This is a genomic window from Enterobacter sp. JMULE2, from assembly GCF_013337145.1.
Taxonomy (GTDB): Bacteria; Pseudomonadota; Gammaproteobacteria; order Enterobacterales; family Enterobacteriaceae; genus Enterobacter; species Enterobacter mori.
This window is the reverse complement of sequence record NZ_SGWD01000015.1, coordinates 57,672-114,503: the sequence shown is the minus strand read 5'-3', so window position 1 is coordinate 114,503 and position 56,832 is coordinate 57,672. Positions and strand designations below refer to the sequence as shown.

The window sequence follows — 56,832 nt, the reverse complement described above, 5'->3', positions numbered from 1 at the left end:
CTGATCTGGATGGCGGTACTGATGTTCCAGGTATCCCGTCGCGGCCTGACCAGCACTAACCGTACCCGTATCATGTGCCTGAGCCTGTTCTGGCACTTCCTGGACGTGGTATGGATCTGTGTGTTCTCTGTTGTCTATCTGATGGGGGCGATGTAATGAGTCATTCAAACGATCATGGCGCTTCCCACGGCAGCGTAAAAACCTACATGACAGGTTTCATCCTGTCGATCATCCTGACGGTGATCCCGTTCTGGATGGTGATGAACGGTTCTGCGTCTAAGCCGGTTATCCTGGGCGCAATCCTGGTAACCGCTGTGATTCAGATTCTGGTGCATCTGGTTTGCTTCCTGCACATGAACACCAAGTCCGATGAAGGCTGGAATATGACGGCCTTTATCTTTACCGTGATTATCATCGCTATCCTGGTAGTCGGTTCCATCTGGATTATGTGGAACCTTAACTACAACATGATGGTTCACTAAGAGCGGCGAGTATGTTTAAGCAATACCTGCAAGTAACGAAACCAGGCATCATCTTTGGCAACCTGATCTCCGTGATCGGAGGGTTCCTGCTGGCCTCTAAGGGCAGCATTGATTACACCCTCTTTATCTACACGCTGGTCGGTGTGTCACTGGTTGTTGCGTCCGGTTGTGTATTTAACAACTACATCGACATGGATATCGACAAGAAGATGGAAAGGACCAAAAATCGGGTGCTGGTGAAAGGCCTGATCGCCCCTTCCGTCTCGCTGGTGTACGCCACCTTGCTGGGTATTGCTGGCTTTATGCTGCTGTGGTTTGGTGCTAACCCGCTGGCCTGCTGGCTGGGGGTGATGGGGTTCGTGGTGTATGTAGGCGTCTACAGCCTGTATATGAAGCGTCACTCCGTCTACGGCACGCTGATTGGTTCTCTCTCCGGCGCTGCGCCGCCGGTGATTGGCTACTGCGCAGTCACGAACGAGTTCGACAGCGGTGCGCTGATCCTGCTGGCTATCTTTAGCCTGTGGCAGATGCCGCACTCCTATGCCATCGCGATTTTCCGTTTTAAGGATTATCAGGCAGCGAACATTCCGGTTCTTCCGGTCGTGAAGGGCATTTCCGTTGCCAAGAACCACATCACGCTGTACATCATCGCCTTTGCTGTGGCAACGCTGATGCTCTCTCTGGGCGGCTACGCCGGGTATAAATATCTGGTGGTGGCGGCTGCAGTGAGCGTCTGGTGGCTCGGCATGGCGCTGCGCGGTTACAAAGTGGAAGATGACAAAGTCTGGGCGCGCAAACTGTTTGTGTTCTCGATTGTGGCCATCACCTCGCTGTCCGTGATGATGTCCGTGGACTTCATGGTGCCGGATTCACACAACCTGCTCACTTACGTCTGGTAAGTGTGCTGAATTGAAAAAGCCAGGTTAATCACCTGGCTTTTTTTTTTGCCCGGCGGCGCTACGCTTGCACGGGCCTACGGGATCGGTAGGTCGGGTAAGGCATCGCCGCCACCCGACGCGGTTTTGCACGATGGTAATATCTCTTAAACAAACACCTATTTACCGCAATTAACACCCCGCCTAAACTAGTGCCTGCTTTTGAACTGAGGTGGCAATGAACGATTATAAAATGACGCCGGGCGAGCTACGCGCGACCTGGGGTTTAGGGACTGTTTTCTCGCTACGGATGCTTGGCATGTTTATGGTCCTGCCTGTTCTGACCACGTACGGCATGGCGCTGCAGGGAGCCAGCGAAGCGCTGATTGGTCTGGCCATTGGCATCTACGGACTGGCGCAGGCGGTATTTCAGATCCCCTTTGGTCTGCTCTCAGACCGCGTTGGTCGTAAACCACTGATTGTCGGCGGTCTGCTGGTCTTTGTACTTGGTAGCGTAATTGCCGCCCTCTCCCACTCTATCTGGGGAATTATTCTTGGCCGCGCCCTGCAGGGCTCCGGCGCGATTGCCGCCGCCGTGATGGCGCTGCTGTCAGATCTCACCCGCGAGCAGAACCGCACCAAGGCAATGGCCTTTATCGGCGTTAGCTTTGGCGTGACGTTTGCGATTGCGATGGTGCTCGGCCCTATCATCACCCACAAACTGGGGCTGCACGCCCTGTTCTGGATGATTGCCGTGCTGGCGACCATCGGGATCGCGCTTACGCTGTGGGTGGTGCCGGACAGTAAAAACCACGTTCTGAACCGTGAATCCGGAATGGTGAAGGGCTGCTTCAGCAAGGTGATTGTCGAGCCGCGCCTGCTCAAGCTGAACTTCGGTATTATGTGCCTGCACATTCTGCTGATGTCCACCTTCGTCGCCCTGCCCGGCCAGCTTGCCGCTGCGGGCTTCCCTGCCGCCGAGCACTGGAAAATCTATCTTGTGACGATGCTGATCTCATTTGTCTCCGTGGTGCCGTTTATCATCTACGCCGAAGTGAAGCGCAAGATGAAGCGCGTTTTCGTGGGCTGCGTGGCGTTGCTGCTGGTTGCCGAGATCGTGCTCTGGGGCTCCGGCCCGCACTTCTGGGAACTGGTTGCTGGCGTACAGCTGTTCTTCCTGGCGTTTAACCTGATGGAAGCGCTGCTGCCGTCGCTTATCAGTAAAGAATCTCCGGCGGGCTATAAGGGTACTGCAATGGGCATTTACTCCACCAGCCAGTTCCTCGGGGTAGCCATTGGCGGCTCGCTCGGCGGCTGGGTGGACGGCCTGTTTGATTCGCAAACCGTGTTTCTGGCCGGTGCGCTGCTGGCGATGGTCTGGCTGCTGGTTGCCAGTACCATGAAAGAGCCGCGCTACGTGAGCAGCCTGCGCGTGGAAATTCCGGAAGAGGTCGACGTCAGTGATGCGCTCAAACAGCGTCTGGAAGCAAAAGAAGGTGTGACTGAAGTGCTGATAGTTCCGGAGGAACGTAGCGCTTACGTTAAAATAGACAGCAAGGTGACCAACCGCTTCGAGGTGGAGCAGGCCCTGAAAGCTTAAAAAAATGCCCGGTTGAACCGGGCATTTTTGTCTTAATCGCGGAAGTTTTTGAACTGGAACGGCTGTCCCAGATCGCCGCCGCGGATCAGCGCCATCACGCCCTGCAGGTCGTCGCGAGATTTCCCGGTCACACGAATCTCTTCGCCCTGGATTTGCGCCTGCACCTTCAGCTTGCTGTCTTTGATGAGCTTCACGATCTTCTTCTGCACCGCGCTCTCAATGCCCTGCTTCAGCTTCGCTTCCACGAACCAGGTTTTGCCGCTGTGGACAAACTCTTCCGGCACGTCCAGCGAGGTACCTTCAATGCCGCGCTTTAACAGCTTGGCGCGCAGAATGTCGAGCAGCTGATTGACCTGGAAATCAGACTCGCTCAGCACCTTAATGGTCTTATTTGCGTCGTTCAGTTCAAACGTCGCCTCAACGCCACGGAAATCGAAACGTGACTCAACTTCACGGCTTGCGTTATCCACGCCGTTACGCACTTCCTGGATATCAACTTCGGAAACAATATCGAAAGATGGCATCTTTTCTTCTCCCTTCATTTTTGTTGCGTTGCATAATACCCGCAACAAGGCATAACTCAAAAGCATAGTCGACGGCGCTATACTTAGGCCGTAACACCTGGCGCAGTTGCAGGTGAGGAGGAACAATGAAAATTACAGTGCTCGGTTGCGGAGCCCTGGGTCAGCTATGGCTGACCGCGCTATGTAAGCACGGACATGAGGTACAGGGCTGGCTGCGCGTGCCCCAGCCCTATTGCAGTGTAAACCTGATTGGTGAAGACGGAAGTATCTTTAACGAATCCCTTACCGCTAACGATCCTGATTTCCTTGCACAAAGCGACCTGCTGCTGGTGACGCTCAAGGCGTGGCAGGTTTCCGATGCGGTAAAAGCGCTGGCCGCGCAACTCCCCCCACAGCCCCCATTTTGCTGCTGCATAATGGCATGGGAACCATTGATGAACTCAAGAGCATCACGCAGCCGCTGCTGATGGCCACCACGACTCAGGCGGCGCGGCGCGATGGCAATATCATCGTGCATGTTGCGAGCGGCGTGACCCATATCGGTCCGGCCCGCGAGCAGGACGGCGACTACAGTTACCTGGCGGACGTGTTACAGAAAGTGCTGCCAGACGTCGCCTGGCACAACAACATCCGCCCTCAGCTGTGGCGCAAACTGGCGGTGAACTGCGTGATCAACCCGCTGACGGCGCTGTGGGACTGTCCGAACGGTGAGCTGAAAAATCATCCTCAGGAGATTGCCGCGCTGTGTGAAGAAGTCGCCTCGGTGATTGAACGTGAAGGCCTGCATACTTCGGCGGATGATTTACGCTATTATGTCGAGCAGGTTATTGATAGTACGGCAGAAAATATCTCCTCGATGCTGCAGGACGTTCGGGCTTTACGCCACACGGAGATCGACTACATCACTGGCTATCTGCTAAAACGCGCCCGCGCGCACGGCATCGCGGTGCCGGAAAACGCCCGACTGTATGACCTGGTTAAACGTAAGGAGAGTGAATATGAGCGCGTCGGCACTGATTTGCCTCGCCCCTGGTAGCGAAGAGATGGAAGCCGTCACCACTATCGATTTGATGGTGCGTGGCGGCATTAAGGTCACCACCGCCAGCGTCGCCAGCGACGGTAATCTGGCAATCACCTGTTCACGCGGGGTGAAAATCCTGGCAGATGCACCGCTGGTACAGGTGGCTGACGGAGATTACGACATCATCGTCCTGCCCGGCGGCCTGAAAGGCGCGGAATGTTTTCGCGACAGCCCGCTGCTGGTTGAAACCGTGCGTCAGTTTCATTTATCCGGCCGCATCGTCGCGGCTATCTGTGCCGCAGCAGGAACGGTTCTGGTGCCGCACGATATCTTTCCCATCGGCAACATGACCGGCTTCCCGGGGCTTAAGGATACGATCCCGGAAGAGCATTGGGTGGATAAACGTGTGGTCTGGGATCCGCGCGTCAACCTGCTCACCAGCCAGGGGCCTGGCACCGCGATTGATTTCGGTTTAAAGATTATTGACCTGCTGGTCGGACGCGAGAAAGCGTACGAAGTGGCGTCATCGCTGGTGATGCCAGCGGGGATTTATAATTATTACGAATAAAAAAGCCGGGTGGCGGCTGCGCCTTACCCGGCCTACAAATGCACGGTACCGTAGGCCCGGTAAGCGAAGGGTATGAACCGGAAACATGGGTAACACTTTAGACCGGATACATGGGTAACAGTTATAACTGGCATAGAAGAGGAGACTCGCTATGCCCTGGACTGAGACCCGACCTATGCAACGCCTTGATTTTATCCGTGCCTGCCATGCAGGTACGGACTCCTTCTCCGCGCTTTGCCGTCTTTTTGGCATCAGCCGTAAAACCGGCTATAAATGGCTTCAGCGTTTTGACCCCGCTGACCTGTCATCTCTCTCTGACCGGTCGCGCGCGCCACACTCCCACTCCCGGACGGTTCCTGATGATATCGCCGGACAGCTTACGGCCCTGAGGCAAAAACACCCTGACTGGGGCCCCAAAAAACTGCGGATGTGGTTGCTCAATCATCATGTCGATTTTACCGTACCTGCTGCCAGCACTATCGGCGATATCCTCAAGCGTGAAGGCCTGGTTCCGGATAAAAAGCGAAAACGCAGGGCCCCGGGCAATCGCCGGCCCCTGACCACCATCAGTGAGAACAACCAGGTCTGGAGCGCTGATTTTAAAGGCAAGTTCAGGTTGCTGAGCAGAGAGTACTGCCATCCCTTCACCCTGACCGACAATCACAGCCGGTATCTTCTGAGCTGCCGGGGAACGGACAGGGAGAGCGAGCCCTTCGTCAGACAGTGCCTGACGGATGCGTTCCTGGAATACGGTCTGCCGGAAGTGCTCAGAACCGATAACGGTCAGCCCTTCGCGGGAACAGGGATAGCCGGACTAAGTCGTCTTGCCGTCTGGCTAATCAAGCTGGGCATCAGGCCTGAGCGTATCAGGAAGGGGCATCCGGAAGAAAATGGCCGTCATGAGCGAATGCACCGCTCCCTGAAAAGTGCGGTGAAACAGGGCAACACCTTCATGACGATGGAAGAACAACAGCGGTGGTTCAGTGGCTACCGGGAAGAATTTAACCACGAAAGGCCGCATGAAGCCCTGGCGGGTGCAACGCCCGGAACGGTATGGCACCCCTCGAACCGACACTGGGATGGCCGTGTTCCTGAATACGCGTATCCGGAAGGCGGTACGGTCTACAGGGTAAAATCGCGGGGGACACTCTATATGGGGAAAAAGGGGACGGTGTTCCTGAGTGAAGCGCTGACTGATGAGTACATCATGCTGGAAGAACAGGATGATGGCCTTGAGGCCATCATCTTTAACGGAATAACGCTTGCGTACTACGACCGAAAAACCGAGAGTGTGCTCCGGATAGACTGAAAAGTGTTACCTATGTTCCCGGTCTGATCTGTCACCTATGTATCCGGTCATACAGAAGCGCCACCGGGCGAGAAACTACGGGCGATACACCTTCACATTGGCAAAGCCCTGCTCGCGCAGATACAGCGCCTGCAGGCGGCTCATCACCCCGCGCTCACACCACAGCAGATACGTTTTGCTCTGGTCGAGATCGCCAAACTTGGTGCTCAGCTTGTAGAACGGCAGAGAAACCACGTCCACGCCTTCAACCTTCAACGGCTTGTCATCCTGCTCGTCGATAGAGCGGATATCCAGAATCGCATCGTTAGCACCGAAACCGCTCACGGTTTCAACTTCAACCACTTCCTGCTCGGTCTGCTGGGCAATCTCGCGGATATCAATGTTGGACGCTTCCGCCACCACTTTTTCCAGAATGCCGAAATCGAAGTGCTCTTCTTCCGCTTCGATCTTCGCCTTCACCGCTTTCACGGTTGGGCTTTTTGAGATCACGCCGCAGTATTCCGGCATGGTGCGGGCAAAATCTTCGGTGCCGATTTCGCGCGCCAGATCGATGATGTGCTCTTTATCGTGGGAGATCAGCGGACGCAGGATCAGCGTATCAGACACGTTGTCGATCAGACGCAGGTTGGTCAGCGTCTGGCTGGAAACCTGGCCCAGCGCTTCACCGGTCACCAGCGCCTGCACGCCGTAGCGTTCAGCCACTTTAGACGCCGCACGTACCATCATGCGCTTCAGCACCACGCCCATCTGGCCGTCGTCCACTTTTTCGAGGATTTCGCCGACCACGGGTTCGAAGTTGATCGCCACAAAACGCACGCGGTGGGAGCTGCCGAAGCGGTTCCACAGGTAATGCGCCACCTGACGAACGCCGATTTCATGCGCCGCGCCGCCCAGGTTGAAGAAACAATAGTGTACGCGACAGCCGCGACGCATCAGCATATAGCTGGAGACGCCGGAGTCGAAGCCGCCGGAGATCAGCGACAATACGTCTTCCTGAGTGCCGATTGGGAAGCCGCCGATGCCTTCATAGCGCCCTTTTACCAGCAGCAGGCGATCGTTTTCGATCTCCAGATTCACAGTCACGTCCGGGTTGGTCAGACGCACGCGCGCCGTTTCGACGTGCTGGTTCAGACCACCGCCCACGTAGCGTTCAACTTCAATAGAGCTAAACTCGTGCTTGCCGCGACGCTTCACGCGCACGCAGAAAGTTTTGCCTTCGATCTGATCGCGGTACTGGACCAGCGCTTTCTCGAAGATGTCGTGCATATCGCTGAATGGAACATCTTCCACTTCAAGGATATGGTGGATCCCCGGAATACGGGTCAGCGCGTCGCGAATATCAAGACGTTTGTTTTCGTCTTTGGCGCGCACTTCCACGTGGTCCCAGTGACGCACCACGGCGAGCGTTTCGTCGTAGTGCTTTAATACGTTACGAATGTTCCCGGTGAGAATTTTAATAAAGCGCAAACGCACAGATTGGCTTTTGATGGTGATTTCAGGGAACAATTTAATGATAAACTTCATGGCGGCAATGTTTCTTAGGCAAGCGTATTAAGGCTTGTAATGGAAAATGATACAGCAGCCCACACCCGTGGCTGCATCCAGGCGCGCAAGTATACCACCATCGCGCCGCTCGCGTTATTTGATAATTGCCCCGAGTCCGTTACCATGATGGGGCGAAGAATATAAGAGTCAATTCACTATGCCGAAGAAGAACGACGCACCGGCCAGTTTTGAAACTGCGCTGAGTGAGCTGGAGCAGATAGTTACCCGTCTTGAGAGCGGCGATCTCCCGCTGGAAGACGCGCTCAACGAATTCGAACGTGGCGTGCAGCTGGCGCGCCAGGGGCAGGTTAAACTGCAGCAGGCCGAGCAGCGCGTGCAGATCCTGCTTTCCGACAGCGAAGACGCGAAAACCACGCCTTTCACACCGGACGCCGAGTAAATGGATTTTGCTAACGCGCTTCAGGCGCGCGTTGTTCGCGCCAATGATGCCCTGCGCCGTTTCATTGAACCGCAGCCTTTTCAGAACACTCCACTGGTTGAAGCCATGCACTATGGCGCACTCTTGGGTGGAAAGCGCCTGCGCCCGTTCCTGGTGTACGCCACGGGAAATATGTTCGGTATCAGCGATAACACGCTGGACGCCCCGGCAGCCGCCGTGGAGTGTATCCACGCCTATTCACTGATCCACGACGATCTCCCGGCCATGGACGACGACGATCTGCGTCGCGGTCAGCAAACCTGCCACATTAAATTTGGCGAGGCGAATGCCATTCTGGCAGGGGATGCCCTGCAAACGCTGGCATTCTCGATTTTAAGCGATGCACCGATGGCGGAAGTGGCCGATCGCGACCGTCTGGCGATGGTCTCCGAACTGGCAATGGCCAGCGGCGTCGCCGGGATGTGCGGCGGTCAGGCGCTGGATTTAGAGGCGGAAGGTCGTCAGGTTAATCTGGAACAGCTGGAGCGCATTCATCGCCATAAGACGGGTGCGCTCATTCGTGCAGCCGTTCGCCTGGGCGCGCTGAGCGCGGGTGAAGACGGGCGTAAAGCCCTGCCGATTCTGGACAGATACGCAGAAAGTATCGGTCTGGCATTCCAGGTTCAGGATGACATTCTGGATGTGGTGGGCGATACTGCAACATTGGGTAAACGTCAGGGTGCGGACCAGCAGCTTGGCAAAAGTACCTACCCCGCCCTGCTGGGTCTTGAGCAAGCCCAACGTAAAGCCCGGGACCTGATAGAGGATGCCCGCCAGTCGCTGAATCAGCTGGCCGCGCAATCGCTGGATACCTCGGCACTGGAAGCGCTAGCGGACTACATAATCCAGCGTGATAAATAAACAACCTATCTCGATGAGCCTTTGATGAGTTTTGATATTGCCAAATACCCGACACTGGCGTTAGTTGACTCCACCCAGGAGTTACGCCTGTTGCCGAAAGAGAGCCTGCCGAAGCTGTGCGACGAACTGCGTCGCTACCTGCTCGACAGCGTTAGCCGCTCCAGCGGCCATTTCGCCTCCGGGCTTGGCACGGTTGAGCTGACCGTGGCGCTGCATTACGTCTATAACACGCCGTTCGATCAGCTCATCTGGGATGTAGGCCATCAGGCCTATCCGCACAAAATTCTGACCGGTCGTCGTGATAAAATTGGCACTATTCGCCAGAAAGGCGGCCTGCACCCGTTCCCGTGGCGCGGCGAGAGCGAGTATGACGTGCTGAGCGTCGGTCACTCCTCGACCTCCATTTCAGCGGGTATCGGTATTGCCGTTGCCGCAGAAAAAGAGAACAAACAGCGCCGTACCGTCTGCGTGATTGGCGACGGGGCGATCACTGCGGGTATGGCCTTCGAGGCAATGAACCACGCGGGTGATATCAAGCCGGACATGCTGGTTATCCTTAACGATAACGAAATGTCGATCTCCGAGAACGTGGGTGCGCTGAATAACCATCTGGCACAGCTGCTTTCCGGCAAGCTTTACTCCTCGCTGCGCGAAGGCGGCAAAAAAGTCTTCTCCGGCGTACCGCCGATTAAAGAGCTGCTCAAGCGTACCGAAGAACACATCAAAGGCATGGTGGTGCCGGGCACGTTGTTTGAGGAGCTGGGCTTTAACTACATCGGCCCGGTTGACGGCCACGACGTACTGGGGCTGGTGACCACGCTCAAGAACATGCGCGACCTGAAAGGCCCGCAGTTCCTGCACATCATGACCAAAAAAGGGCGTGGCTACGAACCGGCGGAAAAAGATCCGATCACCTTCCACGCGGTGCCGAAATTTGACCATACCAGCGGCTGTCTGCCAAAAAGCAGCGGCGGTATGCCGAGCTATTCGAAAATCTTCGGCGACTGGCTGTGTGAAACCGCGGCCAAAGACAACAAGCTGATGGCTGTGACGCCCGCCATGCGTGAAGGCTCCGGCATGGTCGAGTTTTCCAAAAAATACCCTGACCAGTATTTTGACGTCGCCATCGCCGAGCAACATGCGGTGACGTTTGCGGCGGGTCTGGCGATCGGTGGCTACAAGCCGGTGGTGGCAATTTACTCCACCTTCCTGCAACGCGCCTACGATCAGGTTATTCACGACGTTGCCATCCAGAAGCTGCCGGTGCTTTTTGCTATCGACCGCGCGGGCATCGTGGGTGCCGACGGCCAGACGCACCAGGGCGCATTTGATCTCTCTTTCCTGCGCTGCATCCCGGACATGGTGATCATGACGCCGAGCGACGAGAACGAATGTCGCCAGATGCTGTTTACCGGTTACCACTATCAGGACGGTCCGAGCGCGGTTCGCTACCCGCGCGGCAATGCCCTGGGCGTTGAACTTCAGCCGCTGGAAAAACTGGCGATCGGTAAAGGCCTGGTGAAGCGTCGCGGTGAGAAAGTGGCGATCCTGAACTTCGGCACGCTGATGCCGGAAGCGGCAAAAGTGGCCGAAACGCTGAATGCCACGCTGGTGGATATGCGCTTCGTTAAGCCGCTCGATGAGTCCCTGATCCTGAGCATGGCGAAAAGCCACGACGTGCTGGTGACGCTGGAAGAAAACGCCATCATGGGCGGCGCGGGCAGCGGCGTAAACGAGGTGCTGATGGCAAACCGTAAAGCCGTTCCGGTGCTGAACCTCGGCCTGCCGGATCATTTCATTCCGCAAGGTACCCAGGACGAAGCCCGCGCGGCGATTGGTCTGGATGCCGCAGGTATCGAAGCCAAAATCCGCAGCTTGCTGGCATAACCCCTCCCCCTTTTCCGCTCCTGCTATGCTTAAACCTCATGTTTAAAATAGCAGGAGCGGAACCGTGCAATACACTACGTTAGGAAAAACGGACCTTAAGGTTTCCCGACTTTGCCTGGGCTGCATGACCTTTGGCGAGCCCGATCGGGGAAACCACGCCTGGACGCTGCCGGAAGAGAGCAGTCGTCCGATTATCAAACGCGCCATTGAAGGCGGCATTAACTTCTTTGACACCGCCAACAGCTACTCCGACGGCAGCAGCGAAGAGATTGTTGGCCGCGCTCTGCGCGATTTTGCCCGCCGTGATGACATCGTCGTTGCCACCAAAGTCTACTATCCGTCAGGCGATCTGACTGAAGGCCTTTCTCGCACGCAGATCCTGCGCTCTATTGATGACAGCCTCAGACGCCTGAACATGGATTACGTCGACCTGCTGCAAATCCACCGCTGGGATTACAACACCCCGATCGAAGAGACGCTTGAAGCGTTGAACGACGTCGTGAAAGCCGGTAAAGCGCGCTACATCGGCGCATCGTCCATGCATGCCTCACAGTTTGCCCAGGCGCTGGATCTCCAGGCACAGCACGGCTGGGCACGCTTTGTCACCATGCAGGATCACTACAACCTGATCTACCGTGAAGAAGAGCGCGAGATGTTGCCGCTGTGCCATCAGGAGGGCGTGGCGGTGATCCCGTGGAGCCCGCTGGCGCGCGGTCGACTGACCCGTCCTTGGGGCGAAACCACGGCTCGCCTGGTATCGGATGAAGTGGGGAAAAATCTCTATAGCGGTACAGAAGCCAGCGATGCGCTGATTGCCGAGCGTCTGGCAGGCATTGCCGACGATACCGGTGCAACCCGCGCCCAGGTGGCGCTGGCATGGCTGCTGAGCAAACGCGGGGTTGCCGCACCGATTATCGGCACGTCGCGGGAAGAACAGCTGGATGAGCTGCTGAATGCGGTGGACATCACGCTGACGCCGGAGCAGATTGCCGAGCTTGAGACGCCGTATCAGCAGCATCCGGTGGTGGGGTTTAAGTAAACACTTGCCGGGTGGCGGCTTCGCCTTACCCGGCCTACGATCGCACCCTATTTGTAGGCCGGGTAAGGCGGAGCCGCCACCCGGCAATACAGAGCGCACAAACTCACGCGAAGTGATCGTACCCTTTCCAGTCGAGCGTTACCGGCGCACCTTCACGGACAAACTTCAGCCCTTCGCTCTCCGGCATAATCTGCCCGATGCAGGTAAATTTCGCGCCGAGATGCGCTAACGCCACGTCCAGCGTTCCACGGTTCAGCTCCGGCACGGTGAAGCACAGTTCGTAGTCTTCACCCCCGGACAGCGCCCAGCGCAGCGCCTGCTCAGGTTCGACATGGCGAAGCAGTTGCTCCGACAGCGGGAACAGATCCAGGTCAACGCGCGCGCCTACGCCGCTGGCCTTAAGGATATGCCCGAGATCGGAGATCAGCCCGTCAGAGAGATCGATAGCCGAGCTTGCCCGCTCGCGCAGCGCCTGGCCGTGCAGAATACGCGGCGTTGGCCGCAGATGGCGCTTCACCAGATACGCCGCATCGTCAGCATCTCCAACCGTTAAACGGCTCTGGAGGATCGCCAGCCCTGCCGCGCTGTCACCCGGCGTACCGGTCACGTAGATCCAGTCGCCTGGTTTTGCGCCCGAGCGCTTCAGCGCGCGGCCGAGCGGCACGTAGCCGTGGATCGCCAGCGTCATCGACAGCGGCCCGGCAGTGGTATCACCGCCAATCAACTGCATATCGTAATAATTCAGCTGTTCAAACAGCGCGTCGCTAAACGCTTCCAGCCAGGCTTCATCGACCTCTGGCAACGTCAGAGCCAGCGTCAGCCAGGCAGGATCGGCACCCATCGCCGCCAGATCGCTAACGTTCACCGCCAGCGCTTTATACGCCAGATCGGCAGGAGCGATATCGGGCAGGAAATGACGCCCGCACACCAGGGTGTCGGTGCTGATTGCCAGCGTCTGTTTTTCGGGAATATTGAGAAGTGCACAGTCATCGCCAATGCCGGTTTCAACATCAAGACGAGAGGTTCTGACACGGTCGAAATAACGGGCAATCAGGGAGAATTCGCCGCATGCCATACGTTATGCCTCAGCAAATAAAAGAAAAAACCGGAGCCGCACTGCCCGTCAGGCAATGCAGAACTCCGGTTTGCGGATCACTTTTTGTGGGGACGGATCGCAGGTGCTGCTTTATCAAGTACGCCGTTTACGAACTTGTGGCTGTCTTCAGCGCCGAAGGTTTTCGCCAGTTCGATCGCTTCGTTGATGGCCACTTTGTACGGCACATCATCACGTTTAGACAGCTCAAACAGCGCGATACGCAACACTGCTTTTTCCACCTGGCCCAGCTCTTCGAGCAGACGAGACAGGTATGGCTTCATCAGACCATCGAGATACGCGCTATTAGTCGCCACTCCCGACAGCAGTTCACGGAAGTACAGAACGTCAACGTCTTTCACGTCCTGTTCTGACAGGAACTGGTATTCAACATCAGCGATGTCGTTCTGGGACAACTGCCAGGAGTAAAGCGCCTGAACGGCACATTCACGGGCGCGGCGACGAGCAGCAGGTTTCACGGAATTCCCCTTACAAAAAAATCAGGCCTTGATGGCTTTCAATACATTGATCATTTCAAGCGCGGTCAGTGCAGCTTCTGCACCTTTGTTACCGGCTTTGGTGCCAGCACGTTCGATGGCTTGTTCAATACTTTCGGTAGTCAGCACGCCGAATGCGACAGGAATTTCAGCATCCTGCGCAACGTGTGCCAGACCGTTGCTTGCACCGCCCGCAACGTATTCGAAGTGCGCAGTGCCGCCACGAATAACGGTACCCAGCGCAATCACCGCGTCGTATTTACCGGTTTTCGCCAGCGCGCCCGCCGCCAGTGGCAGTTCGTAAGCGCCTGGAACCCAAACAACGGTAATGTTGTCATCTTTAACCTGGCCGATACGTTTCAGGGCGTCAATCGCACCTTCCAGCAGGCTGTCGTTGATGAAGTTGTTGAAACGCGCAATGGTGATGGCGACGCGAGCGTCCGGGGTAGCTACAGCAGCTTCAATAATGTTCATACTCTTCCTTTACGGGTTCATTTGGCCCCGCAGGGGGGCGGATTTTATCATAATACTTTGCGCACTGCTTCCCTATTTCGGGAGCAATTACGCTGTCGTTAAATGGAGGCAGACATCCGGACCCACCGGACGAATCTCGCTGAATCTGAGTTGAGGTGCGTCGGCCAGTTTTTCAAGGCCAGGCAGCACAAACAGGCCGCGCGCGTCGTGCCCTAACAGTTTAGGCGCAACGTAGACAATCAGTTCATCCACCAGCCCAGCCTGTAAGAGCGCACCGGCGAGCGTAGGCCCGGCTTCGACCCAGATACTGTTGACCTGCTGCTTGCCGAGCAACATCATCAGCACGACTAAATCCAGATGCCCGTTATGCTCCGGCACCATGATGCTGCGCACGCCTTCCGGCCATTCACGCGTATCTTCTTTCGTGCGGGCAATCCAGGTTTCACCCGGCTGCTGCACGATGCGGTGATCCGGCGTCACGCGGTTCTGGCTATCAATAATAATGCGCAGCGGCTGACGCAGGTTCTCCTGCGGGTAAAGCGCCTGGGTATCGGCACTCAGTTCGTCCCAGCGCACGGTCATGGCCGGATCGTCAGCCAAAACGGTTTCACTGCTGGTGAGGATAGCATGGCTTTGCGCACGCAGACGTTGCACATCGCGCCTTGCCTGCGGCGACGTGATCCATTGGCTTTCGCCGTTTGCCATCGCCGTACGTCCATCCAGCGAAGCGCCCAGCTTAAGCTGAATATACGGGAACCCGGTACGCATGCGCTTCAGAAAGCCTTTGTTAATCGCTTCCGCGTCCTGCATCATCAGCCCATGGCTGACGTCAATGCCTTCCTGCTGCAGGCGATACAGACCGCGTCCGGCCACCTGCGGATTCGGATCCTGCATTGATGCAACAACGCGCGACACACCCGCTGCAATCAGCGCCTCACAGCACGGCGGCGTACGCCCGTGATGGCTGCAGGGCTCGAGCGTAACGTAGGCCGTTGCGCCGCGCGCCTTCTCGCCCGCCATGCGCAAGGCATGCACCTCGGCGTGGGGCTCGCCCGCACGAAGGTGATAGCCTTCGCCCACGATCTCGCCCTCTTTGACAATAACGCACCCCACGTTCGGGTTCGGGTGGGTAGTAAAACGACCACGCTGCGCCAGCTTCATGGCTCGTGCCATGTACATCTCGTCCTGCATGGGCTTAATCCTGTAGGCGGGCGATCTCTTCGCCGAACTCTTTGATATCTTCGAAACTGCGGTAGACAGAGGCGAAGCGGATATAGGCGACTTTATCGAGCTTTTTCAGCTGTTCCATCACCAGGTTGCCAATCATTTTGCTCGGCACCTCGCGCTCACCTAAGCCACGAAGATGAGACTTGATGTGGTTTAACGCCATTTCGACATCGTCTGCGCTGACGGGCCGTTTTTCGAGGGCTTTCAGCATTCCGCTGCGCAGCTTTTCTTCATTGAACGGCTCGCGCACGTCGTTACTTTTCACCACGCGCGGCATTACCAGCTCTGCAACTTCAAAGGTCGTGAAACGCTCGTTGCACACCAGACACTGTCGGCGACGGCGTACGGAAGACCCTTCGCCCACCAGGCGAGAGTCGATGACTTTGGTATCCACAGCGGAGCAGAATGGGCAATGCATACGGTATCCCTGTAATCCGGTTAACTGATTTTCATTTTACCCTGATCTGGCCTGACAACAAAGGAAGAGCTTTTTGAGATAAAGGATCTATGTCAGACACAATGAAGCTGGCTACCATTAGAGCGATCCGTTATTTCAAGGAAATAAACGCAATGACAAGACGTTATCTGAAAATTTTGCTGGTGGGGAGCCTCTTTACCCTTAGCGCCTGTGCACAGCAGACCGAAGTCCGTCAGATGAAACAGAGCGTGAATACGCTCAATACGGCGATGGACAAACTGAACAAAGAGACAGTGAAGATCACCCAGCAAAACGCCCTCAATGCGAAGTCCAGCAGCGGGGTTTATCTGCTGCCGGGCGCCAACACGCCTGCCCGCCTGAACAGCCAGATTGGCACGTTAAAGATGTCTCTGGTGAATGTTGCAGCGAATGCCGATGGTACTCGCGCAACATTACGCATTCAGGGTGAATCCAACGATCCGCTTCCCGCGTTCAGCGGCACCGTAGAGTGGGGCCAGATTCAGGGCACCACGGAAAGCTACCAGGAAGTGAACGTGAAGAACCAGCTCTTCACCGCCCCCGCCAGCACGCTGGCCCCGAGCGATGTTGATATCCCGCTACAGCTGAGTGGGCTCACCCCAGAACAGCTGGGCTTTATCCGCATTCACGACATTCAACCCGCCGCGCAATAACCTCCTCTTTTAGCGGAGTGAAATGTCACTCCGCTAACATTTACATTTCGTATGGATTGGCAACATAAATGTTTGCCGTTACAATCCCGGCCGTTTAAAGTACGCAAACGTGAACGCAATCGATTACGCATGTGAGAGATATGTGAAACAACACATATTTTTGTGAGCAAGGATTCCTATAATAGGCTCCGCAGAAACACGAAATATTTTGATACGCAAATCGCGCATTTTTCACTCCCGGAAGGGAATTTCAATCAGTGGCATGATTATGAAAAAAACATTACTCGCAGCCGGTGCTGTACTGGCACTCTCCTCCTCTTTCACTGTTAACGCAGCGGAAAACGATAAACCACAATACCTCTCCGACTGGTGGCACCAGAGCGTTAACGTAGTTGGCAGCTACCACACCCGTTTCGGACCTCAGATCCGCAACGATACCTACCTGGAATACGAAGCGTTCGCCAAGAAAGACTGGTTTGATTTCTATGGTTATATGGATGCGCCGGTATTCTTCGGTGGTAACACCGACGCGAAAGGTATCTGGAACCACGGTTCCCCGCTGTTCATGGAGATCGAACCACGCTTCTCTATTGATAAGCTGACTGGCACCAGCCTGGCGTTTGGTCCGTTCAAAGAGTGGTACTTCGCAAACAACTATATCTACGACATGGGCCGTAACAAGTCCGGTCGTCAGAGCACCTGGTACATGGGTCTGGGTACGGACATCGATACCGGTCTGCCAATGAGCCTGTCCATGAACGTGTACGCGAAGTACCAGTGGCAGAACTACGGCGCCGCGAACGAAAACGAGTGGGACGGCTACCGTTTCAAAGTGAAATACTTTGTGCCAATCACCCAGCTGTGGGGCGGCAACCTGAGCTACATCGGCTTCACCAACTTTGACTGGGGCTCAGACCTGGGCGACAACGACTTCCGCGATCTGAACGGTAAGAAAGCGCGCACCAACGACTCCATCGCTTCCAGCCACATCCTGGCGCTGAACTACGATCACTGGCACTACTCTGTTGTTGCGCGTTACTGGCATAACGGTGGTCAGTGGAACGACGACGCGAGCCTGAACTTCGGTAACGGCGATTTCAGCGTCCGTTCTACCGGTTGGGGTGGTTACCTGGTTGTAGGTTATAACTTCTAAACAGTGCGGATTTCGCCCGGTGGCGCTACGCTTACCGGGCCTACGATCCGGATGTAGGCCGGGTAAGGCGTAGCCGCCACCCGGCTTTTTACTGCTTCACCTTGCGCAAAAAATCCGCCAATGACCTGTCCGCACTCTCGCTAAACCGCCTCTCCGTCTGCACAATATTGAGGCATCGGTCGAGCCGGAAACAGCGGTAGTCATCGCGCCGCTCGCACCACGCAGCCAACAGCCAGTGCTCCCCCCAGAAGAACAGCCCAAGCGGCTGCACCTCACGCCAGGTTAACTGCCCGGCCTCATCACGGTAATGCAGGGCAAGCACGCGCTGCGCAGAGATCGCCTGATGAATCACATCAAATCCGCTGCGGGAATGGGGCTGAAGCGCAATATCCGGCGCATAAATCCGCGTCTGCTCCGCCTTGCGTCGGCTCTCCTCGGGCAGGATCGCCAGCACCTTCTCCTGAGCCGACTCCAGCTCGCGGGACAGCGATTCCCCTCCCCAGGTTTTCAGCAGACGAATTGCCACCATCAGCGCCTCGGACTCTTTATTGGTCAGCATCAGCGGCGGCAGGTCAAAGCCCGACATCAGCCGGTATCCGCTCCCCGCCTCGCCCTCTACCGGCACGCCAGAGAGAGACAGGTCGCGGATATCGCGGTAGACCGTGCGCTCGGAGACGCCAAGCCGCTCCGCCAGATGCGCTGCCGTTGTCAGACGCCTGCCCCGCAGGATCTGCACAATCTGAAACAAACGGTCAGCGCGTCGGGTCATCGTCTCTTTTGCTCTCAGGCCGGTTGATGAAGGCCGACGCGATTACCTTCGCTGTCGGTGAACAAGGCAATGGTGCCAATGCCTCGCGGCAATTCCAGCGGACCAAAGACGCACGCACCGCCCGCAGAGGCAATACGATCGAGCGTGGCCACCAGATTGTCAGTATGCAGATAAATAATAGCGCCCTGCTGCGACGGCGTAATGCCGTCAAACTTCGCCAGTGCGCCGCCGGTTGCCGGGTCTTCGTGCGGGAAAATCGCCAGCTCTGCCACGTCCATTTTCTCGCGCTTCAGCGTAACCTGCATTACCGGTTCATAAAATTTGATGGCGCGATCCATATCGGCGACCGGAATTTCAAACCAGTTAATCACACTTTTCATACTTCCTCCTGCCTGTTGTTGGGTTCAGAAGGAGTCTACGACAGGGCTCCTGACAGCATACTGTCAGGAGTGTTTGTCAGGAGCAGATAAAAAAAATCCCGGCCAACAGACCGGGATTTCGATAACGTCTAAGACACTGTCTTACGGCAGAATTGACGGCTGATCCGCCCCTTCTTTTTCGACTTTCTGCTGGAGCAAGTGCTCGCGCTTCATGCCGAGTTTCAGTGCCAGTGCGGACGCGACGTAGATAGACGACGCCGTACCGATAGACACACCGATCAGCATGGTCAGCGAGAAGCCTTCCAGCACCGGACCACCGAAGAGATACAGCATCAGGATAACCATTAAGGTCGTTCCGGATGTGATCAAGGTACGGTGCAGCGTCTGGGTCAACGACACGTTGAAGATTTCGTACGGCGTACCGCGACGGATCTTACGGAAGTTTTCACGAATACGGTCAGATACCACGATACTGTCGTTCAGTGAGTAACCGATGACGGACATCAGGGATGCCACAATCGTCAGGTCAATCTCAATATGGAACAGAGACAGTACGCCCATGGTGATCACCACGTCGTGCGCCAGCGCGATAACCACACCTGCCGCCAGTCGCCACTCGAAGCGGAAGCCAACGTAGATCAGGATGGAAATCAGCGCCACCATCAGCGCCATCGCGCCGGTTTGCGCCAGGTCCGCACCCACGCTCGGGCCAACGAACTCAATACGCTTCACCGCCGCATTCTGGCTGGTCGATTCGTTGATAACCTTCAGAACCTTGCTACCGAGCTCCTGGCTGCCGTTGGCGTCGTGTACCGGAGGCATACGCACCATGATGTCGCGGCTGCTGCCGAAGTTCTGCAGCAGCGGCTCTTCAAAGCCCGCTTTCTGCAGCGATTCGCGCATCTGGTCCATATCGACCGGTTTTTCCAGGGAAATCTCAATTACCGTACCACCGGTAAAATCGAGACCCCAGTTAAAGCCTTTCACGCCCATAATGACGATGGACAGAATCAGCAGAAAACCTGAAATGCCGAAGGCCCAGTAGTCCCAGCGCATAAAGTCCCAGACTTTACGGCCGTGGTTCAATTGTTCAACAGTATATTCCTGTGCCACAACGCACTCCTCAGATAGACAGCTTTTTGACGCGCTTGCCGCCGTACAGCAGGTTCACGATGGCACGGGTGCCGACAATAGCGGTAAACATTGACGTTGCAACACCGATACCGGTTGTAATTGCAAAGCCTTTGATCGCGCCAGTACCCACTGCATACAGGATAAGAACCTTAATCAGTGTTGTTACGTTCGCATCGAAGATGGAGCTGAACGCCCCTTTATAGCCTTCTTCAATCGCCTGTTGCACAGAGCGACCGTTACTCAACTCTTCTTTGATACGTTCGTTTATCAGTACGTTGGCGTCGACCGCCACCGCAAGGGTAAGAACGATACCCGCAATACCCGGCATGGTCAGCGTCGCCCCCGGCAGCAGGGACATAATGCCGATGATCATCACAAGGTTTGCCAGCAGCGCGGAGGTCGCGATCAGACCAAACTTCTTATAGAAGAAGATCATGAAGAGAATAGAGACCACCAGACCGGCCAGACACGCTTCCAGACCCTGTTTGATGTTCTGCATACCCAGGGTTGGACCAATGGTACGTTCTTCAACAATCTGAATTGGCGCAATCAGCGCACCGGCACGCAGCAGCAGTGACAGCTGGCGCGCTTCGTTCGGGTTGTTGATACCGGTGATACGGAAGCTGTTACCCAGGCGAGACTGGATGTTGGCGATGTTAATCACCTCTTCCTCTTTCACCAGCACGGCACGACCGTTGGCGTCTTTCTTACCGCTGTCTTTGTACTCCACGAACAGGGTCGCCATCGGTTTACCGATGTTGTCCTTGGTGAAGTTAGACATGATGTTACCACCCGCGCTATCCAGCGAGATGTTAACCTGCGGCTGGTTGTATTCATCCTGGCTTGAAGTGGAGTCGGTGATATGGTCACCGGTCAGGATCACGCGTTTGTACAGCACAACCGGCTGACCTTCGCGGGTCTCTTTCACTTCGGAGTCGCCCGGGATACGGCCAGAGGCGGCAGCAGACTGATCGACGTTGGAGTTAACCAGGCGGAATTCCAGGGTTGCAGTCGCACCCAGAATCTCTTTCGCACGCGCGGTATCCTGGATACCCGGCAGTTCCACCACGATACGGTCAGCACCCTGACGCTGTACCAGCGGCTCAGCCACGCCCAGTTGGTTTACACGGTTACGCAGAATGTTGATGTTCTGCTGAACGGCATATTCACGCGCTTCGCTCAGACGTGCATCCGTCATCACCGCACGCAGCTGGTTGCTGCCCTGAGAGGTGATGACCAGATCGCGGTGACGTTGAGACAGGTAAGTTACAGCCTGGTCGCGTGCCGCGCTGTCGCGGAACGTGATGCTCATGCCGTAGTTATCTTCTTTACGCACGGTAGTGTACGCAATGCCTTTCTCACGCAGATCGCTGCGCAGGCTGTCGATGTTCTGTTCCTGCAGCTTGCCAAGCGCGGTATCCATATCCACTTCCATCAGGAAGTGAACGCCGCCACGCAGGTCAAGACCGAGTTTCATTGGCTCTGCGTTCAGCGCAGCCAGCCAACGCGGGGTTGCAGGAGCAAGGTTAAGCGCCACGACATACTTATCACCCAGCACGCCCATCAGCGCTTCACGGGCGCGGAGCTGCGTGTCGGTGGTGTCGAAGCGAGCAAGAATTGCGCCCTCTTCCAGTGCCACAGACTTAGCGGTAATTTTTTCTTCTTGTAACGTTTTCTGGACCTGGATCAGCGTTTGCTCACTGGCGGCGACACCGCGCGCGCCAGTGATTTGAACGGCCGGATCCTCACCATACAGGTTGGGAAGCGCGTACAGCAGGCCGACGAGAATCACGACGACCAGCATGATGTACTTCCACAAAGGATAACGGTTTAACACGGCAGTTCCCTTTGGGAAAAGTTGGGATTACAGCGCCTTCATGGTGCCTTTCGGCAGAACGGCAGCTACGAAGTCACGTTTGATAACCACTTCAGTGGTGTCGTTCAGCGCGATTGCAATGTAGCCGCTTTCCGCTACTTTGGTCACGCGACCGACCAGGCCACCGTTGGTCAGTACTTCATCGCCTTTCGCAATGGAGTTCATCAGGTTTTTGTGCTCTTTGGTGCGCTTCTGCTGTGGACGCAGGATCATGAAGTAGAAGATCAGACCAAACACAACCAGCATCAGAATCAGAGACATCGGGCTGCCCTGCGCTGGAGCACCTGTTGCTGCTACCGCATCAGAAATAAAAAAGCTCATTCAAATTCCCTCATTATTAAAATTAATCAACGTTCAAAGGTGGGACATCCCGGCCCTGACGTTGGTAGAAATCGGTCACGAAGCTCTCTAATTTACCCTCTTCGATAGCCTTACGTAAACCAGCCATTAAGCGCTGATAATAACGAAGATTATGAATGGTATTGAGACGCGCGCCCAAAATCTCGTTACAACGATCGAGATGATGCAGATACGCGCGAGAATAATTGCGACAGGTATAGCAATCGCACTCGGAATCGAGCGGGCTGGTGTCACTCTTATGCTTCGCGTTACGGATTTTCACCACGCCATCGGTTACGAACAGATGACCGTTACGCGCGTTGCGGGTTGGCATGACGCAGTCGAACATATCAATGCCGCGACGAACGCCTTCAACCAGGTCTTCTGGTTTACCCACCCCCATCAGGTATCGTGGTTTATCCGCCGGGATTTGCGGGCAGACATGCTCCAGAATGCGGTGCATGTCTTCCTTCGGCTCACCCACAGCCAAACCGCCGACAGCGTAGCCATCAAAACCTATCTCTACCAGACCTTTAACGGAGATATCGCGTAAATCTTCGTAAACGCTGCCCTGGATGATGCCGAACAGCGCATTTTTGTTCTGTAAGGAGTCAAAACGGTCGCGGCTGCGCTGCGCCCAGCGCAAGGACATTTCCATGGAGCGCTTGGCGTAGTCCCAGTCCGCCGGGTACGGCGTACATTCGTCGAAGATCATTACGATGTCGGAGCCGAGATCGTACTGAATCTCCATCGATTTTTCGGGATCGAGGAAAATCGGATCGCCGTTGATTGGGTTACGGAAATGAACGCCCTTTTCGGTGATCTTGCGGATATCGCCCAGGCTGAATACCTGGAAGCCGCCGGAGTCGGTCAGGATGGGACCTTTCCACTGCATGAAGTCATGCAGGTCGCCGTGGAGCTTCATGATCTCCTGACCCGGACGCAGCCACAGGTGGAAGGTGTTACCGAGGATAATCTGTGCGCCAGTGGCTTCAACTTCTTCCGGCGTCATCCCTTTTACGGTGCCGTACGTGCCCACAGGCATAAACGCGGGGGTTTCAACCACGCCGCGATCAAACACCAGGCGACCGCGACGCGCGCGGCCATCGGTGGTATCGAGTTCAAATTTCATTTTTTCTCCGACGTCAGAAAAACAGTCCAACGTTGTAAAACGGTGCCGCGGACTTATTCCCCGACACGCTCATTCAAAGCCTGCGGATTGTACGTGATAAACATCGCGTCCCCGTAGCTAAAAAAGCGATATTTTTGTTCTACCGCAGACTTGTAGGCGTTCATCGTATGCTGATAACCGGCAAACGCGGAAACCAGCATAATCAGCGTCGATTCAGGCAGATGGAAGTTGGTCACCAGCGCATCAATCACTTTGTACTGATAGCCCGGGTAGATAAAGATCTGCGTATCGCCAAAGAACGGCTCGATAAGATCGCTTTTCGCGGCCTGCGCGGCGCTCTCAAGCGAACGTACGGAAGTTGTGCCCACAGCAATCACGCGGCTACCGCGGCCTTTCGCCGCCAGCACCGCATCCACAACCTCTTGCGGTACTTCGGCGTATTCAGAGTGCATGATGTGGTCTTCAATGCTGTCCACGCGCACCGGCTGGAAGGTGCCCGCACCAACGTGCAACGTCACGAACGCCATCTCTACGCCCTTCGCGCGCAGTTTCTCCAGCAGCGGCTCATCAAAGTGCAGGCCCGCGGTTGGTGCGGCTACGGCACCCGGTTTCTGGCTGTAGACGGTCTGATACAGCTCGCGGTCGGCCTCTTCGTCAGGACGCTCAATGTACGGCGGCAGCGGCATGTGGCCGATGGCGTTCAGGATATCGAGAACCGTGCGCTCGTCGTCAAACGCCACCTCAAACAGCGCGTCGTGACGCGCGGTCATGGTTGCTTTGATGCTCTCGTCATCGCCCAGCAGCAGTTCAGCGCCCGGCTTCGGCGCTTTGGAGGCGCGAATATGTGCCAGAATACGTTTATCATCGAGCATACGTTCGACCAGCACTTCAATCTTGCCGCCGCTGGCTTTACGGCCAAACAGGCGCGCCGGGATCACGCGGGTGTTGTTAAAGACCAGCAGATCGCCAGGGTTGAGCTTGTCGAGCAAATCGGTGAAAGTACCGTGCGTCAGCTCGCCCGTCGGCCCATCCAGTGACAGTAAGCGACAGCTGCTTCGCTCAGGCATGGGATAGTGAGCAATCAGGGATTCAGGTAGTTCAAAGGAGAAATCGGCGACGCGCATGACGTATACTCGTGACTTAAAAACAGGCGGCATAGTCTAGTGCTCACACCCTTTTGCTGCAACAACTAGCCGCCCCCGGACAAATAAAACGCATGAATTTTCTCGCTCATCTGCATCTCGCACACCTCGCTGACAGCTCCCTTTCCGGCAATTTGCTGGCCGATTTTGTACGCGGCAACCCCGCAGAAGCGTATTCCCCTGAGGTTGTCGACGGAATTTTTATGCACCGCCGCATCGACGTGCTGACCGATAACCTGCCGGAAGTGACGGAAGCCAAAGCGTGGTTTCGCCCTGAGACGCGCCGCGTTGCGCCGATCACGCTTGATGTGATGTGGGATCACTTCCTGTCGCGCCACTGGGAACAGCTGTCGCCGGAGATGCCGCTGCCCGAATTTGTGCGCTATGCCCATCAGCAGGTGTCGATTATTTTACCGGACTCACCGCCGCGATTTGTGAATCTGAATAACTACCTGTGGTCGGAACGCTGGCTGGAGCGCTACGGCGAGATGGATTTCATCCAGAACGTGCTGAATGGGATGGCGAGCCGCCGCCCGCGTCTGGATGCGCTGCGCGACTCATGGCATGACCTGGATGAACATTACGATGCGCTGGAAACCCGCTTCTGGCAGTTCTACCCGCGTATGATGACGCAGGCGAAAAATAAAGAACTGTGATGCCGGTATGATTGATAGGTAAAAGCTGACGGAACGATTGTCACCACCTCTTTGTCTTATTCCCGAACACTCTCTATACTGGCCCGCGTTGCGTTCCAAATAACCTTAGTATCTACAGGAGAATCATATGGTTCTGGTAACTCGTCCGGCTCCGGATTTTACAGCTGCAGCAGTTCTGGGCAACGGTGAAATCGTTGAAAACTTCAACTTCAAACAGCATACCAACGGTAAAGCGACCGTTCTGTTCTTCTGGCCAATGGACTTCACTTTCGTTTGCCCGTCTGAGCTGATCGCGTTCGACAAACGTTATGAAGAATTCCAGAAGCGTGGCGTGGAAGTGGTTGGCGTCTCCTTCGACTCTGAATTTGTACACAACGCATGGCGTAACACCCCTGTCGAAAATGGCGGCATCGGTGCGGTGAAATACGCAATGGTTGCGGACATCAAACGCGAAATCCAGCAGGCTTACGGTATCGAACATCCGGACGCTGGCGTTGCCCTGCGTGGTTCTTTCCTGATCGACGCAAACGGCATCGTTCGTCACCAGGTTGTGAACGATCTGCCGCTGGGTCGTAACATCGACGAAATGCTGCGCATGGTTGACGCGCTGCAGTTCCACGAAGAGCACGGTGAAGTGTGCCCGGCTCAGTGGGAAAAAGGAAAAGAAGGTATGAACGCGTCTCCAGACGGCGTGGCTAAATACCTGTCCGAGAACGTATCCAGCCTGTAATCGGCACGGTTTACGACGAAGGCCCGCTTATGCGGGCCTTTTTTTATGCCTTACGCTGCGTCTCTCGCCAGATGCACCAGGCCATGCCCGCCAGCAGAATCACCCCTGCAATCAGCACGCCCCATACCAGCAGCGTGTTCATCCTGCTCTCCCGCTCGGCCGCAGAGGTAGCGGTCAGCCGCCCCTCGCCGCCTAATGCGACATCAGCCTGAATGTCGGCCTGCGGCAGGTTCGCCATATCATAGGTCTTGCGCAAATCGGCCGGGATCAGCATGCCGGGCTCCACGCTGGCAGGCTTTGCCGCCCCGTTGCCCCAGGCGAGCACGTACGGCGCTTTCCCCTGCGCGTTGAACACCAGATCGTAGCGGTCGCGATGTCCCGTGACGCTCGGCAGGTATTCTGGCAGACGCGCATTCAGCGTCGTGATTTTCACTGCCTGCACCAGGCCCCCGTGAAGCGAAACCGGTGGCGACGTTTTTCCCTCAAGACGGTAAAGGACATCTTTTTTCAGGGGATGCCATGCGTCTTTTTCCGTACTCCGCCACGCGATCTCCACGGGAAGAACGCCATCGCCATTCAGTGAGATGCTGACAGCGCTCAGCGGCTGCGGGCGCGCCCAGTGCCACTGCGCTTCGCTTGTCGATAGCTGCTCCCCTTCTCCCTCAAGGTCGACCGCTTCCGGGGCCGCCTGGGCTGGTGCGCTGATTGCGTTTACGCCGGTCAAGGTTATCCCCTGGCTCTGCGCGTTCAGCACCACCATGAGATAGCGATTCGCATCGGGAGATAAAACCGTATCGGTATCGATCCGATCGAGCTTAAGACGATCCTGGCCGCTGACGACGTCCAGCAATGGCATATCCTCGCGCAGGGTATACCAGCGCTTAAGATCCTCGCTGTAATAGACCGACGCCGTTCCCTGCCACGGCGTCTGAGGGGTATTCCAGAGCAGCTGCAGCTGGGATATGCCCATCTCTTCCGTCGCCTGCTCAGGCAGGGTCAGCAGATAATGTTGCCCGGCTGCGGCGGCTTTTTGTCCTTCCAGCACAATCTCAACGCCATTTCCGGAACGGAGTAGGATCTTATCGCTGTCACCGGATCCTCGCGAAGCCGCAAGCGGCGAGGCGTCCAGCGGGAAGAGGCGCAGCGCGGTGGATTGCGCTGGGGCCTGCGGACGCGTCGCGCTGACCAGGCTGAAGGGAACCGGCTCGCCCGACTGATTAAAGACGCGGACATCATGCAGATCCGGCGACGTGCTTTGCTCATAGACGGCCAGCGGCAGCATCACCCGATACCACCGGGAAGGAACCGACGTATCGAGTGAAAGACCAAAGGCATAGTCCCGGGGCGATTCCGTTTGCCCCTCGTTGCAGAACGCCGGGCCGGAAAGCGCCAGCAGCGCGGTACAGGCTACCGCTTTCATCCATTTCATTTTTCATCTCCTGTTTTGGGCGGCAGCGGGGAGAAATACCCCACGATCAGAACCAGTATCGCCACGCCGATAAACGCCACCGCGCGGGACAAACCGCCTCCGCCCGCGCTGTCCACCAGCATCAGTTTAACTATCACCACACCCAGCAGCGCGGCACCGCAAAGCCACTCCTGCCGGGAAGCCCGACGGGTGGCATGGATCATGACCACCAGCGCGCTCAGCATCCAGAACAGGGCAAAACTGGTCTGGATAAGCCGCGAATCCCACAGCGATGCCATATTCCAGGCCACGTCGCCGTACCAGGCCAGCGCGCGCATCAGCGCACCGTTCAGCCACCAGAAGCCAAATGCCATCATCGCGACGGCAGGCCACGGGCGGGCCTGCGAGAGCCACGCCGGGTAGTAGCGATCCACAGCCCGATAAAAGACCACCAGCCCCAGCAGCGCGAACGCAGCGCCTTCCTCAAGTGGGTTTATCAGCGGCAGCCAGGTCTGACGATACACCACACCGTCCTGGAAATTGGTCACCACCAGCAATACCAATAGCGCCACGACCACGGGGATCGGTGCCAGGCAGGCATAGAGCGCAGGCCACTCCCGGAACGGCCACCCGCGACGCCTTACGGCTGCAGAGAGCGCCATAATCACCCCGCCGCCTGCAGCCATCGCTAATCCGCTGCCCCAGGCCGCCATGCCCCACGGCAACGACCGGGCAAACCAGTAAAGCTCGGCGGCCAGCGCCAGTAAAATCATCCATAACAGCGACACATGCAGCCCCATCGCGATGCGCGGCAGGAGCCTTTTACCGTCGCGCCGCAGCAGCATCAGCGCAGCAGGAAGCGCAACGCACCAGGCCAGATTCGACCAACCGGCGGCAACGATTTGCTGGTGCCAGAGCTGATATCCCACCATCAGCAGCATAACCGGCCACAGCAGCCATTTGCTGGCATCCAGCTCCCGCCACGCTAAACGCGCAGCCACCTGCCGCCAGCTCCAGACCGACGCCGCCGTCAGTGCCAGCACGCCCGCCAGAATCGGTAATTCCTGCGTCATCACCAGCCCCGATGCGCCCAAGAGCGCCACGAGCCAGAACAGCAGCCCACCGGCCAGCAGCGCCCAGCTGACCGGCATAAAGAGAGTCCGCCACAGCCAGGCCGCAGCCAGCCAGCAAAGGCTGAGGATAGTGAAGATCAGCAGCAGGCTCAGCGACGTCACGCCGTCCGTTTGCGCCCACAGCGCGCTGCCGAGCGCCAGCACCAGCAGCGCCGTGCCGCTATAGCTCATGTGACGCTGATGCTGCTGCACGCCCAGCCAGAGGATACCCAGCCCTTCCAGCGCCCAGGCCATCGCCGTCCAGCGCGCCGACAGCGCCAGTGGAATGGCGAGCGTGGCAAATCCGCCGCCGATGGCCAGCGCGGCCATGACCAGCGGCCGTCCGATGGAGGGATAGCGCCGCAGCGCAAGGAACGCGAGGGAAAGATAAAATGCGCCGTACCCCAGCGCGCTGAGCGCCGGACCGTAGGTCCAGTGCTGAGTCATGCCATACTGCATTCCAAAACCAACCAGAGGCGGGGCAAACAGCAGCACACCGTCAATAATTTGCTTCCCTTTCTCCTGCGCCCGCAGCGACAGCGCCACGCTCAGGACGCCGAATATCAACGTATTGGCAATCAGGAACAGCTGGCAGACCCAATAATCTTCAGGCTGGTAGTCACTCAGCCCCCACAGGCCGCCCACGCCGAACGTAAACAGCAGCCCGAGCAGATTCAGCTCGCGCCAGTGCTGCCAGATGCTGATAACGAGAATGCCGATAGAAAGCAGAAGATAGAAAGAGAACAGCGCGACAAAGCTGCCGCCCCCGGTGGACAACAGCAGCGGCGCAAGATACCCGCCGAGGCTCGCCAGCATGGCGAGGCTCAGCGCCTTCTGCAGCACCGCCAGCCCGACGCTCGCCGCGCATATCACCACCAGAAGCGCAAAGGCCAGCGTCATCGGCAGCATTTGCCAGAGCCGGAATGCGCCAAACACCGTCAGGTAGAGCACGCCGGTCGCCCCGCCCTGGAGGATCAGCGCATAGACACGCTGCCTGTGCCGCAGCCGCCACCCAACCGCCAGCAGAACGATGGCAAACAGCGCCGTTGCCACGAGGCGCAGCTCAAGCGGGAACAGGGAATGTTCAACGGTATAGCGCAGCAGGAATGAAAGACCGAGGAAGAGCAGCAGGATCCCAAGCTTCGCCAGCGGATTACCCTGCATGAACCAGCGCACCAGCGACGTCAGTATGCCGGCAAAGGCAGAAGGCTGTTTTGCCGCAGGTGCCGGGGCCGGAGCGGGTTTTGCCACGGCAGTGGGAGTATCGGAGCACCAGGGGTCGACAGGCGTGGGAGCGTCCTCAACCACCGGCGCGGTCACTGCCGCCGGCGCGGCGGCCCGTTCAGGCTCCGGCACTTTCTCCGCGACGCCGCGCTGCTCGAGCGCCTCAATGCGCTGGCGCAGCCGGGCGATCTCCTGTTTCGCCGCCGTGCTTCGGTTAAAGCCGATAACCGCAAGCACGGGTGCAACGCCCAGCGCAAAAACCAGGAACAAACAGCCAAGGATGTAAAGCTCGTCCATGTTTCCACCTTCACCGTAAACGATCCGTTAAGATTGACACAAATAGTTGCATTTGCGCCATCTTAAAAGGTGGAAACATTAGCAGGTCTTAGCTGCCGGACCAGATCGTCGCGGATACCGCAGGCAGCGCCAGCACGCCGTCCTGTATCGTTGCCTTGCCCTCTTTATTCTTCCACATAGCCACCTTCAGCAGCGGTGAATCATCCAGCACCACTTCGCAGGCCTCACCCCGGTTGATGGCGATCAGCATGCGTTGCTGGTTATAGACGCGGGCAAACACCACCACGTTATCGTGCGCATAGACCACCTGACAGCCACCGTAGCGCAGAGCCTGATTCTGTTTACGCAGCTTCGCCAGCCGCTGATACAGGCTGAACAGCACCTTGTCCTGTTTCGCCGGCTCCCACGGGAAGGTTTTGCGGCAGAACGGATCGTTGTTGCCGTCCAGCCCCACTTCGTCTCCGTAATAAATACACGGCACCCCAGGCCAGGTGAAGAGCCAGGTCACCGCCAGCGGCAGACGCGCCACATCCTTGCCGAGCAGGGATTTAAAGCGCGCGGTGTCGTGGCTATCGAGCTGGTTGAACATCCGCAGCTGCTGCTGATGAGACAGACCGGCGCGATAGTTCTCCATCCACGCCATGCAGGTTTCAGCGTCGATATGGTTCGGATCGTAGGAGATATCGGTGTTAGCGAGGAATCCCCACAGCGGGAAGGTAAAGCCGCGATAGTTCATTGCCGCATCTTCCGCATCGTTCTGCAGCCACTGGCGCGCGTCACCAAAGTGCTCGCCGAAGACAAACGCTTCAGGCTGGGCCGCTTTTGCCGAGCGCGTAATCCCGGCGACGTGCTGAAGATTGTTCCGCGCCCCGCCCGCTTCACCGAGCATATGCACCACGTCCAGACGCCAGCCATCCATGTTCCACGGCGCTTTCAACCAGTGGCGGACGATGCTGTCTTCGCCGCCGTAGATTTCATTCACGAGCGTTGGCGACTGGAAATCCAGCTTCGGCAGGCTGGCGTAACCCAGCCAGTCCAGGGCGCGGCCTTCCTCGTTAAAGCTGTACCAGTCGCGCTGCGGCGAGTCCGGGTTATGACATGCCCCTCCCATCGACTGATTATGGCGGTCAAACCAGGCGTGTGAATCTCCGCTGTGGTTGAACACGCCGTCCAGGATCAGCCGCATGCCTTCATTTTGGGTGTTCTTACGCAGGCGCAGCAGCGCCTCGTCACCGCCAAACTGTTCGTCAACGTGGCGATAATCCTGCGTATCGTATTTATGCACGCTTGGGGCTTTAAACACCGGGTTCAGGTAGAGCGCCGTCACGCCAAGCTTTTTCAGGTACGGCAGTTTTTCGCTGATGCCATCGAGATCGCCGCCGTAAAAGGTCGAGCCGCCAGCCTGCGCCGTCACCGGGTCATCCCACGCTTTCATAATGACGTCGTGACCCGCCGCATGGTGGTAATAAACCTTATCCTGCTGTGCGGTGCGCTTTTCGCTGCGCGCAAAGCGGTCCGGGAAAATCTGGTAAAAGACCTGATCGTTAACCCACTGCGGGCCGTTATCCGGGTAATCGACCGCAAACTGCTCCAGCCGTGCGGGCGGGAAACGACTAAACCCCTGCGGGGTAAACCACAGCTGACGGTTATTCCACAGCAGTTTGAAGCTGTAACGGCGACGCGGCTGTCCGCTATTCAGGTCGATATTCGCCCGCCACGCCGTGATCCCCGGCTGCGGCTGGCTGCGCAGCTTGTGCATTTTCAGCCCGGTCTCTTCGTTATCTATTTCAGCGCGGAGTGTCACCCGTTCAGGCTGATTTTCCCCCGCCAGCCAGAGCGTAATCACAAGGTTGTCTTTGTTTTGCTTAACAAATGGGGCAACCGGAAGGTGCCAGGCATTTAACATCACGAATCCCCTTTGATGAAATTGACGTCACCTTGCCACAGGGTGATTAAGGATAGCTCACCATGACGTGATTTATTGGGGGAGGAGGACGGGGGAGGAGGTAAAATTTCCTCCCCCACAAGGCTGAGGAATCCCCAGTCATTTTTTTACTTGAAGCGATAAACGTTGCTTCAGCAAAATTAATGACTTACAGCGACGCCCTGGTCCGGCTGTAAATCGCCGAAGCGTTTCCGTAAGGCCGGGGCGAGGCGCAGGGATGCGCCGAGAGGGCGTGGCCTGCAGGGATGCAGGCTCATGCCCGACCCGATAGCCTGAAGGAATAAGCTGAGGGCACCGCGAAGCGGCGATTTACCGCCGGGAGCCCGGGTCGCCAGGGTGGTGGCGATTGAGCCACCCTGGCACGTTCACCGGTCATGTCGTTGCAGAGTAGCAAGGAATATAAAGTGAACGGAATAACCACCACAGCCGTATGTTCCCCCCTCACCCCAGCCCTCTCCCTCAAGGGAGAGGGGGTCGTCGGTGCAAATATCATTTTGGGGGGATTCCTCACCCCACAGGGAGAGGGGAAAAGAATGTTACTGTGCTTCCGCCAGCTGACGGTCGCGGCGGCATTTGAACATCCAGCCCACCAGCAGCAGGACAATCCACGCGAAGCCCACGTAAAGGGAAATACGAGTGTCCGGGTGGTAGCCAATCAGGCCAATGATAAACACCAGGAAGATCAGCCCAACGACGGTGGTTGCCACCCCGCCCGGGACTTTGAACTTCAGCGCTTTCGCCTCATCCGGCGGCAGGCGGCGGCGGAACGCAATCTGCGACAGCAGGATCATGATCCACACCCACACCGTCGCGAAAGTCGCCAGCGATGCAATCACCAGGAAGACGTTTTCCGGCATGATGTAGTTCAGGTAAACCGAGAACAGCAGCGCCACGGTCATGACCACGACGGTCACCCACGGCGTGCCGCGGCGTGAGGTTTTGGCGAACACCTTCGGCGCGCTGCCCTGCTCCGCCATGCCGTGCAGCATACGGCCCACACCAAAGACGTCGCTGTTGATCGCGGAAAGCGACGCGGTCAGCACCACAAAGTTGAGAATACTGGCGGCAAAGGCGATGCCCATGTGCTGGAAGGTCAGAACAAACGGGCTACCGTTGGTGCCCACCTGGTTCCACGGGTAGATGGACATGATCACGAACAGCGTACCCACATAGAACACCAGAATACGCATCGGCACCGAGTTGATGGCGCGCGGAATGGATTTCTCCGGGTCTTTCGCTTCACCAGCGGTAATACCGATAATCTCGATACCGCCGTAGGCAAACATGACCATCTGGAGCGACATCACCATGCCGAGCCAGCCGTTACTGAAGAAGCCGCCGTTGCTCCACAGGTTGTGGATACCGGTCGGCTGGCCGCCGTTACCAATACCCCAGATGATGATGCCGAAACCGGCGAGGATCATGATGATAATGGTCGCGACTTTAAAGAAGGAGAACCAGAACTCCAGCTCACCAAACACCTTCACGCTCATCAGGTTGACGGCGCAGATAATCAGCACCACGCTCAGCACCCATATCCAGTGTGGCACCGCCGGGAACCAGACGCCCATATAAATGCCAAACGCGGTCACGTCGGCAATCGCCACAATCAGGATTTCAAAGCAGTAGGTCCAGCCGGTGATAAACCCGGCCAGCGGGCCTAAGTTTTCCTGCGCGTAGCGCGAGAAGGAGCTGGCAGACGGGTTGTGAACCGACATCTCACCCAGCGCGCGCATGATGATATAGGCCGCCACGCCGCCGATGATGTACGCCAGCAGAACGCTTGGACCGGCCATTTTGATGGCATCTGCCGAGCCATAAAAAAGACCGGTGCCGATAGCCGAGCCCAGCGCCATAAAGCGGATGTGGCGCGTGCTCAATCCACGTTTAAGTTTGTTAGTGCTTTCCATTTAAATCTTGCCATTCAACACGAAAAAAACAAAAAACCACGGGGCCTTAAGCCCCGTGGTTAAACAGTTTGTTGCCGTTGATTAATGGGCGTTCGATGCGACCTGACGCCCTGCAGCACGGTCCCAGATAATCGCCAGAACCAGTGCAACAACGGTAGGCATCAGCCAGGCCAGGCCTTGCTCAGACAGCGGCAGACGCTGTGTCCATGCAGGCAGAATGTCTGCGAAAGCTGATGCTTTAATCCCGTCAAGGATACCAAAAATCAGGCTGATAAACATGGCTGGCGCAATAATTCGCGACGAGTTGTTCCACCACGGGCGAGTAAAGCTCAGCACCACCAGCACGATACACGGCGGATAAATCGCCGTCAGTACCGGAATCGAGACCTGAATCAGGTGGCTCAGACCGAGGTTGGACACCGCCATAGAGAAGATGCCGAGGATAAACACCAGGGTGCGGTAAGAGAGCGGCAGATACTGTGCGAAGAACTCTGCACAGGCGCAGGTCAGGCCCACTGCGGTTACCAGACACGCCAGGAAAATCAGCGCCGCCAGCAGCATGCTGCCCGCACCACCGAAGGTGTGCTGAACGTAAGCGTGCAGGATAGCTGCACCGTTGGCGTTCTGATCGACCAGCATGGCGCTGTCGGAACCCAGGCGGAACAGTGCCAGATACAGCAGCGTCAGACCCACACCGGCCATCAGGCCAGCCCAGATGGTATAGCGAGTCAGCAGGCGCGCTTCAGTCACGCCGCGGGAACGCGCGGCATTGACGATAACGATACCAAACACCATCGCGCCCAGCGTATCCATCGTCAGATAGCCGTTCACAAAGCCGTTGGAGAACGCAGCATTTTTATAGGCGTCCATCGCGTCGCTAATCGGGCCTGCAGGCCAGACGATAGCGGCTACCGCCAGCACGATCAGGGCCACAATTTTCAGCGGCGCCAGGAAGTTACCCACGGTATCCAGCAATTTGCCCGGATAGAGGGAAACCAGAATCACAATCGCGAAGTAGATCAGGCTGTAGATAAACAGCGGCATCGCGCCGTCACCCGTCAGCGGAGCAATCCCCACTTCAAAGGAAACGGTCGCCGTACGCGGGGTCGCAAACAGCGGACCAACGGCCAGATAGCAGACGGTCGCCAGCAGAACGCCAGCCACTTTGCCAATCGGGGTGCTGAGGCTGTCCACGCCGCCACCGACTTTCGCCAGCGCGACAACGGTGAGGACCGGTAGACCCACGGCAGTAATCAGGAAACCAAACGCAGCTGTCCAGACGTGTTCACCCGCCTGTAAGCCAACCATTGGAGGGAAAATGATGTTACCTGCGCCAACGAACAGCGCAAATGTCATAAAGCCCAGCGCGATGATGTCACGCGATTTTAAGTGATGGGTCATAAAACCTTACTGCCTGTGGATGTGGTGTTGAAAACGTTGAGATTTTCGCTATCCCTGACGGGACGATACAGCGGAAAATTTGCTCAATTTCAGCGGGAAATGCTCCCGTCCTGGCGTGGAGAAGAATAGTTTTTCGATTTACCACGCAAATACAGTCGGTCTGACAGTATCTGGGAGGCAATTTAAACGCTTATAACGTTTAAAGGCAAGGAGGGATCGCAAAACCAGAACAATATGCCAGCATGAAAAAACAGACCAGCACAATGCACTAATTATAAGAAAAACCCATGGCTAATCATGCGAACAAAAAAGCATCAACCGTATAATATTCACACGCGTTTCGCTTGACTGCAAAGCAAACGGGCCAGCAAATGCTGGCCCGTGGAAAGGTAAAATGACACGCCTGCCGTCAGGCAATCTTTTTGGCAATTAATCGTTCCGGAATAACAAAGCTGAAGCGGGTTCCTTTACCCAGCGTACTCTGAATATCAAGACGGCTTTCATGATGATTCACCGCGTGTTTCACAATCGCCAGCCCCAGGCCGCTTCCCCCGGTCTGCCGCGAGCGCGCCTTATCCACACGGTAGAATCGCTCGGTCAGACGCGGTATGTGCTCAGGGGCAATCCCCGGCCCGTTGTCCTCAACGCTAAACTCAGCGCCCGCGGTAACACGCTGCCAGCGCACCACGATATGGGTCCCTTCCGGCGTATGATTCACCGCGTTATACACCAGGTTGGAGATAGCGCTGCGCAGTTCATCTTCACTGCCGAGCACCTTCAGGGTGCTGTCGACCTCAAAGCTAATGTGATGTTTTTTATGGCTTAACGTTTGCGCTTCCCGCTCCACCACCCGCAGCATCATCGGCACATCGATGGTGTCATTCAGTGCCAGTGAAGGCGCGGCTTCAATCTTCGAGAGCGTCAGCAGCTGCTTGACCAGGCCTTCCATACGGTGCGTTTGCTCGCGCATGGTGTGCAGCGCTTTTTCACGCGGTGCACCTTCGAGCGTTTGCTCCTGCATCATCTCCAGGTAGCCCTGAAGCACGGTCAACGGGGTGCGTAATTCGTGGCTCACGTTGGCGAAGAAGTTGCGTCTCGCCCCTTCCAGCTGGTGCATCTGGGTGACATCCCGCGCCACCATCAGCCACTGCCGATCGCTGTAAGGCATCACGCGGATTTCCAGATGACGCCCGTTGTTGAGCCTCAGATTGTGCGGCCCCGTAAAATCACGCTTTTTCAGATACAGCGTGAACTCCGGATAACGCAGCAGGTTAAGAATATTTTGCCCATTATCGTCCGGCCAGCGCAGGCCCAGAAGCTGTTGCGCCAGACCGTTACACCAGAAAATCGTGCCTTCTTCAGTGGTCAGAATGACGGCATCCGGCAGCGACTCTGCGCCGCTGCGAAAGCGTTTAATTAAGCTTCCCAGCTCGCGACGACGTTTTTTATTACGCATCTGCATCTGGTGAAGGCCATACAGCAGCGGTTCCCAGCTGCCGCTTCCCGGCGGAGGGGTCATGCTTCTGTCCACCCACAGCCACCAGGAGAGGCGCAGTAAGTTCCAGAAATGCCAGACTAATAACCCGGTCACTGCCGCCAGCAAAAACCACGGCAGATGCCCAACGATGGCCCCCAGAATGAAGGCCGGAATACAGCATAAGATCAGTTCAAAGACGAGCCTTTTCCATGACAGACGTTCCAGCACGCGTCACACTCCTGTCACTGTTCAGAAACGGGTCGAAAAACGATAACCCGTACCGCGGACCGTCTGCACCATGCGATCGTGACCGCTAAGCTCCAGCGCTTTACGCAGGCGGCGAATATGCACATCAACCGTCCGGTCTTCCACATACACGTTAGTTCCCCAGACGTTATTCAGCAACTGCTCGCGACTGTAGACACGTTCCGGGTGGGTCATAAAGAAGTGCAGGAGTTTGAATTCGGTAGGCCCCATGTCGAGGGGATTTTCGCCCGTCATCACGCGGTGTGAGGTGGGGTCAAGGCTCAGGCCCTGCATCTCAATCACCTCTTCTACCGCCATCGGCGAAATGCGGCGCATAACGGCTTTGATGCGAGCAACCAGCTCTTTGGGGGAGAACGGCTTGGTGATGTAATCGTCCGCGCCGGTTTCCAGACCGCGCACGCGATCCTCTTCTTCACCGCGCGCAGTCAGCATAACCACCGGAATATCGCGGGTCATCGCTTCACGTTTAAGATGTTTGATAAACTGCAGTCCAGAGCCGCCAGGCAACATCCAGTCAAGCAGAATCAGATCGGGCCAGGGTTCATTCAGCTGGTTCACCGCGCTGTCATAATCTTCCGCTTCAACCGGCTGGAAGCCATTTTGTTCGAGCACGAAGCACACCATTTCACGAATTGGAGCTTCATCTTCTACGACCAGAATACGTCTCGCCATACTTTGCCCTGTCTTATCTTATTTAAGTTACAAGTTTGTAATGCGGCGTCATTATGCGTCAGATTTATGACAGATTTATGAAAAACATTACCACCATAAATGGCAAACTGTTGTTTTATTACAGCGGTTATTTTCCATCCCCTGAAAGTTTATAATCGTCATCAACTCTTTTCGCCACGGATCAGCTATGCGCATACTTCACACTTCAGACTGGCATCTGGGTCAAAACTTTTACAGCAAAAGCCGGGCGGCGGAGCACGAAGCCTTCCTGAACTGGCTGCTGGAGACGGCACAATCGCATAACGTCGATGCGATTATTGTCGCGGGTGACATCTTCGATACCGGTTCCCCACCGAGCTATGCGCGTGAGCTCTATAACCGTTTCGTGGTGAATCTGCAGCAGACCGGCTGTCATCTGGTGATTGTCGCCGGAAACCACGATTCTGTGGCCACGCTGAATGAATCCCGCGATATTCTGGCGTTTCTCAATACCACCGTGGTGGCCAGCGCCGGACATGCCCCGCAGATCCTGAAAAAACGTGACGGCACGCCGGGTGCGGTGCTGTGTCCCATTCCGTTTTTGCGTCCGCGGGATATCGTACAAAGCCAGGCGGGACTTTCCGGCGGCGAAAAGCAACAGCATTTATTACAGGCTATCACTGATTATTATCACCAGCAGCATACCGATGCCTGCGCCCTGCGCGGCGAAGCGGCAATCCCGGTGATCGCGACCGGGCATCTCACCACCGTGGGTGCCAGTAAAAGTGACGCCGTACGTGACATCTATATCGGCACGCTGGATGCCTTCCCGGCGCAGAACTTCCCGCCTGCCGACTATATCGCGCTCGGGCACATTCACCGGGCGCAGATCGTCGGCGGCTGCGAGCATATCCGCTATTGCGGCTCGCCCATTTCACTCAGCTTCGATGAAACAGGCAAAGCAAAATCCGTGCATCTGGTCAGTTTTACCGACGGAAAACTCAGCGCTGTCGAGACGCTGGACGTGCCCGTCACCCAGCCGCTGGCGGTGCTAAAAGGCGATCTGGCGGCCATCACTGAACAGCTTGCGCAGTGGCGTGGTGTCGAGCAGGTTCCGCCCGTCTGGCTGGATATCGAAATCACCACCGATGACTACCTTCATGATATGCAAAGAAAAATTCAGGCGCTGACGGTCGATCTGCCCGTCGAGGTCTTACTGGTTCGCCGCAGCCGGGAGCAGCGCGAGAAAATTCTGTCAGGTGCGCAGCGTGAAACGCTCAGTGAACTGCGGGTCGAAGAGGTGTTTGAGCGCCGGTTGTCTCAGGAAGAGATTGACGACGCGAAGCGAGTAAGGCTCAACGAGCTGTTCACGCATACCCTGCATGCGCTTAACGATGAGGGAGAAAATGCATGAAAATTCTCAGCCTGCGCCTGAAAAACCTGAACTCGCTCAAGGGCGAGTGGAAAATCGACTTTACCGCTGAGCCGTTTGCCAGCAACGGGCTGTTTGCCATTACCGGTGCCACCGGTGCCGGGAAAACCACCTTGCTCGACGCCATCTGTCTGGCGCTTTACCACGAAACGCCACGACTGCAAAAGGTCTCTCAGGCGCAAAACGACCTGATGACGCGCGACACCGCCGAGTGCCTGGCGGAAGTGGAGTTCGAGGTAAAGGGCATCGCCTATCGCGCGTTCTGGAGCCAGAACCGTGCGCGCAATCAGCCTGACGGGAACCTGCAGGCCCCGCGCGTGGAGCTGGCACGCTGCGAGGACGGAAAAATCCTCGCCGACAAGGTGACGGATAAACTGGAACAAACGGCAGCTCTTACCGGGCTGGACTATGGCCGTTTTACCCGCTCGATGCTGCTCTCTCAGGGACAGTTTGCCGCCTTCCTGAATGCCAAACCGAGCGATCGCGCGGAGCTACTCGAGGAACTTACCGGCACCGAGATCTACGGCCAGATTTCCGCCATGGTGTTTGAAAAACACAAAGCCGCGCGCAATGCGCTTGAGATGTGCGAAGCGCAAGCAGCAGGCGTTGTCCTGTTGAGTGAAGAACAGCAGCAGCAGTTGCAGCAAAGTTTGCAGGCACTCACTGACGAAGAGAAAACCCTGCTGGCGCAGCAGCAGAGCCACCAGAAAGAATTTCAGTGGCTTACTCGCAGCGAAGAGCTTATCCGCGAACAGCAGCGTGCCGCGACCTTACAGCAGCAGACGCAACAGGCGCTGACTGATGCAGCCCCAGACCTGGCAAAGCTCCAGCTCGCGCAACCCGCGTCCCAGCTCCGCCCGCTGTGGGAACATCAGCAAGAACAGGCATCACGCCTGGCGCAAACGAAGCAGCGTATTGTTGAAGTAAATACTCGCTTACTGGAAAAAACCGCCTTGCGCTCGCGGATCCGCAACGGCGCTTTACATACTCATACGCAGCTACAGACAGAACTGGCGGCACTGGCACAGTGGCTGACAGACCACGATCGGTACCGCCTGTGGGGCCAGGAGATTGCAGGCTGGCGGGCTCACTTCTCTCAGCTAAATCGCGATAAAAATCAGCTCACTACGCTTGCTGCGCGCATCACTGAATTACGCCATAAGCTGACGGGTCTGCCAGAAAGTTCCCTCACGCTGACGGCTGACGAGGTCGCAATGGCGATGGAGCAACGGGCGCAAACCCGGTCTACGCGCCAGCGCCTGACCGCTCTCCATGCCCGCTATCAACCGCTGCAAAAACGTCAGCGCCAGAACGCCGAAAGCGTGCAAAAAGCACAGACCGGGCTGGTCGCGCTTAATGAAACGCTGGCACAGCGCCGCCAGCAGTATAAAGAAAAAAACCAGCATTATCTGGACGTTGAAACACTCTGCAGGCAGGAAGAGAAAATCAAAAGCCTTGAGGCGGAGCGTGCTCAACTCCAGGCCGGGCTGCCTTGCCCACTATGCGGCTCCACTACCCATCCGGCCGTGACGGCATACCAGGCGCTGGAACTCAGTGAAAATCAACGCCGCCGCGATCGGTTAGCTAAAGAGGTCGCCGCACTTAAAGACGAAGGTTTGTTAGTTCTCGGCCAGGTTAACGCCCTGTCACAGCAGATCCAACGCGAGACAGACGAAGCGCAGGCGCTCTCTCAGGAAGAGCAAGCGCTCACTAAAGAGTGGCTGGAAGTGTGTGCTTCTCTGAATATTACACTGAATATTCAGGAGGATATTACCCCGTGGATGAGCGAGCAGGAGCACTACGAGCAGCAGCTTTATCAGCTCAGCCAGCGTTTGACCCTACAAACCCAGCTTAACGAGCAGGAAGAACAGGAACGTCAGTACCAGCAACAGCTGGCGGCGACGCGTCAGGCAGTGGAAACGTCCCTGCATACGCTGTCGCTGGGTATTCCGGATGCAGGCACTGAATCCGTCTGGCTCGCCTCACGTGAAAGTGAATACGCGCAGTGGCAGGAGAAACAGACCCAGCATGGCGCGACGCTGGAACGTATTAACGCCCTGACGCCGCTGCTCGATACCCTTCCGGCAACGGAGGCCACTGAAACCGAAACGGCGATCCCCGCGAACTGGCGCGAAATTCACGACGAATGCGTGTCGCTGCAAAGTCAGCTTACCGCGCAGCAACAGCAGGAGGCGCTGGAGAAAGAACGTTTGCAGCAGTCACAGGCGCAATTCGCCACGGCACTGGCGGCAAGTTGTTTTGAGGATCAAGACGCGTTCCTTTCTGCGCTGCTGGATGCCGACACCGTTCGACGCCTTGAGCAGCTAAAGCAGACGCTGGAAAACCAGGTACAGCAGGCGACAGCGCTCTCCGCGCAAGCGACCCGGCAGCGAGAGGACCATCAGGCGCTGCGCCCGGAAGGGCTGGACGCCGATGTTCAAACATTACAAATGCAATTGGAGCAACTGGCACATCAACTTCGTGAGAACACCACGCATCAGGGTGAGATCCGCCAGCAGCTCAAGCAGGACAGCGATAACCGTCTGCACCAGCAGGCGCTTATGCAGCAAATAGAAGAGGCCGCGCGCCTGGCGGACGACTGGGGCTACCTGAATTCCCTGATTGGCTCCAGCACCGGCGACCGATTCCGTAAATTCGCTCAGGGGCTGACGCTGGATAATCTGGTCTGGCTCGCTAATCAGCAGCTTAATCGCCTGCACGGACGCTATCTGCTTCAGCGGAAAGTCAGCGATGCGCTGGAGCTGGAAGTGGTCGATACCTGGCAGGCGGACGCGGTGCGCGATACCCGTACGCTCTCGGGCGGCGAAAGCTTCCTGGTGAGCCTGGCGCTGGCCCTGGCGCTGTCGGATTTAGTGAGTCACAAGACGCGGATCGATTCCCTGTTCCTCGACGAAGGATTCGGCACGCTGGACAGCGAAACGCTGGATACCGCGCTGGATGCGCTCGACGCGCTGAACGCCACCGGCAAAACCATCGGCGTGATCAGCCACGTTGAGACGATGAAAGAGCGCATTCCGGTGCAGATCAAGGTGAAGAAGATTAACGGGCTGGGGTATAGCAGGCTGGATAAGGTGTTTGCGGTGGAATAAATGGGGGGAGGGGTGCGGTCTGGTGCCCTCACCCTGGCCCTCTCCCACAGGGAGAGGGGAAAAAAAGTTTATTCCGGCCACAGCCATGCCGCGCCGCGCACGCCGCTGGAATCCCCGTGCACCGCTTTGCGGATCGGGGTTTCACACTCGCCGCCGAAGACCCATTGCCTGACCAGATTCGGTACCGTGGCGTACAGCCGGTCAACGTTGCTCATCCCACCGCCAAGCACGATCACATCCGGGTCGAGAATGTTAACCACGTGCGCCAGCGATTTCGCCAGCCGCATTTCATACCGGCTAAGCGCCAGTTCCGCGACCGGATCCTGTTCTTCAACCAGACGCATAATCTCATTTCCCTTCAGCGCCTGCCCGCTCAGGCGATGGTAGTCCGTAGCAAACCCCGTACCGGAAATAAAGGTCTCGATACAGCCCTGCTTTCCGCAGTAGCACGGCACTTCCGCGCGATAGTTAAGTTCGTCTTCGTCCATCCACGGTAATGGATTATGCCCCCACTCGCCCGCCGTGCCGTTGCCACCAATGTGGGCGCGACCGCCGAAGGCCACACCCGCGCCGCAGCCCGTACCGATAATCACCGCAAAAACGGTCTGGGCGCCTGCAGCAGCACCGTCGATAGCTTCCGATACCGCCAGACAGTTGGCATCGTTAGCCAGACGCACATCGCGTTTAAGACGCGCGCTCAAATCTTTATCAAACGGCTGGCCGTTGAGCCACGTAGAGTTGGCGTTTTTCACCACGCCGGTGTACGGCGAGATCGACCCGGGGATCCCCATTCCAACGCTGCCCGTCTGCCCTGTTGCCTGCTCGGCCAACTCGACCAGCCGGGCAATCGTCTCGATAGTCTGGTGATAATCATCACGCGGCGTAGGCAAGCGGTGGCGAAACAGCTGTTCCCCCTGCTCGCTCAACGCAATCACTTCAGTTTTGGTGCCGCCTAAATCGATCCCAATACGCACAAGAGACTCCTCATTATTTTGATTATCAACAGAGTAGAAGCCGCCTACCCGATTAGCAATGCAAGCGATGCGACAATTCGTTATCATGCCCGCTGATTTAACGACAAGGCCGTGGAAATTATCATGCTGTGGTTCAAAAATTTGATGGTTTACCGTCTCAGCCGCGACGTTTCGCTGCGTGCAGAAGAGATGGAAAAACAGTTAGCCGCTTACACCTTTTCCCCTTGCGGTAGCCAGGATATGGCAAAAACCGGTTGGGTTCCGCCAATGGGTTCACAAAGCGATGCCCTGACCCACGCCAGCAGCACCGGTCAAATTATCGTTTGTGCGCGTAAAGAGGAAAAAATTCTCCCTACGCCGGTCGTCAAGCAGGCGCTCGAAGCGAAAATTTTCAAGCTGGAAGCCGAACAGGGCCGCAAGCTGAAAAAGACCGAAAAAGATTCGCTGAAAGACGAAGTGCTGCACTCCCTGCTGCCTCGCGCGTTCAGCCGCTTCAGCCAGACCATGATGTGGATCGACACCGTAAACGGGCTGATCATGGTGGACTGCGCCAGCGCCAAAAAAGCGGAAGACACGCTGGCCCTGCTGCGCAAAAGCATCGGCTCTTTACCGGTCGTTCCGCTGGCGCTGGAAACGCCGATTGAGCTGACTCTGACCGAGTGGGTACGCAGCGGGACTGCCGCGCAAGGTTTCCAGATCCTGGATGAAGCGGAGCTGAAAGCCCTGCTGGAAGATGGCGGTGTGATCCGCGCGAAAAAGCAGGATCTGGTGAGCGACGAGATCGCCGTACACATTGAAGCGGGCAAAGTCGTGACCAAGCTGGCACTCGACTGGCAGCAGCGCATTCAGTTCATGATGTGCGATGACGGCTCGGTGAAGCGTTTGAAATTCTGCGACGAGCTGCGCGATCAGAACGAAGATATCGACCGGGAAGATTATGCCCAGCGTTTTGACGCGGACTTCATCCTGATGACCGGCGAGCTGGCCGCGTTGATTCAGAATCTGGTGGAAGGTCTCGGCGGCGAAGCGCAGAGATAACAGACAAAACGTAGGCCGGGTAAGCGTTAGCGCCACCCGGCTTATTTTTTATTTCAGATAGCGGCACAGATAAGAGGTAGGCTCAGCAACCTGCAGATGGAATTCACTGTGGGCAGGGACGTTGAATACTTGCCCGGCAGCGTAAACTTTCCATTCCGTTTCACCCGGCAGTAAGACGTTCAGCGCGCCGCTAACAACCGTCATCTCTTCTGCTTCCGCAATGCCAAAGGTATATTCCCCTTCCGCCATAACGCCGACACTGGCGCGGCCAGTGCTGCTGCTGGTAAAACCGATGGATTTCACTTTACCGGAAAAGTATTCGTTACTTTGAAGCATGAACTGGCCCTTATATTTATAGATAAAAATCCACTATAGGGGCCATGCTCATGGCCTGTCACGCAAAATCATTACACCAGTAATTCAGACGCCAGACGCGCCATCAGAACATTGGACAACAGCACCGGTATATCGAGTGCTTTTTGCAGTAAATCGCGATGGTGCTGATGGAAGCCGAGACAGTCCAGAATCAACACATCCGCACCTCTCTCCATCAGCTCCCGTCCTGCGGCAATAAGCGCCGCTTCACTGTCCCAGAACGGATTAGCCAGCGCATACAGCGGGACTTTTTCCAGCACCTGCCATTTTGCCTCCTGGTTATCCATCAGTTCCTCGATGGGAACAATGACCCCCACCTGATGACCGTCGACAATCGAGGCCACCAGCGGCGGAATAATTCTCATCGGTTCCAGCAAAATCGCATTACGCGCAACCAGTCCTGTTATCGGTGCCGTGCTCATTAATAAAATGACGTCGTAACCCTGATTATCGAGCACTTCAATAACACCCTGAAGCGCGCGCTCGATTTTCTGGCGTGACACATGCGCCAGTTTACCGTCACTTAATAACGTCGCCAGGGGATCCTCCCCTTCATCCAGCGCGTAGTCTTCCATGACCTCTTCACGGCTCATCTTACCCAACAGGCTAAGATGAGCGATCTGTTGCTCAGAGACATGCTCGGTTAAGAGCGGTAATACTTCGCTTACAGGGACCACACCAATAGTGAGGATCGCCAATGTCGCCTTCATTTTGATCGCCTTCCATTACTACCACAACCGTTACACAGGTACAGGCTCACTACGCTGCACCGTTCGTTTTTTCAACAAAACAGCACCAAGCGTAGCAGGGGATCTCTGCACCGAAATGTAAAGATCCCAGGCCCATGCCGAATCACCCTGTAATAACTAAATATTAACCCGTGCTTAACATTCACGATGCATTAAAAGTGTGATTCAGGCACGGTTTTGCGTGGTTTAGGAATTTAATCAGGACTTATCGGGATCTTCGTAGCGCCGTTTCGCATCCAGCGCTTCTTGTTCGGTTTCATGTTCGCTTATCAGCGAATCGGGTTTGGGGTGATCGGCACGCAGCTGATACCAGGTCACGGTATGGTCGGCATGACCTTTTTCAACGGTAACAATGCGTGCTTCACGCGGATAGGGAGGTCTGGTTGGCATAGCTCATCCTTTTTTTATGTCTGAGCTATGAGTATAGACGGCAGTTAGCTGGCACAGGCCAAACGAAGGGCGGTAATAATCTGAATAACAACCTCTTCAGGTGAAGCAGAGGCATCCACAACGTGGTGTGCCGCCTCGCGGTATAACGCATCGCGTTCCGCAAGCACCTCACTCACTTCTTCGCTGAGCGGCTTCGCGGTCAGCGCAGGACGCTGCCCCTCTTCCGGAAACGCTTCAAGACGTCCAACCAGGGTAGAGACCGCCGCGCAGAGATAAATCACAATCCCTTTTTCGCGCATAAACTGCCGGTTGTACTCCGCCAGGATAATGCCCCCACCCGTTGCAATGATCGTCGCAGGCGACGTTACCGCTTCCAGCGCGGCAGTTTCACGCGCGCGAAAGCTCTCCCAGCCCTCTTTTTCGACAATCTCTGCGATGGTTTGAGCCGCATGTTCCTGAAGCCAGTGATCGGTATCAACAAATTGACTCTGGCACACGCGCGCCAGTTCCAGGCCAACGGTGGTTTTCCCACAGCCGCGAGGGCCAACTAAAAAGATGGGTGGGTTCATAACCAGGTGTTTCCCCTTGATGCCGGAAGGCTGAAGACTGTAAAGAAATGATTGCAGAAGATGTTGCGTTTACTTTACTGCAAAGCGGTACGGGATGACAACCCTGTGGAGGCCACACTGTACCACATTTTGACAATGGTTATCATTACGCCGTGCGGCGCTTCACTTCCAGCAGCCATTTATCCAGCTCGGCAGCAAACTGCTGACGGTCACGCTGAGACAGGCTATCAGGCCCGCCAGTCTGCACGCCGCTGGCGCGCATGGTGTCCATAAAATCGCGCATGGTGAGCTTTTCGCGAATAGTCGACGGCGAATAACGTTCACCACGCGGGTTCAGCGCTGCCGCCCCTTTATCCAGCAATTCTGCGGCCAGGGGAATATCCGCTGTGATCACTAAATCCTCGGCGCTGCACAGACGCACAATTTCATTATCCGCCACATCGAACCCGGCCGGTACGCGCAAAGAGCGGATGAACCGGGAAGGCGGCACGCGGATATTCTGGTTCGCCACCAGCGTTAATGGCATCTGTACGCGCTCGGCGGCGCGGAACAAAATCTCTTTAATCACATTCGGACAGGCATCCGCATCAACCCAAATCGCCATATTGTCACCCTTGTATCGCATTGACGGCTATTGTCGCCTGCTTTTCGTTGTTAAGCTATAAGCCTATCAATCAGAGATAACAACGCATAATAACGGAGAGACGTGATGGACAAGAAAATCGGGTTTATCGGCTGCGGTAACATGGGCAAAGCCATCCTGGGTGGCCTGATCGCCAGCGGGCAGGTACTGCCGGGACAGATTTGGGTCTACACCCCATCACCGGATAAAGTCGCGGCGTTGCGTGATGAGTACGGTATCAACGCCGCCGAAAGCGCGCAGGACGTCGCCCAGGTCGCGGATATCGTCTTTGGTGCCGTGAAGCCGAACATCATGATCAAAGTGCTGAGCGATATCACCTCCAGCCTGAATAAAGAGACGCTGGTGGTGTCCATTGCCGCCGGTGTGACCCTCGACCAGCTGGCTCGCGCGCTCGGTCACGACCGTAAAATCGTCCGCGCAATGCCAAATACCCCTTCTCTGGTCAACGCCGGGATGACATCTATCACCCCTAACGCACTGGTCACCGCCGAAGACGTGGCGGATGTCCTGAACATTTTCCGCTGCTTCGGTGAGGCAGAAGTCATTTCTGAAGCGATGATCCATCCGGTTGTCGGCGTAAGCGGTTCGGCCCCCGCGTATGTCTTTATGTTTATTGAAGCGATGGCGGATGCCGCGGTGCTGGGCGGTATGCCGCGCGCGCAGGCGTATAAATTTGCCGCGCAGGCCGTCATGGGCTCCGCCAAAATGGTGCTCGAGACGGGTAAACATCCGGGTGAACTGAAGGATATGGTCTGCTCTCCGGGCGGCACAACGATTGAAGCCGTGCGCGTGCTGGAAGAGCGCGGATTCCGTGCTGCCGTCATCGAGGCGATGGCAAAATGCATGGAAAAATCAGAGAAGCTGAGTAAATCCTGATAAACAGAGCCGGGCGTCAGGCTGCCACTTCGGTGCGACCTCGTCCGGCATTTTTCGCTTTATAGAGGGCAACATCTGCTGCTTTTAACCATTCGCGGTAGTGTCCGAATTGCGGTCCCCAGGGGGCAACCCCGACGCTAATACGGATCCTTTCTGAAGGTGCTCCGGGTAGCGGCATGTTGACCAGACGTTCGTGTACGCGGGACATCGCGGCAATAGCACTTTCCGCAGGCGTACCGGACATAATCACGGCAAATTCATCCCCACCAAAACGGCCAATAAAATCACACGAGCGTAGCGTCAACTGCAGCTGGCGGGTGATAGCCACTATCGCTTCATCGCCGACGTCATGGCCCCATGTATCGTTAATGCTCTTAAAGTGATCAATGTCGATGAGCAATATTGTCGCCGTTTGATGGCTGCGACGGCATTGCTCATATTCATTGCGCAAAAGCGTTTCCCAGTGGCGGCGATTGAACACCCCCGTCATCCCGTCGCGCGTGCTCATTAGCTCAAGCCGCCGTTTATGCTCAGCCAGCCGAACCGCCGTCCGGTGACTGACCCAGGCAAACAGCATCGGGTACAGCATCAGAACCGGTAGCGTCAGCCACCACTCCAGCGGCTCAGAATAAAGCGTAATCATGCTGCCGTTCAGCTGCAGCGTGACCAAAGCGGAAAACAGGATAATGATAATACCGGCAATAAACAGCCGAAAACCGCCCGATCCCATCATATTCATGCCGATCATCATGATCAGCGCCGCCGTGGGCAGCGCATTCAGGCCCATCAGGCCAATCCAGACACCGGCGATGATTGCATCTACCTTCAGGTTAACGATTTCACTGCAAAACGGTTGGGATGAGCGGCAGGCAAGTTGCCAGGCGAGATGTGGCCAGACGAAGGCCCACCCCACCAGTAATAACCACCAGCCGCCTGGGAGAAAATGGGTAACCAGCACACCCGCAATCGGGAAAAACATGGCTGCCAGCCCCACCACGCGCGCCAGCCGGATCCGCCGGCAAAATCGTATCCCGGAGCGGTGTGAGTCATCCTGAGAAAGATGTTTATTCCACTCTTCCTGAATGCTCTCTTTGTTGTAATAGATTTCATCATTCATCATTTTTGGGAATATTCTGAAACATTTTCCCAAATTATAGAGAGGGGGATTTCGGGGAAAGTATGAAATTTCGGGTGAGCCGCGACAGCAACTCACCCGTTAGAACTACACTTTTTTCTTCAGACAGGCGCTCATGAACTTACTGCGGTCATCCCCTTTCAGGGACTGCTCGGTGGCCTTCGCATTACACTCGCGCATTTTTTGCTGCTGCGGCGTCAGGCTTTTTTCATCCGGTTTCGAGGCACCGTTTTTAAGGCAGTCGCTCATGTAGGTCTTACGGGCATCGCCCTTCAGAGATTGCGAGGTCGCCTGTTGATTACAGGTTGTCATACGCTGCTGCTGGGGCGTAAAGGTCTTTTCTTCCGCATGCGCAGAAGCCATCAAGAACACGCCTGAGAGTAAGGTAACCAGTATTGTCGTTTTCATTGCACTATCCTTTATGTGAATTTCCACTCTAAGTCTGGTTCGTGACGGGGAAAATACCACCCGGCAGCCACGATTTCCGCCGGGTGACGAACTTATTTCAGCCTCAGCGCGGCCTTCATGGTGTAGAACAGATCGGTCTGGTCAGTCAAACCCACCACGTTCGCAGCATGTGGGCCGTACGCCGCGATGCGCAGCTGTGTGCCGGTATGTTCCATAGACTCTTCTTCAGAATTGCCATAGCTCATCACCATCACGGCACCGTCTTTGGTCGTCAGCGCCTGCGTCAGACCCGGTGCTTTGGTATCGGGAGGGATAATCTGGCTTGAATGCGCGTGGTCAGCGGTGACCACCACCAGCGTGTTACCGTCTTTCTTCGCAAACTCGAGCGCTTTTTGCACCGCTTCGTCGAGATCCACCGTTTCGCCAATCTGCCCGCACGGGTTCGCCGCGTGGTCTTGCTTATCGATTGACGCCCCTTCTACCTGCAGGAAGAAGCCTTTTTCGCTCTTGCTCAGCAGAGAGATGGCTTTGTCCGTCATCGCCGCCAGCGTAGGAACGCTGTCATTCCGTTTCGGGTTTGGCGTACAGGTCACCGCTGGCTTATCGATATTGCCGTGGTACGAGGCTTTTGGCCCTTCCCAGCGCACCGGCATGTTGCCGTCAGAGAACAGTCCCAGCAGCGGTTTGTCCTGGTTTGCTTCGGTAATCGCCGCCAGAGAAGCCGCATCGCTTACCAGCTGATAGCCGCGCGCCTGCGCCTGCTCGCGCAGCGTTTTACCCTGCCACTCACCGGCCGTCGCCGTTTCGGCAAAGGTTTTCGCCCCACCGCCCAGCGTCACGTCAGGGCGCGCGTTCAGCATCTGTTCTGTAATCGAGCCTTTACCGCCGTTTTCCAGCGCATTGGTCGGACATTTTTCGCGGGTCACCGACGGGCCATAGCATTTACGCGAGGTCACGTGCGACATCAACGCGGCCGGGGTGGCATCCTGAAGCTCAGCGGTAGAGACGTTGCCGGTTGCCAGCCCCGCCGCTTTCGCCATTTCCAGAATGGTTTGATGATCTTTCTCGTGAATATCGACGCCCAGCGCGCCATTATAGGTTTTCACACCGGTTGCCCACGCCGTTGCTGATGCGGCTGAATCCGTGACGTAATCCGGTTTACCGGTTTTTTTATCCAGCGAGTAATGGGTATATTGTCCCGTCAGAGGCAGCGCATCGATGCCTTTAAAATAGCCGCCCGCTCCTTCGGCATAATTTCTCGCCGCCGTAATTTCGGAATCCCCCATTCCGTCGCCAATCAGCAGAATAATATTTTTAGCGGGGTTTTCATTCAGAGAAGCGCGAATGGCGGCAGTCTGATCCTCTGAGAGACGGCGCGCACCACCGGGCTGGGTGATATCCCCCTGCGCAGCACGATGTTCGAGGACGTTCATATTCGCGGTTTCAGCGTGAATAGCAGGGGCAAATAACAGCGGGATTAATGCGATAAAAAGCGCGCTCTGTTTCACTTTATTTTCTCCATGTACAAATACATAAAAATAAAAACAGAGCGACTATAGGCAACCGGCATGACATTTCTATGACAGCCCGTCACGCATCGTGACAGTTTAGCTGCGCGGATGCCTTAACAGCTTTTTTATGTATTGATGGAGCATTTCGGCGTCCTCAGGTGGAACCTGTGAATCAGGTTTGGCGTTGTCCAGCGCGCTTTCAATGCTGTCAATTAACGCCTGTTGATCCTGGGCAGCCATATGTCTGAGTAGCGCGGTGACGACTATTTCCAGCGCCTCAACCTGGGCGACCAATTCTTTCGACTCTTCTTCCTTTTGTGCAAGCTTAACCAACAACTCAGTAATGAGATTCTTCATGGTGCTATTTCCTTATGGGTTTTCCCTGAAATTAGCACTCTCAATGATTTATGCAAAGAGGAGAAAAGTATTATCTTATGCAAAAGTGACGTTACGTCAAAAATAGCGTAGCGCGCACCGCAGCGAAACGTTTTTCTATAACAACAGGCCGCTTTTTGTTATATAAAAAAGCGGCAGCCATAAAAATATATAATACATCCCCAGGGTTAACGGGCTCCTTTTGCCTCCGCTAATTGTCTGCGACGACGCAGTGCAATAGCCAGCTGGATAATATTTATCAACACCACCACAGCCGTCGCGGCAAATACCCAACGGAAACCGGCCATCGCGGAAACGGATGCACCAATAAGCGGACCGGCGACGTTGCCCAAATACATAAACGACTGGTTGTAACCAAAAATACGCCCGGTGACCTGGTCACTGGAATATTTCACCAGCAGTGTTTGCACGGCGGGCAACATGGCTCCATCGGCAAAACCAAGCAAGAAGCGCAGAACGCCAAGCTGAAGCGGGGTCGTTACGAACGACATAGCGAAAAAGAGTATGACCGCAAATATCAGTGTGGCCATCAGGATGCGCGCCGTGCCAATCCGGTCGCCCAGTTTGCCAAGCCGCGGCGCAGAGATCAGAGCCGACACGCCAGGCACCGCCGCAATCAACCCCGCGAGAAAGGCGATATTGCTGCTGTCTGGCTCCATCGACTTGATAAACAGCGCCAGAATAGGCCCGACGGAACCATTACACAGCTGGATCACCATGGTGGTGACAAAAAGGCTGATCATCAGGCCGGGATAAGGCAGCGAGGCAAAGACCGCCCTGCCGCTCAGGCGTTCTGATTTGCTGACAACGGGACGGCCCCCTTCTTTGATCAGGAAAAGCGTCACCAGAAAACTGATCACCAGCAGTATCGCGGTGATGAAAAATACCGCTCTCAGCCCCACGTGATCCGCGAGGAATCCCCCCAGCAGCGGGCCGCCGATGACCCCGCTGATCTGCGCGGTAGAGAGCGTACTCAGCGCCCAGCCGCTACGTTCACGCGGCACCTGCGAGGCCACCAGCGCCATCGCGTTCGGAATATACCCGGAAGTCAGCCCCATGATTGCCCGCAGGATAAACAGCTGCCAGACGTTGGTGGCAAAGGCCTGAAGCAAAATGGCGATCGCCATACCGAGGGATGCACGCAGCAGCATCAGCTTGCGGCCTTTTCTGTCCGCCAGGCTGCCCCACATCGGCGAGACGATGGCCGAAACCAGAAACGTGACGCTGAACGTCAACCCTGACCACATAGAGAGGGCTTCATGGGAGGTCACCCCCAGCTGAGACACGTACAGCGGCAGAAAGGGTAAAATCTGGCTAATGGCCAGTCCGGTAAAGAAACAGCCGAACCAGACCGAGATGAGGTTAACTTTCCAGGATTCCATAACAGAAATAGTCTTCATTTTTAGGCGAATTCGCCGACAGATTAGCAAGTTACGCGCGTTGACGTCGCACCAGAGATGCGGCCTTGCTGACTTTGGTGTTTTATCTTCCCAGTCATCATATTTGTGAAACAAGTCACAAATTATCCACTTTCTGACGAAAGATTATGCTTCAGCGGCACAGGCCGAAGCCGCGCATCCCAAGATGGAAATGGTTAGCGTGGGCCGCGTTATATTCTGGCCCCAGACCGTTACCGTAATACCCACAGCTCGCCGCCAGCAGAGCCTGAAGCCACGGCTGGGTTTTAGCCGATGACCAGCCCCTCAGAATGGTGATCCGCTCACCGTTTGCCAGCCGAAATGCGCTGATGTCCAGCGCCTCTGCCGTGGCATGTTCACTGCGACGCGCATCCGGGCGGCCGTAAATATTACGACAGGCATAGCTTCCCAGATGGTCGATGCGCGTAAGCTCGCTGCCCATCCAGCTTTTCGTCAGCGGCCGGGCCTGCTGACTGACAAACAGCGCAGAGCTTAATGCCAGAGGGCAACTGGCCAGAAAACTGCTGTTCAGGCTGACCGGACCGAAATTACTCACGCGCACCACGTTACTGAGCGGGCATGCTCCCGCGCTGTCAGCCACCGGCTGCGTGCGGATAAGCGCTCTTAGATTTGCTTCGGTTAGGAGGCTTTCGCAGGCCTCCGGCGTTAAGCGCCGAAGCTTAAACTGGGTGATTTTTCCGGGAGGATCGTCAAGGGTAAGCGGCGTAAAAGGGTTGTAATGAGACGGCAACCAGCGGTAGCCCGCCGTTGCGACAGCCACAATAATGAAAACGGTTAGCAGACTTTTTCCTTTCACGCGCCCCCCACGATAACCCCAAAACATTATGGCAGAAGGCCGCGAAACCCGCAGGGCATCGTGGTATGTTATTGGCTTTTCGACAGACTGGAAGAGAGTGAGATGGCAAAGCAGCGCGTAGGTATTGTCTTTGGGGGAAAATCAGCAGAGCACGAGGTGTCATTGCAGTCGGCCAAAAATATTGTCGATGCGATCGATAAAAGCCGTTTCGACGTGGTGCTGCTGGGTATTGATAAACAGGGTCAGTGGCATGTTAACGATGCCAGCCAGTACCTGATCAATGCTAACGATCCGGCGCACATCGCCCTTAATCCTTCAGAAACCAGCGTCGCGACCGTACCAGGCCTGGTTCAGGGGCAATTTATCGACGCCGGTAATGCGCAGGCGCTGGCTCAGATTGACGTTATTTTCCCTATCGTGCACGGCACGCTGGGCGAAGACGGCTCTTTGCAGGGGATGTTGCGCATGGCGAACCTGCCGTTTGTCGGCTCCGACGTGCTGGGCTCCGCCGCCTGTATGGACAAAGACGTCACCAAGCGTTTGCTGCGCGATGCCGGGCTGAGTATTGCGCCGTTCGTCACGCTCACCCGCGCCAACCGCGAGAAATTCGATTTCGCGCAGCTTTCCAGCCAGCTCGGCCTGCCGCTGTTCGTCAAACCGGCGAATCAGGGCTCCTCCGTTGGCGTCAGCAAAGTCACCACCGAAGCGCAATTTACCGACGCCGTGCGTCTGGCGTTTGAGTTTGACCACAAAGTGGTGGTTGAACAGGGTATCAAAGGCCGCGAAATTGAGTGCGCCGTGCTGGGGAATGATTTCCCACAGGCGAGCACCTGCGGTGAAGTGGTGTTGAACAGCGATTTCTACTCTTACGATACCAAATACATTGATGATAAAGGCGCGCAGGTTGTGGTACCTGCGGTTATCGATCCGGTCATCAACGATAAGATCCGCGCGATCGCCGTAGAAGCTTATCAGGCGCTGGGCTGCTGCGGTATGGCTCGCGTTGATGTGTTCCTGACGCCGGAAAACGAGGTGGTCATTAACGAGATCAACACGCTGCCAGGCTTCACCAACATCAGCATGTATCCGAAACTGTGGCAGGCCAGCGGAATGAGCTATCCGGAACTCATCACTCGCCTGATCGAACTGGCGCTGGAGCGTCACGCCGCTGACAGCGCCCTTAAAAGCTCCGTAAACGGTTAATCGGTTTTCTTCACCGTTTCCGTCTCTTCCGCTGTCGTCTCTTCAGGGCGGCGGCGGATAATCAACCCTGCCAGCCAGAAACTGATGACCCAGGTGACTAGCCCCACGGCATAGGTTTGCCAGCCTTTTGCCTCAAACCCCAATAGCCCCACAACACCGTTAAGAATAAAGATCAGCCCAATAGCAAAGGCGTAGTAATGCCAGTCACGGCGTAGTTTGGACGTGAGTTTCATAACAACTCCGGCAGGAAAAAAAGACATCCTCTCACAGTTTTATGGCCGGGTCTGTGGCGAATGCGGAAATTCTGAAACGCGACACAATTTCACTTAAGTGATCAAATTGTGATGTGATGCAGAAATCATCAATCCAGGAGCATTCCTGAGGGTAAATTACCACGATTCTGATATTGACAAATGCGATGACCTGTCAAACTCACCCTATACGAAACGTATAAAACAGAGTGATATTTCGGGAGGTCTTTATGGCTGATTTTACATTGTCGAAACCGATTTTTGGCGGCAAACAACCAAAAACCTCCACGGCGGGTAATATCGCCTATGCCCTGTTTGTGCTGTTCTGCTTCTGGGCAGGCTCACAGCTTCTCAACATGCTGGTTCATGCGCCTGGCGTTTATGAACACCTGATGCAGGTTCAGGATAGCGGGCGCCCACGCGTTGAGATCGGTTTCGGGGTAAGCACCCTGTTTGGCCTGGTCCCCTTCCTCGTCGGGTGCATGATTCTTGGCGTCATTGCCTTAGTGCTTCGCCTGCGCCGTCGTTTCTAAATCCCCATACAGCGAGCCCGACGGTCATCCACGCGTTTCGCGAACCATGCAGTTGTCAGGTTACGCGTGATTTTCGGGCTCTCGAGCTGAATGCCGGGCAGGATAGCCCTCGGTAACGCTTTTCCACTTTTCTTCTCTGCCAGCGCAAAGACCTGCTGATACAAATCCGTTTTCTCAAACGCGAGACTGTCGCCCTTCTCCAGCTGACGGCGAATATCGCTATTGCTCATATCCAGCTTTGTCGCCAGTTTGCGCACTGCACGTTCGGTCGTACCCGCTTCGCTGCTGCCGTAGGCAATCAGATCGCCATCCAGCGCCAGCTTCACCCCGGATGCCCGGCTCACGGCATTCTGGAACGCTGCGTTCCTGCTGGCATACCAGCCCGCGTTAAAGTCTGCAAAGCGGTACAGCGGCTCGCTGTAATTCGCCGGGTAGTTAAGAAGGTGATAAGTGCCAAACCAGAGCCCGCCGCGCAGGGAGAAGACCTCCTGACGCACCGTTCCGTCAATTTTCCACGGGTAACCGTCGGTATGTTTTTCTGCAAACGCGATGCTGACCTGCATCGGACCGCCGGTGTGTACCGGGTTAAGCGAGCCAAACAGTTTTTGCCCCATCGGCACCATGTTGATGAAGTCATCAAAAATGGCGCTTAGCTGTTTCTCGGTTTTCACCGTATCCAGCCTATCGCTATAGCTTTTGCCGTTTGGCGAGGTGATTTTAAGCGCGGTATGGACCAGGAACACCGGGATATGCATCGATTCCGCGCGGCGGTCGATCTCTTTCCAGGCAATTTTGTTCAGACCCGGCACGACCGGGTCTGACTGGTACATTGATTCCTGCTGCGCCACCGCCAGCACCGAGCAGATATTCTCCTCGGTAGGGGCAATTTTCTGGCTTTCAAAGGTCTTTGCCAGCGCGTCCGCCCACGCATTGCGATCCTTCACGCTGGAGGGCATTTTTTGCCGGACAACGCTCGCCACGTCCACGGGCTTTTCCCCTTTTTTGAGTGGCGTGGCCCCTTTCTCGGCACACCCCGCCAGTACCAGGGCAGCAAGTAAGGACAGCGATAACGTACGCGGTACGGCAAAAGACATAGCAACTCCCTGTATTAGCTAAATGTGTTGGTGACTTCCTGCAGATCTTTATCGTCCAGCTCGCGCTCGAAACTGCGTAAACGTTTGTAGATGGACATCAGTTCCACCAGCGTGGTCCAGGAGCTGATCAGATACTGGAACGAACCGCGCACCTGACCAAAGACGTTGGTGATCTGCGTCATCAGGCCCCAGCGTAATCGTACCCGCAACAATCGACGGGAACAGCAGGAACAAACCGAAAACGTTATCAACCTGCAGATACAGAATGCGCGCAATGTTGAAATACATATAGTGGAAATAGAGGCGGAAATAGTTGCGACGCACGGCGCCAAACAGCTCGCGAACGGTCGGTGGCG

55 protein-coding genes and 2 pseudogenes (2 of these 57 running past the window's edge) are annotated in these 56,832 nt (G+C 56.2%); 21 read left to right on the top strand and 36 right to left on the bottom strand.

Annotation, left to right across the window (positions count from 1 at the left end; translation table 11 throughout):
• From EXW94_RS18585 to EXW94_RS18570, 4 genes are all read left to right on the top strand, one after another.
• Window positions 1-156: the 3' end of a cytochrome o ubiquinol oxidase subunit III gene (locus tag EXW94_RS18585; protein ID WP_100167123.1), read on the top strand. The gene continues 462 nt to the left of window position 1, outside the view; the window shows 156 of its 618 coding nt (coding positions 463-618); the start codon falls outside the window, past its left edge; it ends in the stop codon at window positions 154-156.
• Window positions 156-482 (top strand): cytochrome o ubiquinol oxidase subunit IV, encoded by a 327-nt coding sequence (locus EXW94_RS18580; protein WP_006809888.1) that lies wholly within the window; start codon window positions 156-158, stop codon window positions 480-482. The genes EXW94_RS18585 and EXW94_RS18580 overlap by 1 nt, the downstream gene beginning before the upstream one ends.
• A gap of 11 nt (window positions 483-493) precedes the next feature.
• Window positions 494-1,381 carry a heme o synthase gene (gene cyoE, locus EXW94_RS18575; protein ID WP_010428092.1) on the top strand — a complete coding sequence of 296 codons (888 nt, stop codon included), beginning with the start codon at window positions 494-496 and terminating at the stop codon, window positions 1,379-1,381.
• A 214-nt stretch (window positions 1,382-1,595) separates the two neighbouring features.
• Window positions 1,596-2,957, top strand: a complete 1,362-nt coding sequence (locus EXW94_RS18570) for an MFS transporter (RefSeq protein WP_126816829.1) — start codon at window positions 1,596-1,598, stop codon at window positions 2,955-2,957.
• A 32-nt stretch (window positions 2,958-2,989) separates the two neighbouring features.
• Here the strand turns inward: EXW94_RS18570 and EXW94_RS18565 are convergent, their stop codons facing one another.
• On the bottom strand, window positions 2,990-3,481 hold the full coding sequence (locus tag EXW94_RS18565; protein ID WP_042320808.1) for a YajQ family cyclic di-GMP-binding protein: 492 nt from the start codon (window positions 3,479-3,481) through the stop codon (window positions 2,990-2,992).
• 125 nt (window positions 3,482-3,606) lie between these two features.
• Between EXW94_RS18565 and panE the strand changes: the two are divergent.
• The 3 genes and pseudogenes from panE (at window position 3,607) to EXW94_RS18550 (ending at window position 6,379) form a co-directional block, all read left to right on the top strand.
• Window positions 3,607-4,517 (top strand): annotated as a pseudogene (gene panE, locus EXW94_RS18560) (2-dehydropantoate 2-reductase).
• On the top strand, window positions 4,480-5,070 hold the full coding sequence (yajL, locus tag EXW94_RS18555; RefSeq protein WP_033144768.1) for a protein deglycase YajL: 591 nt from the start codon (window positions 4,480-4,482) through the stop codon (window positions 5,068-5,070). Before panE ends, yajL begins: the two are co-directional and overlap by 38 nt.
• A 151-nt stretch (window positions 5,071-5,221) precedes the next feature.
• Window positions 5,222-6,379, top strand: a complete 1,158-nt coding sequence (locus EXW94_RS18550; protein WP_174339812.1) for a DDE-type integrase/transposase/recombinase — start codon at window positions 5,222-5,224, stop codon at window positions 6,377-6,379.
• Window positions 6,380-6,454: 75 nt separating this feature from the next.
• On the opposite strand, the gene thiI is transcribed toward EXW94_RS18550, so the two are convergent.
• Window positions 6,455-7,903, bottom strand: a complete 1,449-nt coding sequence (gene thiI / locus EXW94_RS18545; RefSeq protein ID WP_108415709.1) for a tRNA uracil 4-sulfurtransferase ThiI — start codon at window positions 7,901-7,903, stop codon at window positions 6,455-6,457.
• 178 nt (window positions 7,904-8,081) lie between these two features.
• Here thiI and xseB point away from each other — a divergent pair, with 178 nt between their 5' ends.
• From xseB to EXW94_RS18525, 4 genes are all read left to right on the top strand, one after another.
• Complete coding sequence (xseB, locus tag EXW94_RS18540; RefSeq protein ID WP_003859094.1) at window positions 8,082-8,324, top strand: exodeoxyribonuclease VII small subunit; 243 nt, start codon at window positions 8,082-8,084, stop codon at window positions 8,322-8,324.
• The gene (gene ispA / locus EXW94_RS18535; protein WP_148400302.1) at window positions 8,325-9,224 is read left to right on the top strand and encodes a (2E,6E)-farnesyl diphosphate synthase; all 900 of its coding nucleotides are present in this window, start codon (window positions 8,325-8,327) and stop codon (window positions 9,222-9,224) included.
• A 24-nt stretch (window positions 9,225-9,248) separates the two neighbouring features.
• On the top strand, window positions 9,249-11,111 hold the full coding sequence (gene dxs, locus EXW94_RS18530; RefSeq protein ID WP_148400301.1) for a 1-deoxy-D-xylulose-5-phosphate synthase: 1,863 nt from the start codon (window positions 9,249-9,251) through the stop codon (window positions 11,109-11,111).
• A 64-nt stretch (window positions 11,112-11,175) separates the two neighbouring features.
• A complete protein-coding gene (locus EXW94_RS18525; protein ID WP_108415705.1) occupies window positions 11,176-12,150 on the top strand; it encodes an aldo/keto reductase in 975 nt (324 codons plus the stop codon).
• 103 nt (window positions 12,151-12,253) lie between these two features.
• Here the strand turns inward: EXW94_RS18525 and thiL are convergent, their stop codons facing one another.
• From thiL to nrdR, 5 genes are all read right to left on the bottom strand, one after another.
• A complete protein-coding gene (thiL, locus tag EXW94_RS18520; protein WP_174340717.1) occupies window positions 12,254-13,225 on the bottom strand; it encodes a thiamine-phosphate kinase in 972 nt (323 codons plus the stop codon).
• 77 nt (window positions 13,226-13,302) lie between these two features.
• Window positions 13,303-13,722: a transcription antitermination factor NusB gene (nusB, locus tag EXW94_RS18515; RefSeq protein ID WP_006809908.1), complete on the bottom strand. Its 420-nt coding sequence runs from the start codon at window positions 13,720-13,722 to the stop codon at window positions 13,303-13,305.
• A 21-nt stretch (window positions 13,723-13,743) separates the two neighbouring features.
• The gene (ribE, locus tag EXW94_RS18510) at window positions 13,744-14,214 is read right to left on the bottom strand and encodes a 6,7-dimethyl-8-ribityllumazine synthase (protein WP_006176874.1); all 471 of its coding nucleotides are present in this window, start codon (window positions 14,212-14,214) and stop codon (window positions 13,744-13,746) included.
• 87 nt (window positions 14,215-14,301) lie between these two features.
• Window positions 14,302-15,405, bottom strand: a complete 1,104-nt coding sequence (gene ribD / locus EXW94_RS18505) for a bifunctional diaminohydroxyphosphoribosylaminopyrimidine deaminase/5-amino-6-(5-phosphoribosylamino)uracil reductase RibD (protein ID WP_120159549.1) — start codon at window positions 15,403-15,405, stop codon at window positions 14,302-14,304.
• A gap of 4 nt (window positions 15,406-15,409) precedes the next feature.
• On the bottom strand, window positions 15,410-15,859 hold the full coding sequence (nrdR, locus tag EXW94_RS18500; RefSeq protein WP_006176872.1) for a transcriptional regulator NrdR: 450 nt from the start codon (window positions 15,857-15,859) through the stop codon (window positions 15,410-15,412).
• Between the two features lie 152 nt (window positions 15,860-16,011).
• On the opposite strand from nrdR, the gene EXW94_RS18495 reads away from it, so the two are divergent.
• Both EXW94_RS18495 and EXW94_RS18490 read left to right on the top strand, forming a co-directional pair.
• Window positions 16,012-16,551, top strand: a complete 540-nt coding sequence (locus tag EXW94_RS18495) for a DUF3251 domain-containing protein (protein WP_174340716.1) — start codon at window positions 16,012-16,014, stop codon at window positions 16,549-16,551.
• 268 nt (window positions 16,552-16,819) lie between these two features.
• Window positions 16,820-17,704 carry a nucleoside-specific channel-forming protein Tsx gene (locus tag EXW94_RS18490; RefSeq protein WP_010428066.1) on the top strand — a complete coding sequence of 295 codons (885 nt, stop codon included), beginning with the start codon at window positions 16,820-16,822 and terminating at the stop codon, window positions 17,702-17,704.
• Window positions 17,705-17,792: 88 nt separating this feature from the next.
• On the opposite strand, the gene EXW94_RS18485 is transcribed toward EXW94_RS18490, so the two are convergent.
• The 7 genes from EXW94_RS18485 to queA all read right to left on the bottom strand — a co-directional run bounded on the left by EXW94_RS18485 (window position 17,793) and on the right by queA (window position 24,458).
• A complete protein-coding gene (locus EXW94_RS18485) occupies window positions 17,793-18,473 on the bottom strand; it encodes a YafY family protein (RefSeq protein WP_108415701.1) in 681 nt (226 codons plus the stop codon).
• Between the two features lie 14 nt (window positions 18,474-18,487).
• On the bottom strand, window positions 18,488-18,853 hold the full coding sequence (locus EXW94_RS18480; RefSeq protein WP_148400296.1) for a VOC family protein: 366 nt from the start codon (window positions 18,851-18,853) through the stop codon (window positions 18,488-18,490).
• Between the two features lie 141 nt (window positions 18,854-18,994).
• Window positions 18,995-19,966 carry a protein translocase subunit SecF gene (secF, locus tag EXW94_RS18475; protein ID WP_089599268.1) on the bottom strand — a complete coding sequence of 324 codons (972 nt, stop codon included), beginning with the start codon at window positions 19,964-19,966 and terminating at the stop codon, window positions 18,995-18,997.
• A gap of 10 nt (window positions 19,967-19,976) precedes the next feature.
• A complete protein-coding gene (secD, locus tag EXW94_RS18470; RefSeq protein WP_174340715.1) occupies window positions 19,977-21,824 on the bottom strand; it encodes a protein translocase subunit SecD in 1,848 nt (615 codons plus the stop codon).
• Between the two features lie 27 nt (window positions 21,825-21,851).
• Window positions 21,852-22,184, bottom strand: a complete 333-nt coding sequence (yajC, locus tag EXW94_RS18465) for a preprotein translocase subunit YajC (RefSeq protein ID WP_003021544.1) — start codon at window positions 22,182-22,184, stop codon at window positions 21,852-21,854.
• 22 nt (window positions 22,185-22,206) lie between these two features.
• Window positions 22,207-23,334: a tRNA guanosine(34) transglycosylase Tgt gene (gene tgt / locus EXW94_RS18460; protein WP_089599266.1), complete on the bottom strand. Its 1,128-nt coding sequence runs from the start codon at window positions 23,332-23,334 to the stop codon at window positions 22,207-22,209.
• 53 nt (window positions 23,335-23,387) lie between these two features.
• Complete coding sequence (queA, locus tag EXW94_RS18455; protein ID WP_126816838.1) at window positions 23,388-24,458, bottom strand: tRNA preQ1(34) S-adenosylmethionine ribosyltransferase-isomerase QueA; 1,071 nt, start codon at window positions 24,456-24,458, stop codon at window positions 23,388-23,390.
• Window positions 24,459-24,550: 92 nt separating this feature from the next.
• On the opposite strand from queA, the gene acpH reads away from it, so the two are divergent.
• A complete protein-coding gene (acpH, locus tag EXW94_RS18450) occupies window positions 24,551-25,132 on the top strand; it encodes an ACP phosphodiesterase (protein ID WP_120159543.1) in 582 nt (193 codons plus the stop codon).
• 127 nt (window positions 25,133-25,259) lie between these two features.
• Window positions 25,260-25,862 (top strand): peroxiredoxin C, encoded by a 603-nt coding sequence (locus EXW94_RS18445; protein ID WP_010428037.1) that lies wholly within the window; start codon window positions 25,260-25,262, stop codon window positions 25,860-25,862.
• A gap of 43 nt (window positions 25,863-25,905) precedes the next feature.
• Here the strand turns inward: EXW94_RS18445 and EXW94_RS18440 are convergent, their stop codons facing one another.
• From EXW94_RS18440 to phoB, 7 genes are all read right to left on the bottom strand, one after another.
• Entirely contained in the window at window positions 25,906-27,291 is a 1,386-nt protein-coding gene (locus EXW94_RS18440; protein WP_174340714.1) for a DUF3999 domain-containing protein, read from the bottom strand.
• Window positions 27,288-29,903: a DUF2339 domain-containing protein gene (locus tag EXW94_RS18435; protein WP_174340713.1), complete on the bottom strand. Its 2,616-nt coding sequence runs from the start codon at window positions 29,901-29,903 to the stop codon at window positions 27,288-27,290. Before EXW94_RS18435 ends, EXW94_RS18440 begins: the two co-directional genes overlap by 4 nt.
• An 88-nt stretch (window positions 29,904-29,991) precedes the next feature.
• On the bottom strand, window positions 29,992-31,809 hold the full coding sequence (malZ, locus tag EXW94_RS18430; RefSeq protein ID WP_174340712.1) for a maltodextrin glucosidase: 1,818 nt from the start codon (window positions 31,807-31,809) through the stop codon (window positions 29,992-29,994).
• 575 nt (window positions 31,810-32,384) lie between these two features.
• Window positions 32,385-33,758: a proline-specific permease ProY gene (proY, locus tag EXW94_RS18425; RefSeq protein ID WP_148400292.1), complete on the bottom strand. Its 1,374-nt coding sequence runs from the start codon at window positions 33,756-33,758 to the stop codon at window positions 32,385-32,387.
• Window positions 33,759-33,839: 81 nt separating this feature from the next.
• Window positions 33,840-35,159: a branched-chain amino acid transporter carrier protein BrnQ gene (gene brnQ / locus EXW94_RS18420; RefSeq protein ID WP_010428030.1), complete on the bottom strand. Its 1,320-nt coding sequence runs from the start codon at window positions 35,157-35,159 to the stop codon at window positions 33,840-33,842.
• 409 nt (window positions 35,160-35,568) lie between these two features.
• Window positions 35,569-36,864, bottom strand: a complete 1,296-nt coding sequence (gene phoR, locus EXW94_RS18415) for a phosphate regulon sensor histidine kinase PhoR (protein WP_010428028.1) — start codon at window positions 36,862-36,864, stop codon at window positions 35,569-35,571.
• A gap of 21 nt (window positions 36,865-36,885) precedes the next feature.
• Window positions 36,886-37,575 (bottom strand): phosphate response regulator transcription factor PhoB, encoded by a 690-nt coding sequence (gene phoB / locus EXW94_RS18410; RefSeq protein WP_010428026.1) that lies wholly within the window; start codon window positions 37,573-37,575, stop codon window positions 36,886-36,888.
• Window positions 37,576-37,762: 187 nt separating this feature from the next.
• Here phoB and sbcD point away from each other — a divergent pair, with 187 nt between their 5' ends.
• Together sbcD and sbcC are read left to right on the top strand one after the other, a co-directional pair.
• Window positions 37,763-38,968: an exonuclease subunit SbcD gene (gene sbcD, locus EXW94_RS18405; RefSeq protein ID WP_174340711.1), complete on the top strand. Its 1,206-nt coding sequence runs from the start codon at window positions 37,763-37,765 to the stop codon at window positions 38,966-38,968.
• Window positions 38,965-42,096, top strand: coding sequence for an exonuclease subunit SbcC (sbcC, locus tag EXW94_RS18400; RefSeq protein WP_174340710.1), 3,132 nt, complete (start codon window positions 38,965-38,967; stop codon window positions 42,094-42,096). Before sbcD ends, sbcC begins: the two co-directional genes overlap by 4 nt.
• A 68-nt stretch (window positions 42,097-42,164) precedes the next feature.
• Here the strand turns inward: sbcC and mak are convergent, their stop codons facing one another.
• On the bottom strand, window positions 42,165-43,070 hold the full coding sequence (gene mak, locus EXW94_RS18395; RefSeq protein ID WP_148400288.1) for a fructokinase: 906 nt from the start codon (window positions 43,068-43,070) through the stop codon (window positions 42,165-42,167).
• Between the two features lie 123 nt (window positions 43,071-43,193).
• On the opposite strand from mak, the gene rdgC reads away from it, so the two are divergent.
• Window positions 43,194-44,108: a recombination-associated protein RdgC gene (rdgC, locus tag EXW94_RS18390; RefSeq protein WP_010428018.1), complete on the top strand. Its 915-nt coding sequence runs from the start codon at window positions 43,194-43,196 to the stop codon at window positions 44,106-44,108.
• A 48-nt stretch (window positions 44,109-44,156) separates the two neighbouring features.
• Here the strand turns inward: rdgC and ppnP are convergent, their stop codons facing one another.
• The 5 genes from ppnP to EXW94_RS18365 form a co-directional block, all read right to left on the bottom strand.
• On the bottom strand, window positions 44,157-44,444 hold the full coding sequence (gene ppnP / locus EXW94_RS18385) for a pyrimidine/purine nucleoside phosphorylase (protein WP_174340709.1): 288 nt from the start codon (window positions 44,442-44,444) through the stop codon (window positions 44,157-44,159).
• Window positions 44,445-44,515: 71 nt separating this feature from the next.
• Window positions 44,516-45,193: an AroM family protein gene (locus EXW94_RS18380; RefSeq protein ID WP_108415691.1), complete on the bottom strand. Its 678-nt coding sequence runs from the start codon at window positions 45,191-45,193 to the stop codon at window positions 44,516-44,518.
• 237 nt (window positions 45,194-45,430) lie between these two features.
• Window positions 45,431-45,622, bottom strand: coding sequence for a protein YaiA (gene yaiA, locus EXW94_RS18375; protein ID WP_010428011.1), 192 nt, complete (start codon window positions 45,620-45,622; stop codon window positions 45,431-45,433).
• A gap of 44 nt (window positions 45,623-45,666) precedes the next feature.
• Window positions 45,667-46,191 (bottom strand): shikimate kinase AroL, encoded by a 525-nt coding sequence (gene aroL, locus EXW94_RS18370; RefSeq protein ID WP_010428008.1) that lies wholly within the window; start codon window positions 46,189-46,191, stop codon window positions 45,667-45,669.
• 145 nt (window positions 46,192-46,336) lie between these two features.
• A complete protein-coding gene (locus EXW94_RS18365; protein ID WP_174340708.1) occupies window positions 46,337-46,795 on the bottom strand; it encodes a YaiI/YqxD family protein in 459 nt (152 codons plus the stop codon).
• A 105-nt stretch (window positions 46,796-46,900) separates the two neighbouring features.
• Here EXW94_RS18365 and proC point away from each other — a divergent pair, with 105 nt between their 5' ends.
• Complete coding sequence (gene proC / locus EXW94_RS18360; protein WP_042716695.1) at window positions 46,901-47,710, top strand: pyrroline-5-carboxylate reductase; 810 nt, start codon at window positions 46,901-46,903, stop codon at window positions 47,708-47,710.
• 16 nt (window positions 47,711-47,726) lie between these two features.
• Here proC and adrA read toward each other — a convergent pair whose 3' ends face one another.
• The 6 genes from adrA to EXW94_RS18330 all read right to left on the bottom strand — a co-directional run bounded on the left by adrA (window position 47,727) and on the right by EXW94_RS18330 (window position 53,395).
• On the bottom strand, window positions 47,727-48,830 hold the full coding sequence (adrA, locus tag EXW94_RS18355) for a diguanylate cyclase AdrA (protein WP_148400287.1): 1,104 nt from the start codon (window positions 48,828-48,830) through the stop codon (window positions 47,727-47,729).
• Between the two features lie 102 nt (window positions 48,831-48,932).
• On the bottom strand, window positions 48,933-49,253 hold the full coding sequence (gene psiF, locus EXW94_RS18350) for a phosphate starvation-inducible protein PsiF (RefSeq protein WP_174340707.1): 321 nt from the start codon (window positions 49,251-49,253) through the stop codon (window positions 48,933-48,935).
• A gap of 92 nt (window positions 49,254-49,345) precedes the next feature.
• Entirely contained in the window at window positions 49,346-50,761 is a 1,416-nt protein-coding gene (gene phoA / locus EXW94_RS18345; RefSeq protein ID WP_174340706.1) for an alkaline phosphatase, read from the bottom strand.
• Between the two features lie 99 nt (window positions 50,762-50,860).
• Window positions 50,861-51,121 carry an anti-adapter protein IraP gene (iraP, locus tag EXW94_RS18340; protein ID WP_042716702.1) on the bottom strand — a complete coding sequence of 87 codons (261 nt, stop codon included), beginning with the start codon at window positions 51,119-51,121 and terminating at the stop codon, window positions 50,861-50,863.
• 206 nt (window positions 51,122-51,327) lie between these two features.
• A complete protein-coding gene (locus tag EXW94_RS18335; protein ID WP_174340705.1) occupies window positions 51,328-52,542 on the bottom strand; it encodes a multidrug efflux MFS transporter in 1,215 nt (404 codons plus the stop codon).
• 169 nt (window positions 52,543-52,711) lie between these two features.
• A complete protein-coding gene (locus EXW94_RS18330) occupies window positions 52,712-53,395 on the bottom strand; it encodes an extensin family protein (protein ID WP_174340704.1) in 684 nt (227 codons plus the stop codon).
• A gap of 102 nt (window positions 53,396-53,497) precedes the next feature.
• Between EXW94_RS18330 and ddlA the strand changes: the two genes are divergently transcribed.
• A complete protein-coding gene (gene ddlA / locus EXW94_RS18325) occupies window positions 53,498-54,598 on the top strand; it encodes a D-alanine--D-alanine ligase (protein WP_174340703.1) in 1,101 nt (366 codons plus the stop codon).
• Here the strand turns inward: ddlA and EXW94_RS18320 are convergent.
• Window positions 54,595-54,831 (bottom strand): DUF2754 family protein, encoded by a 237-nt coding sequence (locus tag EXW94_RS18320; RefSeq protein WP_010427988.1) that lies wholly within the window; start codon window positions 54,829-54,831, stop codon window positions 54,595-54,597. The genes ddlA and EXW94_RS18320 overlap by 4 nt on opposite strands.
• 248 nt (window positions 54,832-55,079) lie before the next feature.
• Here EXW94_RS18320 and EXW94_RS18315 point away from each other — a divergent pair, with 248 nt between their 5' ends.
• Window positions 55,080-55,382: a DUF2755 family protein gene (locus tag EXW94_RS18315; protein ID WP_108415685.1), complete on the top strand. Its 303-nt coding sequence runs from the start codon at window positions 55,080-55,082 to the stop codon at window positions 55,380-55,382.
• On the opposite strand, the gene EXW94_RS18310 is transcribed toward EXW94_RS18315, so the two are convergent.
• Window positions 55,379-56,476 (bottom strand): DUF1615 domain-containing protein, encoded by a 1,098-nt coding sequence (locus EXW94_RS18310; protein WP_174340702.1) that lies wholly within the window; start codon window positions 56,474-56,476, stop codon window positions 55,379-55,381. The two genes, EXW94_RS18315 and EXW94_RS18310, sit on opposite strands and share 4 nt — an antisense overlap.
• Window positions 56,477-56,490: 14 nt before the next feature.
• Window positions 56,491-56,832 (bottom strand): annotated as a pseudogene (sbmA, locus tag EXW94_RS18305) (peptide antibiotic transporter SbmA) (it continues 880 nt past the right edge of the window).

What these genes read in the sequence shown, in the direction of transcription:
- proY (WP_148400292.1), bottom strand. Translation starts at nt 33,758, where the DNA reads ATGGAAAGCACTAACAAACTTAAACGTGGATTGAGCACGCGCCACATC.
- adrA (WP_148400287.1), bottom strand. Translation starts at nt 48,830, where the DNA reads ATGATGAATGATGAAATCTATTACAACAAAGAGAGCATTCAGGAAGAG.
- EXW94_RS18490 (WP_010428066.1), top strand. Translation starts at nt 16,820, where the DNA reads ATGAAAAAAACATTACTCGCAGCCGGTGCTGTACTGGCACTCTCCTCC.
- brnQ (WP_010428030.1), bottom strand. Translation starts at nt 35,159, where the DNA reads ATGACCCATCACTTAAAATCGCGTGACATCATCGCGCTGGGCTTTATG.
- ispA (WP_148400302.1), top strand. Translation starts at nt 8,325, where the DNA reads ATGGATTTTGCTAACGCGCTTCAGGCGCGCGTTGTTCGCGCCAATGAT.
- thiL (WP_174340717.1), bottom strand. Translation starts at nt 13,225, where the DNA reads ATGGCATGCGGCGAATTCTCCCTGATTGCCCGTTATTTCGACCGTGTC.
- EXW94_RS18445 (WP_010428037.1), top strand. Translation starts at nt 25,260, where the DNA reads ATGGTTCTGGTAACTCGTCCGGCTCCGGATTTTACAGCTGCAGCAGTT.
- yajC (WP_003021544.1), bottom strand. Translation starts at nt 22,184, where the DNA reads ATGAGCTTTTTTATTTCTGATGCGGTAGCAGCAACAGGTGCTCCAGCG.
- yaiA (WP_010428011.1), bottom strand. Translation starts at nt 45,622, where the DNA reads ATGCCAACCAGACCTCCCTATCCGCGTGAAGCACGCATTGTTACCGTT.
- EXW94_RS18335 (WP_174340705.1), bottom strand. Translation starts at nt 52,542, where the DNA reads ATGGAATCCTGGAAAGTTAACCTCATCTCGGTCTGGTTCGGCTGTTTC.
- aroL (WP_010428008.1), bottom strand. Translation starts at nt 46,191, where the DNA reads ATGAACCCACCCATCTTTTTAGTTGGCCCTCGCGGCTGTGGGAAAACC.
- ribD (WP_120159549.1), bottom strand. Translation starts at nt 15,405, where the DNA reads ATGCAGGACGAGATGTACATGGCACGAGCCATGAAGCTGGCGCAGCGT.
- psiF (WP_174340707.1), bottom strand. Translation starts at nt 49,253, where the DNA reads ATGAAAACGACAATACTGGTTACCTTACTCTCAGGCGTGTTCTTGATG.
- thiI (WP_108415709.1), bottom strand. Translation starts at nt 7,903, where the DNA reads ATGAAGTTTATCATTAAATTGTTCCCTGAAATCACCATCAAAAGCCAA.
- cyoE (WP_010428092.1), top strand. Translation starts at nt 494, where the DNA reads ATGTTTAAGCAATACCTGCAAGTAACGAAACCAGGCATCATCTTTGGC.
- rdgC (WP_010428018.1), top strand. Translation starts at nt 43,194, where the DNA reads ATGCTGTGGTTCAAAAATTTGATGGTTTACCGTCTCAGCCGCGACGTT.
- ppnP (WP_174340709.1), bottom strand. Translation starts at nt 44,444, where the DNA reads ATGCTTCAAAGTAACGAATACTTTTCCGGTAAAGTGAAATCCATCGGT.
- ribE (WP_006176874.1), bottom strand. Translation starts at nt 14,214, where the DNA reads ATGAACATTATTGAAGCTGCTGTAGCTACCCCGGACGCTCGCGTCGCC.
- queA (WP_126816838.1), bottom strand. Translation starts at nt 24,458, where the DNA reads ATGCGCGTCGCCGATTTCTCCTTTGAACTACCTGAATCCCTGATTGCT.
- EXW94_RS18570 (WP_126816829.1), top strand. Translation starts at nt 1,596, where the DNA reads ATGAACGATTATAAAATGACGCCGGGCGAGCTACGCGCGACCTGGGGT.
- EXW94_RS18365 (WP_174340708.1), bottom strand. Translation starts at nt 46,795, where the DNA reads ATGGCGATTTGGGTTGATGCGGATGCCTGTCCGAATGTGATTAAAGAG.
- EXW94_RS18315 (WP_108415685.1), top strand. Translation starts at nt 55,080, where the DNA reads ATGGCTGATTTTACATTGTCGAAACCGATTTTTGGCGGCAAACAACCA.
- EXW94_RS18435 (WP_174340713.1), bottom strand. Translation starts at nt 29,903, where the DNA reads ATGGACGAGCTTTACATCCTTGGCTGTTTGTTCCTGGTTTTTGCGCTG.
- acpH (WP_120159543.1), top strand. Translation starts at nt 24,551, where the DNA reads ATGAATTTTCTCGCTCATCTGCATCTCGCACACCTCGCTGACAGCTCC.
- EXW94_RS18485 (WP_108415701.1), bottom strand. Translation starts at nt 18,473, where the DNA reads ATGACCCGACGCGCTGACCGTTTGTTTCAGATTGTGCAGATCCTGCGG.
- xseB (WP_003859094.1), top strand. Translation starts at nt 8,082, where the DNA reads ATGCCGAAGAAGAACGACGCACCGGCCAGTTTTGAAACTGCGCTGAGT.
- EXW94_RS18320 (WP_010427988.1), bottom strand. Translation starts at nt 54,831, where the DNA reads ATGAAACTCACGTCCAAACTACGCCGTGACTGGCATTACTACGCCTTT.
- dxs (WP_148400301.1), top strand. Translation starts at nt 9,249, where the DNA reads ATGAGTTTTGATATTGCCAAATACCCGACACTGGCGTTAGTTGACTCC.
- iraP (WP_042716702.1), bottom strand. Translation starts at nt 51,121, where the DNA reads ATGAAGAATCTCATTACTGAGTTGTTGGTTAAGCTTGCACAAAAGGAA.
- EXW94_RS18580 (WP_006809888.1), top strand. Translation starts at nt 156, where the DNA reads ATGAGTCATTCAAACGATCATGGCGCTTCCCACGGCAGCGTAAAAACC.
- phoB (WP_010428026.1), bottom strand. Translation starts at nt 37,575, where the DNA reads ATGGCGAGACGTATTCTGGTCGTAGAAGATGAAGCTCCAATTCGTGAA.
- EXW94_RS18440 (WP_174340714.1), bottom strand. Translation starts at nt 27,291, where the DNA reads ATGAAATGGATGAAAGCGGTAGCCTGTACCGCGCTGCTGGCGCTTTCC.
- proC (WP_042716695.1), top strand. Translation starts at nt 46,901, where the DNA reads ATGGACAAGAAAATCGGGTTTATCGGCTGCGGTAACATGGGCAAAGCC.
- sbcD (WP_174340711.1), top strand. Translation starts at nt 37,763, where the DNA reads ATGCGCATACTTCACACTTCAGACTGGCATCTGGGTCAAAACTTTTAC.
- malZ (WP_174340712.1), bottom strand. Translation starts at nt 31,809, where the DNA reads ATGTTAAATGCCTGGCACCTTCCGGTTGCCCCATTTGTTAAGCAAAAC.
- EXW94_RS18565 (WP_042320808.1), bottom strand. Translation starts at nt 3,481, where the DNA reads ATGCCATCTTTCGATATTGTTTCCGAAGTTGATATCCAGGAAGTGCGT.
- tgt (WP_089599266.1), bottom strand. Translation starts at nt 23,334, where the DNA reads ATGAAATTTGAACTCGATACCACCGATGGCCGCGCGCGTCGCGGTCGC.
- EXW94_RS18380 (WP_108415691.1), bottom strand. Translation starts at nt 45,193, where the DNA reads ATGAAGGCGACATTGGCGATCCTCACTATTGGTGTGGTCCCTGTAAGC.
- yajL (WP_033144768.1), top strand. Translation starts at nt 4,480, where the DNA reads ATGAGCGCGTCGGCACTGATTTGCCTCGCCCCTGGTAGCGAAGAGATG.
- nrdR (WP_006176872.1), bottom strand. Translation starts at nt 15,859, where the DNA reads ATGCATTGCCCATTCTGCTCCGCTGTGGATACCAAAGTCATCGACTCT.
- EXW94_RS18310 (WP_174340702.1), bottom strand. Translation starts at nt 56,476, where the DNA reads ATGTCTTTTGCCGTACCGCGTACGTTATCGCTGTCCTTACTTGCTGCC.
- EXW94_RS18495 (WP_174340716.1), top strand. Translation starts at nt 16,012, where the DNA reads ATGACAAGACGTTATCTGAAAATTTTGCTGGTGGGGAGCCTCTTTACC.
- sbcC (WP_174340710.1), top strand. Translation starts at nt 38,965, where the DNA reads ATGAAAATTCTCAGCCTGCGCCTGAAAAACCTGAACTCGCTCAAGGGC.
- EXW94_RS18550 (WP_174339812.1), top strand. Translation starts at nt 5,222, where the DNA reads ATGCCCTGGACTGAGACCCGACCTATGCAACGCCTTGATTTTATCCGT.
- EXW94_RS18480 (WP_148400296.1), bottom strand. Translation starts at nt 18,853, where the DNA reads ATGAAAAGTGTGATTAACTGGTTTGAAATTCCGGTCGCCGATATGGAT.
- ddlA (WP_174340703.1), top strand. Translation starts at nt 53,498, where the DNA reads ATGGCAAAGCAGCGCGTAGGTATTGTCTTTGGGGGAAAATCAGCAGAG.